48 protein-coding genes and 1 pseudogene (1 of these 49 running past the window's edge) are annotated in these 49,517 nt (G+C 62.3%); 21 read left to right on the forward strand and 28 right to left on the reverse strand.

Annotated features, from left to right (window positions below; translation table 11 throughout):
• Window positions 1–344, reverse strand: the 5' portion of a protein-coding gene (locus NKJ08_RS09045) for an RcnB family protein (RefSeq protein ID WP_352523333.1). Its footprint begins 46 nt before the window's first position; 344 of the gene's 390 nt are visible here — the first part of the coding sequence; the start codon lies at window positions 342–344; its stop codon lies off the left edge, out of view.
• Between the two features lie 375 nt (window positions 345–719).
• Here NKJ08_RS09045 and NKJ08_RS09050 point away from each other — a divergent pair, with 375 nt between their 5' ends.
• The 3 genes from NKJ08_RS09050 to NKJ08_RS09060 all read left to right on the forward strand — a co-directional run bounded on the left by NKJ08_RS09050 (window position 720) and on the right by NKJ08_RS09060 (window position 4,039).
• Window positions 720–2,384: a Na/Pi cotransporter family protein gene (locus NKJ08_RS09050; protein WP_352523331.1), complete on the forward strand. Its 1,665-nt coding sequence runs from the start codon at window positions 720–722 to the stop codon at window positions 2,382–2,384.
• 135 nt (window positions 2,385–2,519) lie between these two features.
• Window positions 2,520–2,729 (forward strand): DUF2061 domain-containing protein, encoded by a 210-nt coding sequence (locus tag NKJ08_RS09055; RefSeq protein ID WP_352523330.1) that lies wholly within the window; start codon window positions 2,520–2,522, stop codon window positions 2,727–2,729.
• 128 nt (window positions 2,730–2,857) lie between these two features.
• The gene (locus NKJ08_RS09060) at window positions 2,858–4,039 is read left to right on the forward strand and encodes an MFS transporter (protein WP_352523329.1); all 1,182 of its coding nucleotides are present in this window, start codon (window positions 2,858–2,860) and stop codon (window positions 4,037–4,039) included.
• Between the two features lie 2 nt (window positions 4,040–4,041).
• Here the strand turns inward: NKJ08_RS09060 and NKJ08_RS09065 are convergent, their stop codons facing one another.
• Window positions 4,042–4,599, reverse strand: a complete 558-nt coding sequence (locus tag NKJ08_RS09065) for a GNAT family N-acetyltransferase (protein WP_352523328.1) — start codon at window positions 4,597–4,599, stop codon at window positions 4,042–4,044.
• Window positions 4,600–4,659: 60 nt separating this feature from the next.
• On the reverse strand, window positions 4,660–5,109 hold the full coding sequence (locus NKJ08_RS09070; protein ID WP_292658734.1) for a GatB/YqeY domain-containing protein: 450 nt from the start codon (window positions 5,107–5,109) through the stop codon (window positions 4,660–4,662).
• A 262-nt stretch (window positions 5,110–5,371) separates the two neighbouring features.
• Here NKJ08_RS09070 and carA point away from each other — a divergent pair, with 262 nt between their 5' ends.
• Window positions 5,372–6,577, forward strand: a complete 1,206-nt coding sequence (carA, locus tag NKJ08_RS09075; protein ID WP_352523327.1) for a glutamine-hydrolyzing carbamoyl-phosphate synthase small subunit — start codon at window positions 5,372–5,374, stop codon at window positions 6,575–6,577.
• 79 nt (window positions 6,578–6,656) lie between these two features.
• Here the strand turns inward: carA and NKJ08_RS09080 are convergent, their stop codons facing one another.
• Window positions 6,657–7,934, reverse strand: a complete 1,278-nt coding sequence (locus tag NKJ08_RS09080) for a TCR/Tet family MFS transporter (protein WP_352776703.1) — start codon at window positions 7,932–7,934, stop codon at window positions 6,657–6,659.
• Between the two features lie 151 nt (window positions 7,935–8,085).
• Entirely contained in the window at window positions 8,086–9,009 is a 924-nt protein-coding gene (gene ypfJ / locus NKJ08_RS09085) for a KPN_02809 family neutral zinc metallopeptidase (protein ID WP_352523326.1), read from the reverse strand.
• 228 nt (window positions 9,010–9,237) lie between these two features.
• On the opposite strand from ypfJ, the gene NKJ08_RS09090 reads away from it, so the two are divergent.
• The gene (locus NKJ08_RS09090; RefSeq protein ID WP_352781665.1) at window positions 9,238–11,265 is read left to right on the forward strand and encodes a hypothetical protein; all 2,028 of its coding nucleotides are present in this window, start codon (window positions 9,238–9,240) and stop codon (window positions 11,263–11,265) included.
• 54 nt (window positions 11,266–11,319) lie between these two features.
• Here the strand turns inward: NKJ08_RS09090 and NKJ08_RS09095 are convergent, their stop codons facing one another.
• Together NKJ08_RS09095 and mntR are read right to left on the reverse strand one after the other, a co-directional pair.
• Complete coding sequence (locus NKJ08_RS09095; protein WP_352523323.1) at window positions 11,320–11,508, reverse strand: hypothetical protein; 189 nt, start codon at window positions 11,506–11,508, stop codon at window positions 11,320–11,322.
• 104 nt (window positions 11,509–11,612) lie between these two features.
• Complete coding sequence (gene mntR, locus NKJ08_RS09100) at window positions 11,613–12,068, reverse strand: manganese-binding transcriptional regulator MntR (RefSeq protein WP_352523321.1); 456 nt, start codon at window positions 12,066–12,068, stop codon at window positions 11,613–11,615.
• Window positions 12,069–12,304: 236 nt separating this feature from the next.
• Between mntR and NKJ08_RS09105 the strand changes: the two genes are divergently transcribed.
• Both NKJ08_RS09105 and NKJ08_RS09110 read left to right on the forward strand, forming a co-directional pair.
• Complete coding sequence (locus NKJ08_RS09105; RefSeq protein WP_352523319.1) at window positions 12,305–13,672, forward strand: Nramp family divalent metal transporter; 1,368 nt, start codon at window positions 12,305–12,307, stop codon at window positions 13,670–13,672.
• Between the two features lie 146 nt (window positions 13,673–13,818).
• Entirely contained in the window at window positions 13,819–14,472 is a 654-nt protein-coding gene (locus NKJ08_RS09110; RefSeq protein ID WP_352523317.1) for a dihydrofolate reductase family protein, read from the forward strand.
• 55 nt (window positions 14,473–14,527) lie between these two features.
• On the opposite strand, the gene NKJ08_RS09115 is transcribed toward NKJ08_RS09110, so the two are convergent.
• Window positions 14,528–15,397 carry a LysR family transcriptional regulator gene (locus NKJ08_RS09115; protein ID WP_352523404.1) on the reverse strand — a complete coding sequence of 290 codons (870 nt, stop codon included), beginning with the start codon at window positions 15,395–15,397 and terminating at the stop codon, window positions 14,528–14,530.
• A 92-nt stretch (window positions 15,398–15,489) separates the two neighbouring features.
• On the opposite strand from NKJ08_RS09115, the gene NKJ08_RS09120 reads away from it, so the two are divergent.
• A complete protein-coding gene (locus tag NKJ08_RS09120; RefSeq protein ID WP_352523315.1) occupies window positions 15,490–16,089 on the forward strand; it encodes a LysE family translocator in 600 nt (199 codons plus the stop codon).
• Window positions 16,090–16,104: 15 nt separating this feature from the next.
• On the opposite strand, the gene NKJ08_RS09125 is transcribed toward NKJ08_RS09120, so the two are convergent.
• Window positions 16,105–16,896, reverse strand: coding sequence for an SDR family NAD(P)-dependent oxidoreductase (locus NKJ08_RS09125; RefSeq protein WP_352523313.1), 792 nt, complete (start codon window positions 16,894–16,896; stop codon window positions 16,105–16,107).
• A gap of 190 nt (window positions 16,897–17,086) precedes the next feature.
• Between NKJ08_RS09125 and NKJ08_RS09130 the strand changes: the two genes are divergently transcribed.
• Window positions 17,087–17,545, forward strand: coding sequence for a MarR family winged helix-turn-helix transcriptional regulator (locus tag NKJ08_RS09130; protein WP_352523311.1), 459 nt, complete (start codon window positions 17,087–17,089; stop codon window positions 17,543–17,545).
• Between the two features lie 38 nt (window positions 17,546–17,583).
• Here the strand turns inward: NKJ08_RS09130 and NKJ08_RS09135 are convergent, their stop codons facing one another.
• Window positions 17,584–18,762 carry an MFS transporter gene (locus NKJ08_RS09135; protein ID WP_352781666.1) on the reverse strand — a complete coding sequence of 393 codons (1,179 nt, stop codon included), beginning with the start codon at window positions 18,760–18,762 and terminating at the stop codon, window positions 17,584–17,586.
• A 194-nt stretch (window positions 18,763–18,956) separates the two neighbouring features.
• Here NKJ08_RS09135 and NKJ08_RS09140 point away from each other — a divergent pair, with 194 nt between their 5' ends.
• The 3 genes from NKJ08_RS09140 (at window position 18,957) to NKJ08_RS09150 (ending at window position 20,153) form a co-directional block, all read left to right on the forward strand.
• Window positions 18,957–19,313: an ArsR/SmtB family transcription factor gene (locus NKJ08_RS09140; RefSeq protein ID WP_352523307.1), complete on the forward strand. Its 357-nt coding sequence runs from the start codon at window positions 18,957–18,959 to the stop codon at window positions 19,311–19,313.
• 94 nt (window positions 19,314–19,407) lie between these two features.
• On the forward strand, window positions 19,408–19,671 hold the full coding sequence (locus tag NKJ08_RS09145) for a metallophosphoesterase family protein (protein ID WP_352781667.1): 264 nt from the start codon (window positions 19,408–19,410) through the stop codon (window positions 19,669–19,671).
• Window positions 19,635–20,153, forward strand: a complete 519-nt coding sequence (locus tag NKJ08_RS09150) for a hypothetical protein (RefSeq protein WP_352776701.1) — start codon at window positions 19,635–19,637, stop codon at window positions 20,151–20,153. The genes NKJ08_RS09145 and NKJ08_RS09150 overlap by 37 nt, the downstream gene beginning before the upstream one ends.
• Before the next feature lie 28 nt (window positions 20,154–20,181).
• On the opposite strand, the gene NKJ08_RS09155 is transcribed toward NKJ08_RS09150, so the two are convergent.
• A complete protein-coding gene (locus NKJ08_RS09155; protein WP_352776700.1) occupies window positions 20,182–22,605 on the reverse strand; it encodes a DNA/RNA non-specific endonuclease in 2,424 nt (807 codons plus the stop codon).
• A gap of 300 nt (window positions 22,606–22,905) precedes the next feature.
• On the opposite strand from NKJ08_RS09155, the gene NKJ08_RS09160 reads away from it, so the two are divergent.
• Together NKJ08_RS09160 and carB are read left to right on the forward strand one after the other, a co-directional pair.
• The gene (locus tag NKJ08_RS09160) at window positions 22,906–23,733 is read left to right on the forward strand and encodes an SH3 domain-containing protein (protein ID WP_352781668.1); all 828 of its coding nucleotides are present in this window, start codon (window positions 22,906–22,908) and stop codon (window positions 23,731–23,733) included.
• A gap of 399 nt (window positions 23,734–24,132) precedes the next feature.
• Window positions 24,133–27,636 (forward strand): carbamoyl-phosphate synthase large subunit, encoded by a 3,504-nt coding sequence (carB, locus tag NKJ08_RS09165; protein WP_352523301.1) that lies wholly within the window; start codon window positions 24,133–24,135, stop codon window positions 27,634–27,636.
• A 52-nt stretch (window positions 27,637–27,688) separates the two neighbouring features.
• Here carB and NKJ08_RS09170 read toward each other — a convergent pair whose 3' ends face one another.
• The 8 genes from NKJ08_RS09170 to NKJ08_RS09205 form a co-directional block, all read right to left on the reverse strand.
• A complete protein-coding gene (locus tag NKJ08_RS09170; RefSeq protein WP_352523300.1) occupies window positions 27,689–28,663 on the reverse strand; it encodes a hypothetical protein in 975 nt (324 codons plus the stop codon).
• Window positions 28,664–28,672: 9 nt separating this feature from the next.
• A complete protein-coding gene (locus tag NKJ08_RS09175) occupies window positions 28,673–29,494 on the reverse strand; it encodes an AAA family ATPase (RefSeq protein ID WP_352781669.1) in 822 nt (273 codons plus the stop codon).
• A gap of 102 nt (window positions 29,495–29,596) precedes the next feature.
• Window positions 29,597–30,385 (reverse strand): hypothetical protein, encoded by a 789-nt coding sequence (locus tag NKJ08_RS09180; protein WP_352523299.1) that lies wholly within the window; start codon window positions 30,383–30,385, stop codon window positions 29,597–29,599.
• 150 nt (window positions 30,386–30,535) lie between these two features.
• Complete coding sequence (locus NKJ08_RS09185) at window positions 30,536–30,997, reverse strand: hypothetical protein (protein WP_352523298.1); 462 nt, start codon at window positions 30,995–30,997, stop codon at window positions 30,536–30,538.
• Window positions 30,998–31,387: a DUF6152 family protein gene (locus tag NKJ08_RS09190; protein WP_352523296.1), complete on the reverse strand. Its 390-nt coding sequence runs from the start codon at window positions 31,385–31,387 to the stop codon at window positions 30,998–31,000.
• 125 nt (window positions 31,388–31,512) lie between these two features.
• Window positions 31,513–32,259: a DUF899 family protein gene (locus NKJ08_RS09195; protein ID WP_352523295.1), complete on the reverse strand. Its 747-nt coding sequence runs from the start codon at window positions 32,257–32,259 to the stop codon at window positions 31,513–31,515.
• 353 nt (window positions 32,260–32,612) lie between these two features.
• The gene (locus NKJ08_RS09200) at window positions 32,613–33,101 is read right to left on the reverse strand and encodes a GNAT family N-acetyltransferase (RefSeq protein ID WP_352523293.1); all 489 of its coding nucleotides are present in this window, start codon (window positions 33,099–33,101) and stop codon (window positions 32,613–32,615) included.
• On the reverse strand, window positions 33,094–33,915 hold the full coding sequence (locus NKJ08_RS09205) for a transglycosylase SLT domain-containing protein (protein WP_352523292.1): 822 nt from the start codon (window positions 33,913–33,915) through the stop codon (window positions 33,094–33,096). Before NKJ08_RS09205 ends, NKJ08_RS09200 begins: the two co-directional genes overlap by 8 nt.
• A 160-nt stretch (window positions 33,916–34,075) precedes the next feature.
• On the opposite strand from NKJ08_RS09205, the gene NKJ08_RS09210 reads away from it, so the two are divergent.
• Window positions 34,076–34,660 carry a methylated-DNA--[protein]-cysteine S-methyltransferase gene (locus NKJ08_RS09210; protein WP_352781670.1) on the forward strand — a complete coding sequence of 195 codons (585 nt, stop codon included), beginning with the start codon at window positions 34,076–34,078 and terminating at the stop codon, window positions 34,658–34,660.
• A gap of 145 nt (window positions 34,661–34,805) precedes the next feature.
• Here NKJ08_RS09210 and NKJ08_RS09215 read toward each other — a convergent pair.
• Window positions 34,806–35,130 (reverse strand): annotated as a pseudogene (locus NKJ08_RS09215) (hypothetical protein).
• A 298-nt stretch (window positions 35,131–35,428) separates the two neighbouring features.
• Here NKJ08_RS09215 and NKJ08_RS09220 point away from each other — a divergent pair.
• Window positions 35,429–35,641, forward strand: a complete 213-nt coding sequence (locus NKJ08_RS09220; protein WP_023678332.1) for a cold-shock protein — start codon at window positions 35,429–35,431, stop codon at window positions 35,639–35,641.
• A 472-nt stretch (window positions 35,642–36,113) separates the two neighbouring features.
• On the opposite strand, the gene NKJ08_RS09225 is transcribed toward NKJ08_RS09220, so the two are convergent.
• The 4 genes from NKJ08_RS09225 to NKJ08_RS09240 form a co-directional block, all read right to left on the reverse strand.
• Window positions 36,114–36,722: a glutathione S-transferase family protein gene (locus tag NKJ08_RS09225; RefSeq protein WP_352523287.1), complete on the reverse strand. Its 609-nt coding sequence runs from the start codon at window positions 36,720–36,722 to the stop codon at window positions 36,114–36,116.
• Window positions 36,723–36,912: 190 nt separating this feature from the next.
• Window positions 36,913–37,470, reverse strand: a complete 558-nt coding sequence (locus NKJ08_RS09230; RefSeq protein WP_352776694.1) for a tetratricopeptide repeat protein — start codon at window positions 37,468–37,470, stop codon at window positions 36,913–36,915.
• A 65-nt stretch (window positions 37,471–37,535) separates the two neighbouring features.
• Window positions 37,536–38,390, reverse strand: a complete 855-nt coding sequence (locus NKJ08_RS09235; protein ID WP_352523285.1) for an EAL domain-containing protein — start codon at window positions 38,388–38,390, stop codon at window positions 37,536–37,538.
• Complete coding sequence (locus NKJ08_RS09240; protein ID WP_352523284.1) at window positions 38,387–39,277, reverse strand: EAL domain-containing protein; 891 nt, start codon at window positions 39,275–39,277, stop codon at window positions 38,387–38,389. The genes NKJ08_RS09235 and NKJ08_RS09240 overlap by 4 nt, the downstream gene beginning before the upstream one ends.
• Window positions 39,278–39,485: 208 nt before the next feature.
• Between NKJ08_RS09240 and NKJ08_RS09245 the strand changes: the two genes are divergently transcribed.
• Window positions 39,486–40,688, forward strand: a complete 1,203-nt coding sequence (locus tag NKJ08_RS09245; RefSeq protein WP_352523283.1) for a pyridoxal phosphate-dependent aminotransferase — start codon at window positions 39,486–39,488, stop codon at window positions 40,686–40,688.
• 61 nt (window positions 40,689–40,749) lie between these two features.
• Here NKJ08_RS09245 and NKJ08_RS09250 read toward each other — a convergent pair whose 3' ends face one another.
• Window positions 40,750–41,145, reverse strand: coding sequence for a (R)-mandelonitrile lyase (locus NKJ08_RS09250; RefSeq protein ID WP_352523282.1), 396 nt, complete (start codon window positions 41,143–41,145; stop codon window positions 40,750–40,752).
• Window positions 41,146–41,208: 63 nt separating this feature from the next.
• Window positions 41,209–41,808, reverse strand: coding sequence for a methyltransferase family protein (locus NKJ08_RS09255; protein ID WP_352523281.1), 600 nt, complete (start codon window positions 41,806–41,808; stop codon window positions 41,209–41,211).
• Between the two features lie 144 nt (window positions 41,809–41,952).
• Between NKJ08_RS09255 and NKJ08_RS09260 the strand changes: the two genes are divergently transcribed.
• From NKJ08_RS09260 to NKJ08_RS09270, 3 genes are all read left to right on the forward strand, one after another.
• Window positions 41,953–42,819: an alpha/beta fold hydrolase gene (locus tag NKJ08_RS09260; RefSeq protein WP_352776692.1), complete on the forward strand. Its 867-nt coding sequence runs from the start codon at window positions 41,953–41,955 to the stop codon at window positions 42,817–42,819.
• Between the two features lie 156 nt (window positions 42,820–42,975).
• Window positions 42,976–45,027: an elongation factor G gene (locus tag NKJ08_RS09265; protein WP_352523278.1), complete on the forward strand. Its 2,052-nt coding sequence runs from the start codon at window positions 42,976–42,978 to the stop codon at window positions 45,025–45,027.
• A gap of 835 nt (window positions 45,028–45,862) precedes the next feature.
• Window positions 45,863–46,360 carry a methyltransferase family protein gene (locus NKJ08_RS09270; RefSeq protein ID WP_352523276.1) on the forward strand — a complete coding sequence of 166 codons (498 nt, stop codon included), beginning with the start codon at window positions 45,863–45,865 and terminating at the stop codon, window positions 46,358–46,360.
• Window positions 46,361–46,529: 169 nt separating this feature from the next.
• Here the strand turns inward: NKJ08_RS09270 and NKJ08_RS09275 are convergent, their stop codons facing one another.
• Window positions 46,530–47,426: a LysR family transcriptional regulator gene (locus tag NKJ08_RS09275; RefSeq protein ID WP_352523275.1), complete on the reverse strand. Its 897-nt coding sequence runs from the start codon at window positions 47,424–47,426 to the stop codon at window positions 46,530–46,532.
• Window positions 47,427–47,524: 98 nt separating this feature from the next.
• Entirely contained in the window at window positions 47,525–48,499 is a 975-nt protein-coding gene (gene trxB, locus NKJ08_RS09280) for a thioredoxin-disulfide reductase (RefSeq protein WP_352523274.1), read from the reverse strand.
• Between the two features lie 254 nt (window positions 48,500–48,753).
• Here trxB and NKJ08_RS09285 point away from each other — a divergent pair, with 254 nt between their 5' ends.
• The gene (locus tag NKJ08_RS09285; protein ID WP_352506729.1) at window positions 48,754–49,230 is read left to right on the forward strand and encodes an Lrp/AsnC family transcriptional regulator; all 477 of its coding nucleotides are present in this window, start codon (window positions 48,754–48,756) and stop codon (window positions 49,228–49,230) included.
• Window positions 49,231–49,517 lie beyond the last annotated feature (287 nt).

A 49,517-nucleotide genomic window follows, 5' to 3' on the forward strand; every position in this document is an offset into this window, starting at 1 on the left:
ACCAGCAGATAGTCGTTGCCGACCCGGATCCACTCCTGACCGGGACCGGGGCGGCGCAGGCCATAGTGGCGATAGTCGCGGATCGGCTGATGGCGCTTCCAGCTGGAGTATCTCTGGCCGTTGCGCCAATGGCTGCGCTTCACGACGACCTTCTTCTTCACTACGACGCGCTTGTTCACGTCGACATGCTTGTTCACGTCGACATGCCTGCCGGGCTTTTGCCAGTCGACCTGGCTGTAGTTCGACCGCGGCGCGTTTGGTGTGTTCAGCGGTGCAGCCTCGCCCTGCAACGCCGTTGCAGCCAGCATCGAGAAGGCAATGGCGGAAAGAACGATGCGTTTCATGACGGGTACTCCTTGGTTGATGCCTATGGAATAGAGCCGGAAGGATGAACCGAAACTGAACGCAGGGATTACATTTTCGTAATGATTACTTGCATTTAGAATGCCTAATTCAGTATTACCTTTAGAGCGGGCGTCCGAACTGGGCTGCGTGACCCTCCGCGCCCCCGCAGGCAATGCAACCATTTTGCCAGCCATCCATTTCCGACACGCCCCGTCGCGTGCCAACGCTCGTCCGAACCGGGCAAAATTTATTATTCGGCTAAAATAAATCGGAGTAATATCAACTTCTGCAATGTCCACGATTCGCACCCACTTTTGCCCCTTTGACTTCACGGCGCCCGCGTCGCTGGTACCTGTCGGATTGCGGGGCTGGGCATGAGCGGCTCCGTCGTTTTACTGCACCTTGCCGGCGCGGTCGCACTGATGCTGTTCGCCACCCGTTTGGTGAAGACCGGCGTCGAGCGCGCCTATGGCGACGTGCTGCGCCACAAATTGCGCGCCACCATGCGCAATCCCTTCATGGCGGTTCTGGCCGGCTGCGGCCTGGCGGTCGCGCTGCAGAGCTCGACCGCCGTTACCTTGCTGGTCGGCTCATTCGCCGGCTCCGGCATCGTCAGCGGCATGTCGGGCCAGCTTGCGGTGCGCGGCGCCGAGATCGGCTCGGCGCTGGTGGTCAAGCTGCTCACCTTCGATCTGTCGCTGCTGGTGCCGATCTGCCTGGTCGCCGGCACCGTCATGTTCATGGCCACCGAGCGGCGCGACTGGCGCCAGTTCGGCCGCATCCTGGTCGGCATCGGCCTGCTGCTTCTGTCGCTGGAGATGATCGGCCAGGCGTCGGAGCCACTGCGCCAGAGCACGCTGATGCCGCTCATCGTCGATTACTTCTCCGGCGATCCGGTCACCGCCTATCTTCTGGCGGCGTTGGTCACCTGGCTGTTCCATTCCTCGATCGCCGCCGTGCTGCTGATGGTGACGCTGGCCAGCCGCGGTTTCATCCCGCCCGAACTCGGTATCGTGCTGGTGCTCGGCGTCAATCTCGGCTCTTCGATCATCGCGCCGCTTCTAACCCGCAACGCAGAACCCGGCGTTCGCATCGTGCCGATCGGCAATCTCCTGATGCGCGGCATGGGCTCGCTGATCATGCTGATTCTGTTCCTGACGTTCAAGCCGCCGGTCGCCTTTTTGGGCAGCACCGTGCCCGACCAGATCGTCAATGCTCACATCGTCTTCAACATCCTGATCCTGATCGCCGGCCTGCCGCTGGCGAGCCTAGTCTATCGCGCCTCGGAAAAGATCGTGGCGCTGGGCACCAAGCCGGAGCTGGCCAACGCGCTCGACGTCGTCGAGCTTTCCGCGCTCAACGACAGTGCGCTCGACGTGCCAAGCCAAGCACTCGCCAACGCCACCCGCGAGGTGGTACGGGTCTGCGAGACGGTCGAGATCATGCTGAAGCGGATCATCGAACTCTATGAGAGCGCCGACGCCGACAAGATCAGCGCGCTGGCCGCACTCGACGACCGCGTCGACAGGAAGCACGCGGCGATAAAGCTCTATCTGGCCAAGGTCACCAAGAACCCGCTGAGCGAGGACGAGGCACTGCGCTGCCAGGAGCTGATCGGCGCCTGCGTCAAGCTGGAGCAGGTCGGCGACATCATCGTGCGCAACATGCTGGTCCACGTGAAGAAGAAATTCGAGCGTGGGCTGGAGTTCACGCCGGAAGGCTGGCGCGAGCTTTGCGCCTTCCATGCTTTGGTGCTCGACAACGCCAGGCTTGCCTTCAACGTGCTGGTTTCGCGCGATGCTGAAACAGCTCGCCAGCTGGTGCTGGAAAAGGACCGGCTGCGCGACCGCGAGAAGGAAACCAGCCAGAGCCATTTCGTGCGGCTGCGCGACGGCACCGCCAAGAGCGTCGAGACCAGCTCCATCCACCTCGACACCATCCGCGACCTCAAGCAGATCAACTCGCTGCTCGCCTCGATGGCCTACCCCGTGCTTGAGGAACGCGGCCTGCTCACCGGTTCGCGCCTGAAGGCGGGATAGGTTCGGCTTGCACAACACAGCCCAAACGTCGGCGCGGAAACTGCGTCAAGCCAAACACACGATAATTAACCTTTGCTCCGCCTTCCCGTACGTCGGCTAAGAGATCGGTTCCGATTACTGGGAGATAGTCAATCGATGGATACCCATTCGCGCAGCTTCGCCAAGGCGCTATCCTGGCGTGCCACCGGAACCATCGACACAATGATCATCTCTCTGGTGGTCACGGGAAGCATCAAGCTCGCCGCGGCCATCGGGCTGACCGAAGTCGTCACCAAGTCGCTGCTCTACTATCTCCACGAACGGGCGTGGCTGAAAATTCCCTACGGGAGGAAGACGGCCGCGTAGTTTTTGCCGGCGCGGCAGGCCCCTGGCTGACGATCAAGAAAAGCTAAAGCGGCGTCGACAATTTCTGGATTGCCCGCTGCCCTCATCCATGGTTTGAGGCCATCCTATCCGAGGATCGCCTTCCCGCCATGCTTCCCCTCATTGCCCTGTTCATTGCCGCCTTCGCCTTCGGCACCACCGAATTTGTCATCGCCGGCGTGCTGCCGCAGGTGGCGAATGGACTTGGCGTCTCGATCCCGACCGCCGGCTTCCTCGTCTCCGGCTATGCCGGCGGCATTGCAGTCGGCGGCCCGCTGCTGGCGCTCGCCACCAAGAGGCTCTCCCGCAAGGCCCTGCTGCTTGGACTGACTGCAGCCTTCACCATCGGCCAGGCGGCCTGCGCGCTGGCGCCGGACTTCGCCTCGATGTTGCTGTTACGGATTGCGGTGGCCGTGGCGCACGGCGCCTATTTCGGCGTTGCCATGGTGGTGGCCGTCGGCCTTGTGCGCGAAGACCAGCGCGGGATGGCGGTGGCGCTGATCCTGTCCGGCCTCACAGTATCGAACGTCATCGGCGTGCCGGCCGGCACAGCAATCGGCAACATCTGGGGATGGCGTTCAACGTTCTGGGTGATGTGCGCGCTGGGCGTGGCGGCCTTCGCGGCCATCAGCGCCCTGCTGCCGCGCAAGACGGGATCGTCGAGCCCGTCCGTCAGCCTTGGCAGCGAGGTACGCGTGCTCGCGCGCCAGCAGGTCTGGACCTCGCTCATCATCATGCTGATGCTGATGATCGGCCAGTTCGGCCTGTTCACCTACATAACGCCGACGCTGCTAGAGGTCACCGGCCTCGACGAGAAATGGATACCTTGGGTGCTCTTGCTCAATGGCGTCGGCGCTACGATCGGCGTCTTTGTCGGCGGGCGGCTCGCGGACTGGAAGCTGATGCCGTCGCTTATCGCCATGCTTTTCCTGCAGGCGGTGATGCTTGCCTTAATCTATGCCGTCAGCCCTTATCCACTGCCGATGGTGACGGCGATCATCATATGGGGCGGCCTTAACTTCGCCATCGGCACGCCGATCCAGACCCGCATCCTTACCTGGACCGCGGACGCCTCCAACCTTGCCTCGTCGCTCATTCCATCGGGCTTCAATGTCGGCATCGCGCTCGCCGCATCGCTCGGAGCGGCCATGCTCAATGCCGGCTACGGCTACCGCAGCCTGCCGGTGGTTGGCGCGATCGCCATGCTGGTCGCGGTCGCGGTCGCGATTGCCTCGCATGTCTGGGAATGGCGCAGCAGGGCTGCGCCGCCGCTGCCGACTGCCGCCGAATAGGGCTACAGATCGATCCTGTAGCGCAGGCTTTCGGCGCCGCCATAGGCGGCGTCCTCGAAGAAACGCCCGACAAGCCGGCCACCATTGCCCAGAACAACCTTCTGCGAGGGCACATTGTGCGGCTTGCAGGTGATCTCGACGAAGGGCAGGCCAACCGCCCTCGCCTCGCCCAACATCAGCCGCAGCGCCTCGGTCGCATAGCCGCGTCCCCGTCTCCACGGCACCACCGCGTAGCCGATGTGGCCGAGCACGTGCGGCGGCAAAGCCGCGGTGCCGGGCTGCCAGCGCAAGCCGATCGAGCCTGCGACTTCCCCGTTCCATATCCAGCGCCGGAATCCAGGCAGCCGCGGCATTTTCGTGCCGTCCGGCAAAGCGATCGGCGGCCCTTTGGCGCCGGGATCATCGAGATCGGCAAGAAAAGCCGTCGGATCCCTTTCGATAGCCGCAAGCTGCTCGCGTGTAGCCTCACGCAGCCGCACATTGTCCGGCGACCAGCCGCGCTCGAGGGCCGCCTTGTAGGACGGCAGGTGTTCAAACGCCGGTTTGACGAGTTCGATCATGATGCACGAGCGATTGGCTGCCGCCAGATTTGCGGGCAGGACAGCAAGGCCTTCCGCAGCCTACTGAAGCAGGCTCTTGACGATGCCGCTCGCCTTGGAGAAATCCATCTGGCCGGCGTATTTTTCCTTGAGCGCCGCCATCACCTTGCCCATGTCCTTGACACCGCTGGCGCCGGTCTCGGCGATGGCGGAACGGACGGCGCTTTCCGTCTCGGCCTGGCCCAGTTGCGTCGGCAAAAAATCGCGAATGATGGCCATCTCGTCGCGCTCCTGCGCTGCAAGCTCCGGCCGCTTGCCGTCGTCGAACGCCTTGGCCGATTCCTCGCGCTGCTTCACCATCTTGGCCAGGATCTGCAGGATTTCGTCATCGCTGGCCGGCTCCTTGCCGGCGCCGCGATTGGCGATGTCGCGATCATGAATGGCCGCCTGGATCAGCCGCAATGTCGGCAGCCGGCGCTTGTCCTGCGACTTCATCGCGCTCTTCAGGGATTCGGCGATTTTGCCTCGCATGGTGCTTTCTCCTTCGAATGCGGCGGACAATAGCCGTGCCGAAAGCCCAAGGCAAACTCGATAGCGTCCGGCAAACCGCTGATATTGTTCCACGAAATAAATCCAGACTCGTACGGCGCGGCATCATTGACCGCCTTGGCGCCTTCCCCTATGTACTGGGCCTTGCATGAACTGAATTTTTGTTGCGCGCCGAGGCTGTGAGATTGCCGCTTCGCGCCTTTTGTTGCGCCGATTGAGGGGCGCAGCCTTTAGGAGTGCCGCCATGGCAACGATGACCGCCCCTTGGGCCACCGAGAAGCCGACCGCCCTGCTGGTGCTGGCCGACGGCACCGTCATCGAGGGCCGCGGTCTGGGCGCCACCGGCTCCTCCGTCGCTGAGGTCTGCTTCAACACTGCGCTTACGGGCTATCAGGAGATCCTTACCGACCCCTCCTATGCCGGCCAGATCGTCACCTTCACCTTCCCGCATATCGGCAATATCGGCACCAATGACGAGGATATCGAGGACCTCAACCCGCTGGCCCGCGCCGGTGCCGTCGGTGCCGTCTTCAAGGCCGATGTCACCAACTCGTCGAATTATCGCGCCGCAACCGGCCTCGACCAATGGCTGAAAAAACGCGGCATCGTCGCACTTTCGGGCATCGATACCCGCGCGCTGACCGCGCTGATCCGCGAAAAGGGCATGCCCAACGCCGTCATCGCGCACGCCCCCGACGGTATCTTCGACGTCGACGATCTCCAGCGCCGCGCCGCCGCATGGTCGGGCCTTATCGGGCTTGACCTGGCCAAGGAGGTCACCTCCGGCCAATCCTCGGTCTGGCGCGAGACGCCCTGGATTTGGAACGAGGGCTTTGGCGAACAGGCCGATCCATCGATGCACGTCGTTGCCATCGATTACGGCGTCAAGCGCAACATATTGCGCCTGCTTGCCGGCCTCGGCGCCAAGGTCACCGTGGTGCCGGCCAAGACCGGCGCCGAGGAAATCCTGGCGATGCGGCCGGACGGCATTTTTCTGTCCAACGGCCCCGGCGATCCGGAAGCCACCGGCGACTACGCCGTTCCGATCATCCAGGATCTGTTGAAGACCGATATCCCGCTGTTCGGCATCTGCCTCGGCCACCAGATGCTGGCGCTGGCGCTGGGCGGCAAGACCGCAAAAATGCATCAGGGCCATCACGGCGCCAACCATCCAGTCAAGGACCACACCACCGGCAAGGTCGAAATCGTCTCTATGAATCACGGCTTTGCCGTCGATGCCGACTCATTGCCGAGCGGCGTCGAGGAAACCCATGTCTCGCTATTCGACGGCTCGAATTGCGGCATCGCGCTCACCGGAAAGCCGGTCTTCTCGGTCCAGCATCATCCGGAAGCCTCGCCCGGCCCGCAGGATTCGCACTATCTGTTCCGCCGCTTCGTCAACCTGATCCGCGAAAAGCGTGGCGAGCCGGCACTGGCCGAGCGCTGCTAGAACATTGTGTCAAAACGCATTCGGCTGACGATGCCGGCGAGGCAGAACGCCACGTTTCATTTTCCGGTCCTAGCGCAGATCAAGCCTCGTCCGTCACCGCTTCCACCGCTTCCTGCGCATGCATGCGTTTGACTTCCTTCGGCGTCGGCTTGGCCACTTTTGTGACGAACGCGATGAGCGCCAGAGTCAGGAAAATCGCGCCAAGCAGATAGGGAGCCCCGCCGAAAACCACCGGCGCGTCCGAACCGGTGAACCAGGAAAAGATCGCCGTATAAAGCAGCGGGGTGATGATCGACGTGATCGAGAAGATCGAGGTCATCGCGCCCTGGAGTTCGCCCTGCGCTGAAGGCGGCACCTTGGCGGCCGCCAAGCTTCTGAGCGGCGGGTCGGCCAACGCCTCGAGACATCCGACAACGATCACTGCATAGATCATCCAGCCTTGCGACGCGAACGCATAGCCGAAGGCGCTGAGTGCCGTAAATGCCAGACCGATCACCGCCGTCCTCCACTCGCCGAGCTTGGGGATCACGCGCGGCAGGACCGTCGCCATGACGATAGCCCCGCACAGGCCGAAGGCGCCGAGCGAGAAGCCGATCTGCTGTTCGCTCCAGCCATAGCGGTAATTGGAGACGAACGACCAGACCGCGGGATACATCATGTGTCCAAGCGTCATCAGAAAGAAGACAAGCCCGATCCAGCCGATGCCTTCGTAGTTGCGCATCTGGATGAGCGTGCCGACCGGGTTCGCGCGTTTCCACTCGAAGCGGCGACGATGCTTGCTATCAAGCGTTTCCGGCAACAGAAACAGCGCGATCAAAAAGTTTACGAAAGCAAGCCCGGCGGCGAAATAGAACGGAACGCGCGGCCCGAACGTGCCGAGCAACCCGCCCAGAACCGGACCGATAACGAAGCCGACGCCGAAAGCGATGCCGAGCAGGCCGAAATTCTTCGCACGGTTTTCGTCGGTCGAGATGTCGGCAATGAACGCCGACGTCGTGGAATAGCTGGCGCCGGAAACGCCGGCCAGCACGCGGCCGATGAACAGCATCGGATAGGACCAGGCGATGGCGCAGATCAGATTGTCGATAGCGAACGTCAGCACCGAGGCGAGCAGAATCGGCCGCCGCCCGAACCGGTCGCTCAACCCGCCCATCACCGGTGCGAAAACGAACTGCATCGCCGCATAGACGAAGAACAGCCAGCCGCCCTCGATAGCCGCCTCACTGATGCCGACGCCGGTCAATTCCCTGAGATAGGCCGGCAGCACCGGCATAATGATGCCGAAGCCGATGATGTCGAGCAGCAGGGTGGTGAAAACAAGCGCAAGGCCCCGCCTGGCGGTTTTGGGATCGATCATGATGGTATCTCCTCGAGCCGCCCGGGCGAAGGCGGAGGCACCTTATAGGCGAGCACATCGCTTGGAACAATGAGGGAACGAGCAGGATGTTTCCATCCTGACATCCCCTGACTGCAATCCAGTCTCTCAGATTAGCAAGAAAACCGCCGCTTCATATCGGGTTGTTGAACGTATCGCAGTCCGAAAGCTTGCCGTTCTGGAAGCCGCGCGCCAGCCAGGTCTGCCGCTGCTGTGACGTGCCATGGTTGAAGCTTTCCGGCACAACGTAACCCTGCATCTTCTTCTGCAGCGTGTCGTCGCCGATCTGCTTGGCGGCGTTCAGTGCCTCAGCCATATCGCCCTGTTCCAGGATGCCCTTCTGACCGGTGAAATGTGCCCAGATGCCGGCAAAGCAATCGGCCTGGAGCTCGACCTGCACCGACATGTGGTTGGCGTCGGCTTCGCCCATGTTCTGCCGCATCTGGTTGAATTTGGGCAGGATGCCGACGAGGTTCTGCACGTGGTGGCCGACCTCATGCGCGATCACATAGGCCTGTGCGAAGTCGCCCGAGGCGCCGAACTGCTGGTCGAGCTGCTGGAAGAAGGTGGTGTCGAGATAGACCTTGCGGTCGCTGGGACAGTAGAACGGCCCGGCCGCCGACGTGGCAGAGCCGCAAGCAGAGCCGATCCGTCCGCTGAACAGGACCAGTTTTGGATCCTGATAGGTCAGGCCCTCGGACTGAAAAATACCGGTCCAGGTGTCCTCGGTCTCGGCCAGCACAGTCGACACGAACTGCTTCATGTCGTCGGAGGCCGGCGCACCGGTGCCGCCGCCTTGCGCACCGCTATTGTCGGTGATCTGGCCGCCGCCGCCCGGCACCAAGCTGCCGTCGCCACCACCCAGGATCTGCGACGGATCGAAGCCGAAGTACCATCCGGCGAGGACAACCAGAACTATGATAAAGATGCTCGAACCACCGCCGGCGCGGCCGCCGATCGGGATGCGGAACTGGCCGGGGCTGCCGCCGCCAACCCCGCCGCTCTGGCCGCGCTCGTCCTCGACATTGTCACTTTGACGACGGCCCTTCCAGAGCATGGCAATCCCCCGTGATGCACGTTTCCAGTCAACCCGCCGATGTCCTGGCCGGTTCCGACCCAGCAAACAATTATCCCAATGGCTACGCCAAGTCACAGTATTTTTCGCGTGAACAAGCAATGCTTGCTGGCGCCCCGTCTACTCTGGCCGAGACGTCGCAAGGTCTGTAGCATCCGTCCTGCTTGTGGAAGCGAGGGGCGCTTGCGGACGATCGCACGATTTCTGTTCTTGTTTACGGCATTATTGTGCCTAGGCCGCGGGCCGGCTGGCGCCGTTACCCTCGATTCCAGTGTCGCCATCACCGATCCCGAGACCTTGCAGGCGCTCGAGCGCGGCGGCCTATCGATCAGCCGTCTGCTTGGGCCAGCGCTCGGACTGACACGCGACGTCGACAATCGCGGGCTGTTTTCGGTGCGCGCGCTGACCCCGGTGCGCAACGCCGTCAAACAGCAGATCGTCGACGAGCCGAAAAACAGCCCCGACCCTTATGTCGCCGCTCTGGAGAAGTCGAAAGACAGCAGCCAGAAATTCAATCCGAACTACGTTGACGACGACGGCTCGACACTGGACCTGACCGGCGTCGTCAACCGCATGGATCGTGGCTATCTCGGCCACACCGAGTGCGGCGAGATCAGGCTGGTCTACCGCTTCCACTATTCGGTCGAGGAGAAGCCTGGGCAACGCATTTCGTCGCGCCTGCCGCTGACCATGAGCCTGGTCTTCAACGCCATGCCGACTTCGGTGGAGACTCGCGCCTCGAAGGACCGTCCGCGCTCGGCCAACGGTTCCTGCGCGGACGTGGCGAAGCGCTGGCTTGCCGCCGGGCAGAAGAACCTCGAGCCGGATCAACTGGCGGCGTGGCTGCGCTCGGACGAAGGCCCGCTCTCCAACGCCATGCTGAATTCATCGCAGATCATGCGGCTCGAGCTCAACATGCAGGTCGTGCGCCTGTCGGCTTCGAGCCGGCGCGACTTCGGCGGCCACGCCGAATATCTGTTGAAGATCTTCAAATGGGATCCTGCCGAAGCCATCTTCCAGGAAGCGAAGATGGAGAACCAGATCGACCGCCAACTGGTGCTGGCCGACAGCCAGGCGTTTGCAAAATGGCTGCTCACCGACCGCAATATCTATGACCTCGACCGCGGCCGCCTGGTGATCGACGAGAAATTCCTCGCGACCAGCGCCGTTTCGGTAGCGCCCGGCGGCATGGGCCGGTCGCAAAACAATCTGGCCTATGGGCTGCTCGACGAAGACGCCATCGACAAGGCGCTCAGGGACTATGTCGCCAGGGGCAACACGCTTCGCACCGTCAAATCGGTGGCGGGCTTCAATCTGCGCCTCAACGAGATGACCTGCACCGGCTGTCACCAGACGCACGGCATCGCCGGCTTCCATTACACCGGCGCCGACCCGGCCAGCGAACCGCGCCGCAACGCGGTGTTCGTGCCGGGCTCGGCGGTGTTTTTCGCCGACCTGCCGCGCCGCCGTGCCATCGTCGAGGCGTTCGCCGCCGGCGCGCACCCGGATTTCAGCCGCGGCTTTGCCGCCCGTCCGGAGGCAAAATACGCCGAAGCGCTTAGGGGTACCGATCTCTACAATGGCTGGGGCTCGATCTGCTATCGCGGCACCGACGCCAGTTTTGTGGACTGGACTTGCGGCAAAGGCCTGCGTTGCGCCGGGGTCCACGAAACCGTCATCCATCCGGGCTTCGGCACCTGCGTCAGCGAGGCCGGCACCGCGGTCGGCGATCCGGTGGAGTTCGGCGAGATCAAGATGTCGAAATGGGGCAACGACCAATATTGCCGTCTGTCACCGGCAACCGCGAAGGCCTGCGCCATCGACCCGGCCAGGGATAGAAAACCGCCGATAAAGCTGGCCGGCTACGGCGCGGCGCGCCAGCGCTACGACAATCCCGAGCAGAAGACCGGCGGCTTTCCTGGCAGCATGCTGCGCAAGGCGAACTGCGAGAAGCTGCCCGACGAGGCAAGCTGCGGCCGCCTCGCCAAGACTGGCTTCAACGACTGCATAGCCTCCGGCAAGGATCACAAATTCTGCACCAGGGAATTCACCAAGACCGCTGGCCTGCGTGCTTGCGACAAGGCCCATCCCTGCCGCGAGGATTATATCTGCACCGCCGGTTATGACGATGTGCCGGAAGCAAAGCCCGGCAAGGGAACTTGCATCCCGCCCTATTTCATCTTCCAGTTCCGCGTCGATGGCCATCCGCGCAACTGGCTGCAGGATACACAGGAGTAAGCTGCGACGAGGACAGCCTGCCGGCGCCTTCTAACCCTGGGGCGCGGATTACCCTCAAATCTTCTGCTTGGCGCCGGCGCTCTTGCCGTCGGAGCTTTTCGAGCGCTCTTCGAAGCGCGCCGCACCTTTTTTCAGCGGATGGCCGGTTTCCGCTTCGGTCCTCCGTTCGTCCTTCGCCGCCGCCTGCTTCAATCCACTGGCTGCTTGCTTGCCCTTCGCGGTCGGTGCCTGTTCGACGCCCATGATATCCTCCTCGGTCTCGCGACAATCGCGCGGCATGACTCAAACGCGTCGTGCGGTGCGGCGGTTCCGCTGTCGGCATAGGGAGGCGTTGGCGAAGGAGGGAGCTAGCGGGCGGCGATTATCGCCTTGCGAAAGGCTTCGAGCGTCTCGGCGCTGACATGATGTTCGATGCCTTCGGCGTCGATGCGCGCCGTCTCGGCGCTAACGCCCAGCGAGCGCAGGAACGCCTCCACCGTCTGGTGGCGAATACGGCTCTCTTCCGCGACCTTGCGGCCGGCATCGGTCAGGAACACGCCGCGATAGGGCTTTCTGGAAACCAGCCCGTCGGCGCACAGCCGCGTCAGCATTTTCGCCACCGTCGGCTGGGCGACGCCGAGCCGCGCCGCGATATCGACCTGGCGCGCTTCGTTGCCGTCCTCGATCAAGTCGGCGATGAGCTCGACATAGTCCTCGACCAGCGCGCTGCGGCGCGCCTCACGCGTTTGCCGGAACCCTTTCGAGTGGATTTCGGCGTCAGGCAGCGGCTTTTCGCGAGGAACCGGTCTTTTCTTCAGCGCCAATACGCGCTCCTCCCGGCAGTTTGAATCGACATTGCAGTCATAACACGGAACCCTGTTCGTTCTGGCCGTTTATTTCCATTCAGTGGCCGGCGCAACCGGCGTTCACTGCCGTTCCGGTCGCACCGTCAAGCGGCCACACGAAAAAGCACGGACAATGAAATATAGCATATTGCATAATGTTCAGCCGTGGCATAGATAAGGAGAGAACATCGATCGCTCCAGTAGAAAGCCGTTTCATGTCGGAAGCCGAAGCCACCTCAGCCCCCCGATCCATGTGGCGATTTGCCCGCCCGGAGGAGGACGAGCAGCCCAGCCTTCGCGAAGTCAACGCCACGATCGCGGTGCCGCACTCGGGGATTTGGTTTCGCCGGCTGTTCGCCTTCGTGGGGCCTGGCTACATGGTTTCGGTCGGCTACATGGATCCGGGCAATTGGGCGACCGACCTCGCCGGCGGTGCCCAGTTCGGTTACACGCTGCTGTTCATCATTATGTTGTCGAACCTGATGGCGATTCTGCTGCAGGCGCTCGCCGCCCGGCTCGGCATCGCCACCGGCCGTGACCTTGCGCAGGCGTGCCGCGCCTATTACCCGCGGCCGGTCAATTTCATGCTGTGGGTCGCGTGCGAACTGGCCATCATCGCCTGCGACCTGGCCGAGGTCATCGGCACGGCGATCGCCTTGCAACTGCTGTTCGGCATTCCGCTGATCGGCGGCGCCATCATCACCGCGCTCGATGCCTTCCTGCTGCTATTGCTGATGAACAAGGGCTTCCGTTTCCTCGAGGCCTTCATCATAGCGCTTTTGATTATCATCTTCGGCTGCTTCGCCATCCAGATCTTTGCCGCCGCGCCGCCGGTGGGCTCGATCCTGCATGCGATGTTCGTGCCGTCGTCCGAGATCGTCACCAATCCGGCCATGCTTTACATCGCCATTGGCATCATCGGCGCCACGGTGATGCCGCACAATCTCTATCTGCACTCCTCGATCGTGCAGACCCGCGCCTATGAGCGCACCGATCGCGGCAAGCGCGACGCCATCAAATGGGCCACGACCGACTCGACCATCGCGCTGATACTGGCGCTGTTCGTCAATGCCTCCATCCTGATCGTGTCGGCGGTGGCGTTCCACGGCACCGGTCATGATGACGTGGCCGAGATCGGCCAGGCCTTCGAGCTTCTGTCGCCGCTGCTCGGCCTCGGCATCGCTTCCATCCTGTTTGCCGTAGCGCTGCTTGCCTCCGGCCTGAACTCGACCGTGACGGCGACGCTCGCTGGCCAGATCGTGATGGAAGGCTTCTTGCGGCTGCGCATCCCGCAATGGGCGCGCCGCCTGCTGACGCGCGGCATCGCCATCGTTCCGGTGGTGGTCGTCACCGCACTTTATGGCGAGAAGGGCACCGGCCAGTTGCTCGTCTTCAGCCAGGTGATCCTGTCGATGCAGCTTCCCTTCGCGGTCGTCCCGCTGGTGCAGTTCGTCTCGGACAAGCGCAAGATGGGCAATTTCGCCATTTCCCGCGCCGTCGCGGTGCTGGCCTGGGTGGTCGCCGGGCTCATCCTGGTGCTCAACTTCAAGCTGCTCTACGATACGGTCGTCGGTCTGGGCTGATAGCGTTTCTCTGCTCCAAACAGACCCGGCAATCGGCAGTCATCCGGCCCTTGCCGTAGAAGTGCCGCCGGTCGTGTCGGGCAGGCGCCCGCGTCCTTGGGCCGAAGTCCGGCCATGACGGCACGGATCAGGGAAAGGGAGCTCCAATGAGGAAGATCATCGCCGCAACATTCGTCAGCCTCGACGGCGTCATGCAAGCGCCCGGCGGGCCGGAAGAGGACCCGGTCGGCGGCTTCAAATTCGGCGGCTGGACGTTCCACTACTGGGACGATGTGATGGGCGCCGCCATGGGCGAGACGTTTTCAAAACCGTTCGCGCTGCTTCTGGGCCGCAAGACCTACGACATCTTCGCCGCCCATTGGCCTTATCAGAAGAACGACCCGATCGCCGACAGTTTCAACGCCGTCACTAAATATGTGGCGACGCACAGGCCCGACACACTGTCCTGGCAAAACAGCCAGCCACTCGGCGGCGACGTCGTGGCGACATTGCGCCGGATGAAGGAGGAGGACGGCCCGGACCTGCTCATCCAGGGATCGAGCGAGCTGATCCAGACCTTGCTCGCCAATGACCTGATCGACGAGATCAGCCTGCTGATTTTCCCGCTGGTGCTGGGCAAGGGCAAAAAACTGTTCGGCAGCGGCACAATACCCGCCGCCTTCAAGCTGACCCGTTCGCAGGCATCGACCACCGGTGTCATCATGGCGAGCTATGAACGCTCCGGTGAGATCAAGACCGGGTCCTTTGCCACGGAAGAGCCTTCCGACGCCGAGATGGAGAGGCGCAAGAACTGGAAATAGACGCTGTGGAGGCGATCAAGGACGGCTGAACACCGGCCGTCCTTTTTGCTGTTTTCTAAGCCGCCTGTTGCCGCCGTGCCAACCCAGCGCGGATATGGGCGGCAAACGCCAGTGCTGCCGGCCCGATACCATGCTTGGGCAAGTGCAGATTGATCGAAAAATTCGGCAGCGACGGCAGCTCCGGATCGTTGGCCAAAACATCGAGATCGGCAGGTACTGTCGAGGCCAACCAGGTGGTGATGGCAAGGTCCGAGCGCACCGTCGCCGTCGTCGCGTCGATGCTGCCGTTTTCGAACACGGTGCGCCATTCCAGCCCGCGCTCGTTGAGCGCCTCCAGGACCACCGGGCGGAACGCGCAGGTCTCGGCAACCATCGATACCGGCAAAGGGCGCTTGCTGCGGGCGCCGCCGCCTTTAGCGCCGACCCAGACCAGCCGGTCCAAAACAAGGCATTCGCCGATCGACCGACCGACCGGCTCCTCGATCACCGCAAGCTCTATCGTGCCGGCCGCCAAGGCCGCAGCCAGCTCCGGCGACGAGGCGCAGACAAGCGAGATCTCGACCTGCGGATAGGTCTCGGCATAGACCTTGAGCACCGGCGCAAGCAAGGTGCCGACAAGGTCGTACGGCGCGCCAAGCCGCACCTGACCGGCAACCGCGTGGCCCGCCATCTCCGCCAAGATCTCGTCATTGAGGGAAAGCAGGCGCTTGCCCTTGCCGAACAATTGCTCGCCGGAGCGGGTCAGCCGCAGTCCGCGCCGGTCGCGCTCGAACAGGCTGCAGCCGAGAACCTCTTCCAAGCGCTTGATCTGCTGGCTGACGGCGCCTTGCGTCAAATGCAGTGCGTTGGCCGCCGCCGTCATGCTTGCCTTGTCGGCAACGGTGACGAAGGTTCGAACCAAGGCAGTATCGAGGTTGCGGAGCATCACGCCATTATATTTGCTAATGCAGATCATAGCAAACATTGCATTTACTGATGAGTCCAAAAGCCTATCGTGCTGGCTTCAAAGGAAGCAGCATGCTTGAAACCGTCCTTCCCCTCGTCCTGTTCGCGCTGGTCTCAACCTCCACGCCCGGCATGGCCACCACATTGTCGACGGCGTCCGGCGCGCAATTCGGCTTTCGCCGCTCTATCCCGCTGATGGCCGGAAGTGCAGCCGGCCTGGCCACCGTGGCTGCGGCAGGTGCTGCCGGGCTCGCCGGCCTGCTGGCCGCCGCCCCTTCCCTGCAACTGGCAATGAAAATAGCCGGATCGCTCTATCTGGTTTGGCTTGCCCTCACGATCGGCCGCAGCGGCCCGCCCAATCCGGACGTGGCCATGGCAAAGCCGAACAGCTTTTTCGGCGGCGCCGGTCTGCAATGGATGAACCCCAAGGGCTGGGCCATGGGATTGGGAGCGGCTGCATCTTTTGCCGCGCTCGCCAACGGGCCACTGCAGCTCGCCTTGCTGCTCGGCACGGTCTTCGGGCTTGCAGCGGCTCTATCGCTGGCGGCGTGGTGCGTAGCCGGCACGCTGCTCGCCCGGTTGCTGAAAACCGAGCGGCAGTGGCGTATGCTCAATATCATGCTTGGCCTGTTTCTCGCCGCCTCGATCATTCCGATGTGGCGGACGGCGTGAGACCAGCGTTAGTATTCAGGCAGCGTAACGCGCCGCCGGCTTGCCGGCCAGCAGGCTGCCGAAGAAGCCTTGCCGCGCACCAAGATAGGTTTCCAATCCAGCCGGATCGGAGAGGCCGGGCGCGGTGACGGTTTCGCCCTTGGCCAGGCCGGCAAGCGCTGCATCGACCAGATCGTCGGCCGTCATGACGATCTCTTGCGGCATGTTGGCAATATCGCTTCCGGCAACTTCCCAGAACTCGGTCCGGGTGGCCCCCGGCAGCACGACCTGTACAGCTACCTTGCTATCGGCGACTTCCCGCTGCAAGGCCTCGGTGAAGTTGACGACATAGGCTTTGGTGCCGCTGTAGATGCCGCCGAACGAGGTATCGAAGGCCAGCACCGAGGCGATGTTGACGATGGTGCCGCGGTTACGGGACAGCAGTCCCGGCAGCACCGCGCGCGTCAACCGAGTCAGCGCCACGACATTGACCTTGATCATGCGCTCGGCCACATCGGCGTCGGCCGTTGCCACCACCTGCGCGCCGCCAAGGCCGGCATTGTTGACCAGCAGCGTCACGCTGTCGTCGGTTGATATCGCCTGCTCGACCCGTCGCAGATCGGCGTCGTCGGCCAGGTCGGCGCTGATGACACCGACCTTGCGGCCATACGCATAGCGGAGCGTCTCCGCCAATTCCTCCAGCCGGTCGGCGCGCCGCGCCACCAGCACCAGATCATAACCTTGGCCGGCGAGCCGGTCCGCATAGACTGCGCCGATGCCGGAGGAGGCGCCGGTGACGACCGCCGTGCCTTTGTCCTGTTTGCTCATTGTCTTGTTCCTTCTGGTTCGATTCCAAATGCCAGTGCCGCAGGGCAACGCCCTTGCTTCGACTGGCAGACTAATTAATGGTATATGCCAGAACGTAGGCATATGCCATCATCTTGTCAATCCGCCGAGCAAGGACTATTTCTGGTTCGCATCGAGGGTCCCTTCCGGTCCCCTCATCGGAAATCCGCCAATGTCCCAAACCACCCTGCCCGGCCTGGCGCTTTGCAACAACGCGATGCTGCGCCGCGCGACCCGAAAACTCGGCCAGTTCTATGACGATGTGCTCGCACCCTCCGGCCTGAAGGCCACGCAGCAGGGCCTGCTCTACCAGATCCACATCGGCAACGAACCGGCGATGGGTGCCATTGCCGCAGCTCTCGTTATGGATCTGTCGGCCCTCGGTCACACGCTCAAGCCGCTGATCCGCGACGGTTATATCGAGACTTTCGCCGACCCGGCCGACCGCCGCGTCAAGCGCGTCAGACTGACACCGCAGGGCCGGACCAAGCTCGAAGAAGCCCTGAAGCTGTGGCACGTCGCTCAGCAGCGCTTCGAAGACATCGTTGGAAAAGAGCAGGCGGCAAGCCTGCGAGCGGCGCTGGACGAAATCGCCGCGCTGGATTTTGACGCACCGCCGGCCGCGACTTGAATTATCGGCGGCCGGCAGCCAGGCTCTGCTAACAAGCCTTATTCGGCCGGCATCGCCACCGGACGCGCCGCCAGGTGGCTCGCCAGCACCACGCCCAAACCAATGATCGGGAATGCCGCCGCGACCACGCCGAGGTCGGCCGGTGCGCCATAGCGCAGCACCGCAGCGCCGACCACGGCACCCAGTGCGACGCCGAGATAGAGTGCCGAAGCGTTCAGCGACAGCACGATGGGCGCGGCATCGGGCGCCAGCTTGATGATGCGGCTGGCCTGCGCCGGTGGGAATGCCCAGCCGACGATGCCCCACGGCACCATCATGGCCATCAGCGCCGGCCCGGCGATCTCGCGCGGCAGGAATATCGGGATCAGCGAAAACGTGACCAGCATGGCGGCACTCAGCGCCAGCGACCAGCAGACGGTGCGCGTCGCGCCGAAACGGTCGGCGGCCTGCCCGCCGCCGATGTTGCCGATGACCGCGCCAACGCCGAAGGCGAGCAGCATTCCGGGTAGCGCGATCGGGCTCAGTCCGCCGCCTTCGATGGCGAGCGGCGCGACAAAGGCAAAGACGGTGAAGGCGCCGATCAGCGCCAGGATCGTCGTCACCAGGATCGGCATGACGCCGGGGCGAAGTGCCGCTGCCAGCCGCATCCGGAGCGGCAACCTGGTGCCGACGATGCCGCGCGGCAACCGGTACCACAGGATCGCGCCGGCGAGCGCACCAAGACCGGCAATGGCGAAGAACGTGCCGCGCCAGCCGGCAACCGTCGCAACAAGCGCGCCGAGCGGCGCGCCGACCGCCACCGCCCCGGTCGTGCCGCCGACGACCACGGCAATGGCGCGGGCGCGGTGATGATCGTCGACAAGCGCCACGGCTGTTCCCTGTGCGGTCGCCGCGAACAGGCCTGACGACAGCGCCATGACGATGCGCGCGATCAGCAGCAATTCGAAGGAGGAACTCAGCGCCGCGGCGACGTTGCCCAACACGAAGAACACCAGCGTCCACAGAATGACGCGGCGACGGTCCCATTCGCCGGTCAGCGTTGCCAGGATCGGCGTGCCGATCGCATAGGCGAGCGCAAACGCTGTGATCAGCGTGCCGGCGAGCGGAACGGAGATGGCGGCATCCTTTGCAATGTCGGGCAAAAGGCTGGAGATGACGAAACCTTCGGTCGAAATCGTGAACGATCCGAGCGCAAGCCAGATGAGGCGCTTATCCATGGCAATTTCCTTTAGTTCAAAGGTTATTGAACAATTGGACATAACAGGGCATGATGTCAATAAAGGCGCTGCAAAATAGCCGAACCATCCTGACAGCCCGGTGTCAGGACGGGGCGACGGGACGAAACTATGTGTCGATCAGTCACGAGAGGAGATGCGTTGAAATCGGCTCCGAATGTGCTTAATTCCTGGGCATGACCTTGCCCCATCCCAGCGCCGACCAGATCAGCCTGCCGAACGTGCTTGCCGTGCTCGGCGACCCGACGCGACTGGCCATCGTGCGCTATCTCGCCAGCAAAGAGGGCGTGCCGCTGAATTGCAGCCGGTTCCTCGATCTCTGCTCGAAGACCAATCTGAGCTACCATTTGGCCAAGCTGCGTGAGGCTGGCGTCACCCGCACCGAAGCAGTTGGCACCAGCCGGCTGATCACGCTGCGCCGTGACGATCTCGACCGCCGCTTCCCGGGCCTGCTCGACAGCGTGATTGCCGCGGCCGGCGACGACGCATCGTTGCCGGCGGTCGGCGGCCACGAGATCGAAGTCCGCGCCTGAACGGCCCGAAGCTGGGTTCCGCTCTCGCCCGCTTCGCGAGACGAGCAAAGTAGCTTCACCTGCCCTCCAGCCATTCCAATTAACGGAGCCTCCCATGCGCATTGCCGTCCTCGCCGACATCCACGGCAATGTCCTGGCGCTCGACGCCGTGCTCGACGATCTGCGGCGACGCGGCGGCGCCGACCTCATCGTCAATCTCGGCGATTGCGTTTCCGGCCCGCTGTGGCCGCGCGAGACCATGGAGCGGCGCGAGGCGCTCGAGCTGCCGACGGTGCGCGGCAACCACGACCGCCGCGTTGCCCGCGACCCGCTCGACGACAGATGTGGCCTTCCGACCGCTACGCGCAGGAACGGCTGACGGCAGCCCAGCGCGAGGCGCTGTTCGCGCTGCCGCTCACGTTGGAGGTCGCGCCCGGCGTGATCGCCTTCCATGCCCGGCCCGACCACGATGAAAAATACCTGACTGACGCGATAGTCGACGGCCGGCTGGTGCGCGCCCCTCTGGCCGCCATCGAGCGGCGGCTCGGCGCAATTGATCCGGCCTGCCGCATCATGCTTTGCGGTCACAGCCACCGCAGCGAGCTGATCCGCATTCCCGGCGGTCCGGTCATCTTCAACCCGGGCAGCATCGGCTGCCCGGCCTATGACGATTCGACCCCGCCGGCGCATGTCTCCGAGCAGGGTTCTCCGCACGCCCGCTATGGCATCATCGAATTGCACCCAGATCGCTTCGAAGCCATCGCCGTCGACTATGACCACGAGGCGGCGGCGCGTCAGGCCGAGCAGGCGGGACGGCCGGAATGGGCTCACGCGCTGCGCACCGGCTTTATGCCGGGTTGAGCAGCGGAATCCGCGACCGGTCCAATCTTCAGTTGTCAGACGCGGATCGCTTCGATCGCTTGGCAGGACGTCGGGTGCTGGCCGCCGAAGTCTTGAACGTCGAAGTCTTGGGCGTCGAAGTCTTGGGCGATGAAGCCTTTGGCCGCGACGTGTTGGGCGCCAGTTGCGTTGGGTTGAAAGTCTGTGCCGGAACCGATTCGGAACCGGCCCGAATGTCAGCGTCGCGCACCTGCTGGCCGAAGTTCAGGCCGGTCAGCCGTTCAATCTCGGCCACCGTCGAAAGGAACTCCGATACCCTGGCAATTTCAAGCGGGTCATCGAATGCCTCGGCACGCCCACCGAACGCTTCGGGCATCACTTCCAAGACCGGCTTCTGGTCTGCAAGCAGCGCGATGGCGCGCAGGCCAGCTTGATCGGACCACAGCGCGATCTTCCAGAACTTCAGCGGAACATGGCTTTCGAAGCGGTAAGGAGGATCGTCCCCGCGGAACACTGGACCGGCAAACACCGTGATACGGCCTCGCGCCGTATAGGCATTGCGCAGCACATAAGTTTCCACGGCGCGCCATCTCAGTTTTCCCTTGGAGCCGGGATGGTCAAGCGAGCTTCCCTGATTGAAGAAGCCGACTTGCGGCGCAGCATTGGTATAGAAGAACGTGTCCCGTTCTGCGGCGACCGCCTCCTGATCCACCCCCCACGCAGGGTCGCCGCGAAGCGTAATATGGCCCTTCTGGAACATTCGAGCTATTCGTTCCTTGGATCTTGGGTCGGGAAACCCAGGCACATTCTGGCTCGAATAAAATTCCTGGGTCATCTGCTCGCCAGGATCGATGCGGCGATCGGGCCGGAAAGCGTCACTGGCTTCCGAACCGGAAATCGACTCTACCCCCAATTCGACAAGCGACGGGTTGTCGATGACGGTCTTGTCCGCACGATTGACCGCCTTGGTGCGGGATCCATCGATATTGCAGGCGGTGACGAAGGCAAGCCTGCGATCGGCGTTCATCAAGACCGAAAAATGATGATAGCGCAATTCGTGTGGATCCTCGCCCGGTTTGGCAAGAAGGTTTTTGGCCAACCGGTAGGGTGAATCGGCGACCGTCGGCATTGGCAGGACAAAGCCCGGTATGAAGCCGGGCTCATACCCTCCACGATCATCGAAATCCTCTGTCTTCCAACCTGCTGCCTCGGCGATGGCCACGACCTTGGCGGGCTCGCTTGCTGGGCCTTTGCCGTCGTTTCGTCGCGCATCGCCTCCGTCGATCAACGGCGCCCGGACATTTATCTCGACGGGAAAAGTCCACGTGACCGAGCCATCGGCGTTGTGTCTCGTCGCCGGCGGATTGCGATCCGGTTCCGGTCGCTGCACCGCCTTGTCCAGCACATCTTCGCGAACGTCGGCGTTCAGCCGAACTGTCTCATCCATCATGCGCGGCGTGCCGGCCCAAATCGCCAGAGCTTCCGAAACCGCCGATGCCGAGGAGCCCGGCAGCCTAGACTTTCTAGCACCCAGATCGTCAACGATGGCGCTGATCCGTATGCCTTCGTTGATCTCGCGCGCAAGCGCATAGCCACCTATGCCCGTCACCTCGTGGAACGGGCCGGCCCAATGATGCAGGGCAATAGGCTCCCATTCGTTGTTGAAAACCGGCGACCCGGACGAACCCTGTTCGGTATCGGCAACATAGTGCAGCACTTGAACCGTTTCGTCGCGGGCCACCAGCCGGTTTTCACGCAGCACCAGTTCCTTGAAGCGGCCATCGGGGTGCTGAACGATGTTGGCGATTTCGCCAAGCATATGCTTGTCGCGCGCGTCCGACAGCGAAATAAAACCGAACTCTCCCAGTTCCTTTGGACCGGAACGCCGCTCACCGACCCCGATCAGCGTATAGTCCAGACCCTCTATGCTGTCGGTCACGAAACAGAATTCAGGATCGAACAGGAACGTCGTCGGCGTACGCACGGCATTCACGCCGTCCTGCTCATAGTCGAACTGGACCTGGAAGCGCCGGGATTCCGCCGGCGACGAAATCACATGGTTGTTTGTGAGGAACAGACTTGGCCCAACCAGAAAACCCGATCCCTGTGGATTGCCGTTGAGAAAGGCAACTCGGCCGACCGCATCGGCCGCACGGCGCCCACGCTCCAGGAATGCGACCCCGATGAAGTCGAGCGTTGGGCCGAGAATTGCCTCCGGTCCTGGCTGCTTAGCGGCGGCCTTTCTTTCACCGGCAGACCTCATGTCGATCGCTGCCGATATCATCTCCGCTTCGGTGCGGCTGAGCGACGCCTTTACCTGCAGCCTGTCGAGGCGCCTGGAGATGGTCTGTTCGGCGGCCAGCGGATTGCCGTTGGCGATGTGACCAAGTGAAGCCTCAATCTCGGCGCGCGTTTTCTTGACACGCTGGCGAACTATGTTTTCCACCTGCGCCAATATTTCAAGATCGACCATATTTCCCTCCTCCGGCTTACTTGAGAGAGTGCATATTTACATGAAATGTGCAATATTTTGCCGGCTTCTAGCTTACGGAAGTGGCCTGGTCGCGATTCAACACGCGGCACCTTACTCATTTTCGGGCTTACACAGCGCCGCCTCGTCGCCTATAAAAACCGGCTGGCGTGCGATGGCGTTTCTGTGCCTGGCCGCGCCTTCGGCAATTGAACCTACCGCCCATGGCAGATGATTAGGCGCACAGTAACACTCCCGACGATGCTGCTTGCGGTGATTGCGGCTCCGCTGATGCTGGCGGGGTTGCCGGCCAAGGGCCAGGAGCCGGAGCCCATCATCTCCATTGTGACGGGTCTCGCTCCGGGTGATCTCCTGAACGTGCGCGCCACGGCATCGGCCATGGGCAAGATCGAGGCGCGGCTGCCGAGTGGTTCGAGCGTGAAAAATCTCGGCTGCGGTGACGTCAGCGGCCATCGGTGGTGCAAGGTTGAAGACATTGACGACCCGAAGATGAGCGGATGGGCTCCCGCGCGCTACCTCGACCCTATCAATCCCCAGCAAGTGACACCCCAAGCGGCGGCCAATACGGAGAGCCCTGCCTCTAACCCGCTGCCGGATCTGACAGCGCGCCTGGGCGCGGCCGGTCCCGAAACGACGCTGAACTCCGCTGACGCAATCGGCAGGGTGGCGATCGAGGATGCTTACCGCCTGGCCCTGGCCGGTGGAAACCCCTCGACTGGACAGGTTGATGGATCGGCGCCCGCGGTTGATCCCGTCCAGAATTTCGGCGCGATCAATGCAGCGCCTCCGGCCGATGCACAAACCGTTGCACGGCTGCAGCCGCCGGGGACACCAGTCCCAGGTGCCGGGAACGTCATTCCTTGCGCGCGCTATGTCGGCCAGCCAATGACCAGCTGCAAGGCGGCGGTCGTGCGCACCGGCGACAAGATCGACGTGTCCGTGACATGGCCCGATGGCGGCACGCGCATCATCACCTTCCAAGCAGGCAAGCCGGCCGGTTCGAATGCGCCCGGCGAATTCCGCTTCACGCGCGAGGGCAGCCTCAACATCATCCGCGTCGGCGTTTCCGAACGCTTCGAGATTACCAACGCCCTGGCGAGCGGAGGATAGAGAGAGTGGACTGGTGTAATTGTAGGAATCAGCGCCGCCCCTCATCGCCCTGCCGGGCACTTCTCCCCGTATAGTGACGGGGAGAAGGGGCTGGCCGCAGCGTCGGCGCCCTTCTTGCAATGCTGGCGAGTGGCGAAATCGTCCATGAGAGCGCCCCTCTCCCCGTCACTATACGGGGAGAGGATGCCGGTAGGCAGGTGAGGGGCAGCACCGGCATCTAAACCTGAAGCGATTGCCCAGCTAGTGGACCCGCACACAAAGCCGCATTTTAGGGGGTTACATCCGGCAAAACTCTTCCCTATAAGGCCCTCCTAGCCTGATACCAGAATCGCGAGCATAACCGGCCGGGTCATCCCGTCCGGCTTTTTGTGCAAGCCGCCCGCCGAACGGACCCTCGACATGCCAAGACGCACCGACATCAAGTCGATCCTGATCATCGGGGCCGGCCCCATTGTCATCGGCCAGGCCTGCGAGTTCGACTATTCCGGCACCCAGGCCTGCAAGGCGCTGAAGGAAGAGGGGTTTCGCGTCATCCTGGTCAACTCCAATCCGGCCACCATCATGACCGACCCGGAGCTGGCCGACGCCACCTATATCGAGCCGATCACGCCCGAAGTGGTGGCCAAGATCATCGCCAAGGAGCGGCCGGACGCGCTGCTGCCGACCATGGGCGGCCAGACCGCGCTGAACACCGCCCTGTCGCTGCGCCGCATGGGCGTGCTCGACCGCTACAATGTCGAGATGATCGGCGCCGATGCCACGGCCATCGACAAGGCCGAGGACCGCGCGCTGTTTCGCGAGGCGATGAACAAGATCGGCCTGGAAACACCGAAGTCGATGCTGGCCAATGCCACCGACGTCAAGAATGCCGACCGCAAGACGCACGAGGCCGAGCGCGCCGAGTTGAAGGCCGAGAAGCCCGAAAATCTCGATGCCGCGCTCGACGCGCTGGAAACAAGCTGGAACCTCGGCGAAGGCGACCGCAAGCAGCGCTATATCAGCCACGCCATGGCGATAGCCGCACAGGCGCTCGACCATGTCGGCCTTCCCGCCATCATCCGCCCGTCCTTCACCATGGGCGGCACCGGCGGCGGCATCGCCTACAATCGCGCCGAATTCTACGAGATCGTCCAGTCCGGCCTCGACGCCTCGCCGACCACCGAAGTGCTGATCGAGGAGAGCGTGCTCGGCTGGAAAGAGTACGAGATGGAGGTTGTCCGCGACAAGGCCGACAATTGCATCATCGTCTGCTCGATCGAGAACATCGACCCGATGGGCGTGCATACCGGCGATTCGATCACCGTCGCCCCGGCGCTGACGCTGACCGACAAAGAATACCAGATGATGCGCAACGCCTCGATCGCGGTGCTGCGCGAGATCGGCGTCGAGACCGGCGGCTCCAACGTGCAGTTCGCCGTCAACCCGGCCGATGGCCGCCTGGTGGTCATCGAGATGAACCCGCGCGTCTCGCGCTCGTCTGCGCTGGCCTCCAAGGCGACAGGCTTCCCGATCGCCAAGATCGCCGCCAAGCTCGCCGTCGGCTACACGCTGGACGAGCTCGAGAACGACATCACCGGCGGCGCGACGCCGGCCTCGTTCGAGCCGAGCATTGACTATGTCGTCACCAAAATCCCGCGCTTTGCCTTCGAGAAATTCCCCGGCGCCGAGCCGGTGCTGACCACCTCGATGAAGTCGGTCGGCGAGGTCATGGCCATCGGCCGCACTTTCCAGGAATCGCTGCAGAAAGCGCTGCGCGGGCTGGAGACCGGCCTGACTGGTCTGGACGAAATCGAGATCCCCGGCATCGGCCATGGCAGCACGGCCGCCAGCCACGTCGACGACCGCAACGCCGTTCGCGCCGCACTCGGTACGCCAACGCCGGACCGGCTGCGCATGGTGGCGCAGGCGATCCGCATGGGCACCTCGCTGGAAGACGTGCACGCCATGTGCAAGATCGACCCGTGGTTCCTCGAACAGATCGCCGGCATCCTCGACATGGAGGCACGCATCCGCGAGCACGGCATTCCCGAGGACGCCGCCAATCTGCGCATGCTGAAGGCGATGGGTTTCTCCGATGCCCGCCTCGCCTCCCTGGTCAGGAAGGACGTTGAAGAGATCCAGAAGATTCGCGAAAAACTTGACGTTCATCCGGTTTACAAGCGCATCGACACCTGCGCGGCCGAGTTCGCCTCGCCCACCGCCTATATGTACTCCACTTATGAAGTGCCGTTTGCCGGCGCGCTCGCCAACGAGGCTCAGGTATCGTCGCGCAAAAAGGTCGTTATCCTCGGCGGCGGCCCCAACCGCATCGGCCAGGGCATCGAGTTCGACTATTGCTGCTGCCACGCCGCCTTCGCGCTGCGCGATGCCGGCTTCGAGGCGATCATGATCAACTGCAATCCCGAGACCGTCTCGACCGACTACGACACCTCCGACCGGCTCTATTTCGAGCCGCTGACGCCGGAGGACGTGCTGGAGATCCTGCGCGCCGAACAGGCGTCCGGCGAGCTGGTCGGCGTCATCGTCCAGTTCGGCGGCCAGACGCCGCTGAAGCTCGCCGACGCGCTGGAGAAGGCCGGCATCCCGATCCTCGGCACCTCGCCCGACATGATCGATCTCGCCGAGGACCGCGACCGCTTCCAGAAGCTGTTGCACAAGCTCGGCCTCAGCCAGCCGAAGAACGGCATCGCCTATTCGGTCGAGCAGGCCCGCCTCGTTGCCGGCGAGCTCGGCTTCCCGCTGGTGGTGCGCCCGTCCTATGTGCTCGGCGGCCGCGCCATGCAGATCATCCACGATGAGAGCATGCTGCAATCCTACCTGCTCGACACCGTACCCGGCCTGGTGCCGGAGGACATCAAGCAGAAATACCCCAACGACAAGACCGGCCAGATCAACACGCTGCTCGGCAAGAACCCGCTTCTGTTCGACACCTATCTGTCGGGCGCCATCGAGGTCGACGTCGATTGCCTGTGCGACGGCAAGTCGACCTACGTCTCCGGCATATTGGAGCATATTGAGGAGGCCGGCATCCATTCCGGTGACAGCGCCTGCTCGCTGCCGGTGCATTCGCTGCCCTCGGAGCTCGTCGACGAGCTGGAGCGCCAAACGGCAGCGCTTGCCCGCGCGCTCAATGTCGGCGGGCTGATGAACGTGCAGTACGCGATCAAGGACGGCACCGTCTATGTGCTGGAGGTCAACCCGCGAGCGTCGCGCACCGTGCCCTTCGTCGCCAAGACCATCGGGCGGCCGATTGCCAAGATTGCCGCCCGCATCATGGCCGGCGAAAGCCTGGAAGACGCCTTCGCCCATTACGGCGCCATGCCCGACCCACGCAACCCCGGCCACATCGCCGTCAAGGAAGCGGTATTCCCGTTCGCCCGCTTCCCCGGCGTCGACATCTTGCTCGGCCCGGAAATGCGCTCGACCGGCGAGGTCATGGGCCTCGACCGCGACTTCGCGCTCGCCTTCGCCAAGAGCCAGTTAGGCGCCGGCGTCGACCTGCCGCGCTCCGGCACGCTGTTCGTCTCGGTGCGCGACGAGGACAAGAAGGGCATCCTGCCGGCGGTCAAGCGCCTCGCCGGCCAGGGTTTTAAAGTGCTCGCCACCTCCGGCACGGCGCGCTTCCTCGCCGAAAACGGCGTCGCGGCCGAGAAAATCAACAAGGTGCTGGAAGGCCGCCCGCACATCGAGGACGCCATCCGCAACCGCCAGGTGCAGATCGTCTTCAACACCACGGACGGCCAGAAGGCGGTGTCGGACTCCAAATCGCTGCGCAGGGCGACGCTGATGCAGAAAGTGCCGTATTACACGACGCTTTCGGGCGCGGCCGCGGTGGCTGAGGCCATTGCTGCGCTGAAGGCGGGGAGTTTGGAAGTGAGGCCGCTGCAGGAGTATTTTGCGTAGTTTCAGCTTGAGTTTGAGCGAGACCGTTTAGGTCGAATGCCAGCTTCGCGATCTATTTCTCATCGAGTTCCTCATTGACGCCCGAGATCGAGAAAACCGATATGCTTTTAATGAGGTCTTTCATCTCGACTGAAATTTCCTCATTCCGCATTGCGTCTATTATGGCGGTTGGAGTCACACTTATCTTATATTCATCTTGCAGGGCCTTATTTACGCAACTTAAGGCGTCCTTCCCGGGAACAAGCCCCATTCTCAAATCCGCGCTGTCCCAAAATTTATCAAACTCATTCATTGCATCTTCGCTCACCGTCGCGTCGTTCAAACTTGGAGAATTCTGTCTCTCAAATCGCCGGCGATTAGAAAGATACTGACCAGCCACGTAATTTTTTTTCTCTAATGAGAACTTATTCAGCACAGCATCTGCGATTGGAACGTATGTCTTGGCGCTGCCGCCGCGACGCAGCACCTCTGAAACCTTGTTGGCGGCCGCTCTATCTATCGCGGCAGGGACCAGTAAAAAGTTCTCAATTTCCTTCCTGCGATGGAGTGCCACCAACTCCGAAAACTTCCCACAAGCTTCCTTAATAGCCGCGCATTCGTTCTCGCTTCGATAGTCCCGATCAAAAACGATTGCCGATGATATCTTCCCACCCAAGGTCAGTTCCATGCCGGCCTTGATATTTTTGGCTCTCTCCGGGTTAAAGCCCTCCACCGGTATGACTGCAAAATTTCCGCGATTACCTACTTCTGCAAATCCAAGTTTGCTGGCAAATTTCCCGAGTATCTGAAAATCTTTTCCTTCAACAAAAAGCGCTCGCCGCGTTTTCGCCAGTTGAGTAAGGATAGGGTTTAAATTCGAACCCAAAGATGAGAAGACATCTCCCAATTGCGAAGGGTTTTTCACACGCTGTGCCTGTTTTCTGTTTTTGTTGATTACTACGATATCATCCGCCTCTGCCTCAGTTATTATCTCAGTCGAATGAGTGGCAATCAGTATATCTGGAGCGATATTTCTAAGTAAAGTCAATAGCTGTCGTTATAATTCTGACTGCAGATAGATATCAGGCTCATCAATAAGAAATAGAGAATTGTTGCTCGACTGTATCAAATGCGTCAACATTTGGCACCATACTTGAAAGCCAAAACCTGCCCAAAAAATCTCTCTCGGAATCCTTGATTCCGGGCAGAACATATATAGCCTGGCGTTTTTGTGGGAGTAGTCGACTATTGGCTTTTCAATATCCATGCCGGGCCAAGTTCGGCTCAGGACTTCGCGAAACTCTTCGAACTTGTCAGGATAGTGATACCAAATATTTCTGAAATTCCTAGCGGACCTGTAGTTAAAAAGCGCTAACCGTGCAGCTTCCTTTTCATAAAGTACTTCGTTATGGTCAACTGGACCCAATATGGGGACAAACCCAATTGGGCAATTAAAATGCTTCATAAATTCTTTTGGAGAGTGAGGCGTCTTCCCATTATTGTTTATTGCTATTAAGTGGCACGACCCGGCCTCTGGGAAAAACAACAATAGCTCATTTTTGTTAGATAAATTAAACCGAATTGAGGCTGGCTGGCTGTCGTCATAGTTATAGAATATATTCTCTTCTGCGATCGATATCGCGCCAAGATCGACAATGTATCCATAAACAGACCCCTGCGGGCCGCTTACAACTTCCGATTTTCTTGAGGAGGCCTTTCGCAGTGCAGAGGCCAATATCCTAAACGCGGCTAAGATAGTTGACTTTCCGGCATTATTAGGTCCGACAAGGATATTAAAGTTCCTGAGATGTAACGTAAATTTCTCAAAGGCTTTAAAACGATTAAACTCTACACGCGTAAACCTATGCAGATCGCTCATAGTGACATCCACGGTTACGGCTACGACTAGATCGATCGCAAGATCTGGTCGAGCGCTGTTGGTCGAGTTCGAAGGTGACGGCCTGCTTCAAGGGGGCTTATGTCAGTTCGCAACCTCAGCGATGTCTACCTTCGCTGCCTTGGCCTTGGCCCTTTCAAGCTTATTCACAGCCTTTCGCATTCTGGCGACCGCCTCTTTCGCCTTGTCGCCTTCGATTGTGTCCCGCTTGATCACTTCATTTTCGACCAACTGCGACAGGTTTTCGTTGCCGACCTTGATGTCGGGAAAGAGTCTTCGGATTTCCCTGCGCACTACAGAAATCACCGGCTCCGACCGGATGATCGCCGACACCGTAAACTTGTTGAATAGCTGGGCCTGTTGATGAAAGGCATCCATCGCATCGATTGTCAGCCCTTCCTTGGCAAACAGGAAAAGACACTGCAAATGGTCCTCATTCTTTGGATTCATGTCGGCGAAGCCGATGCGGCACACTTCCTCGTGGCTAATCTGATTTGCAACGTAGATCCGAACCAGCCGCCATTCGACCGCATTCGTCAGGATCACCCAGTGGATACCTTGATGAGCGCCGTAGTCGATAACTTGTCTCAGGTGATTATCCGCGAGCCCGCTACCCGCTGATTTGACCTCGACAAGCAATCTCAGCTTTCCACCGATCTTTATCGCGAGGTCGCAATATGTGGCCTTAATCTGATGCTCTGACGTAAGCTCATCATATTTATCATAGCCAAACACGTCGGCCAGGATGTCCTTGATCAAGGTAACCGTGTCGGCTTCCGCGACATCAGACTTTTGCTGAGCCAGGGTAATCCGTTGATATTTCTTTAGATTCGACGCAATTCGTTCGACGAATTTCTTTGGTAATTTATTCAATGACTCGCCCTCCCTATCCCCGGCGGGATTTGAGGACGAGTCTACTTGAAAGACAAGCGGAAATTGTCGCCTGTCTCTCCCTCCCGTGCGATCCCTGTCTGTATACAAGGGAAGCCGGCAGACGTGTAAGGCAGCGCCAGCTCGGTCTAGTCAGAGAAACCCAATAAACCGTCCGGCGAAAAGCACGGACGTCCAGAGAATCATCGAAAGCACAGCCAGCACGGTCACGGTCCCGCCAGCCGGCTCGTCACCGCCTCTTGCGCGGCGCATGAAGGCAAGGAAGTTGGCGCCGGCAAGCAGGATGAGCGTCATCTTGGCGAGGAAGATCGGCATCGCCGCATACTCCCTCGCCCTGACTGAAAAGAGCAGCGACCCCGTGACGAGCGCACCGGCGAACGCGCCCAATGCGATGCAGCGCAGCAGCGCGACGAACGCCGGCTGCGGCAGCGCGCTGAAGGCGCCCAGGATCTTGAGATCCATGAGCCAGACGCTGGTCAGCAGCGCGCCGATCGACATGATGTGCAGCGCATTGACGATGGGGTAGGCGAGGAAGGATGACTTCAGCCCCCGCACGAAAGCGACTTGCTCGATGCCGGCGAGGAACCCGTCCATTCAGGCCGGCGGCACGCGGTCGGGATAGACATCATAGGTCTTGCCGCCGACGACGACACGAACTGCCTTCATGCGCTTTTCGCTCTCGTCTTGCGAGCGGTTGCCGATCGCGGTCACCTCGTCGCCGACCTTGGCAACGTCCTCGGTGAAGCCGGCGGCGATCGTGCGGGACGGCGGTGCCATCTCCACCCGCCAGGCCTCTCCCTTCGCGTCGACGTCCAGCGTGGCGTGCGGGTTGCCGATATAGATGGCCGTGATCTTGCCCCGGAGTTCGAAAAACCCGTCCTGGGTCCACGACCAGCCGTGATGGGCATAGGCCGCGGTTGCGGCGGCAAGCATCACCGCCGCCGTCAGCGTGACGCCCCGAACCCCGTTGAAAGGTGACTGCATCGCTCGTCTCCTCGGTTCGGCATTCGAGAGTAGGTCACGGCGCGGCAACGTCAAATCACATAAGGCCCTTGGTATCGGGAGGATTTCGATTCCCGATACGCCAATAGGAGATATCCTTGCCAAGCTCAGTGGCAGCACCCTTCCCCATACTGCAGCTGCTCCTGCCAGCTCTGCGCCCTGCCCTCGGGCGTGAAATCCATCAGGTTCCACAGGATCTCGCAGGTGCCGATGGCGCGCGGGTCCTGACCGGGTTCGGGCGGCGCGAAGCCGAGTTCGGAGCTCCAGAAGTGGCGGATGCCGTCGCCGTCGCGGTGGAACACCGAAAGCACCGGAAGCTGCGCGCCGTCCTTGGCCTCGGCCTGGTAGTCGCGCTTGAAGCTGTTGCCGGCCGAGGAAACCAGCCGCATGTTGGTCCAGCCGCGGTCACGGCCAAGCGTCAGCAGGTTTTCCAGCGCGGTCTTGGCCACGACAGCGAAATTGTAGCCGGCAGCCTCGAGATGCCCAATGGCGCCGTCGAACTGGTCGAGCAGCGCCGTGCAGGATGGGCACGGCTGGTCCTGTCTCGGCAGCTTCGCCGTGCCGCCGCTGGTCGCCACGTCGCGCGTCTCCTGCGGATGGCGCGGAAACATCATCGAATAGACGATCAGCGTGTCCTTGCCGGGCGCAAACAGCTCCGACAGTTTTATACGGGCCGGCTTGCCGTCGGCGCCAAGCCCGTCGAAGACATAATTCTGCGGCACCAGCCCGCCGGGCGGCAGCGCGCGGCGGGCGACGGCGACATCCTCCATGGCGCGGCGCAGTTCGATTTCCTTCTGCAGCAGCTCGTCGCGGGCGGCGCGATATTCCTGGGATTCATTGGGAAAGCTGATCATCGTCATCTCCATCTGCCGGGGCGGCGCGTGGCGGGAGGCGCCTTGCCTCCCAAGGACGCATCGCCAAAGACGGTTCCGACATTTTTTGCTGCGCCGTTGCCGCTCACTCTTGCCCATTCCGGGCGCTGGCGCCGCCCCTCATTGCCCTGCCGGGCATTTCTCCCCGTATAGTGACGGGGAGAAAGGTGCCTTCGCCGACGGTTTCGCCAATCTCCGGCGTGGCAGAGGGCGTGCCGGCGTTGCGGCCAGCCCCTTCTACCCGTCACTATACGGGGAGAAGGTGGCGGCAGCCGGATGAGGGGCAGCGCCGACTTCGCCAAATGGCGATCAGCTTCGCTGAGGCAAACCTATGCTCACCCCGCCCAATCCACCTCGACCATTCCCAGCCGCTGATAGAGCCTGACCGCGGCGGCGTTCTCGACCGTATTGGTCTTGAGATCGACATGCGCAGCACCCCTCGCACGAAACACCGCAAAGGCGTGGCGCATCAGCGCTTCGGCTATGCCCTTGTCGCGCGCCTCGGGGTGGACGGCAAGGTCCTTGACGAAAGCCCGCGTCCAGCAGAGCGCCGCACCCGCCAGACGGCCTTTGCGGTCGATGACCAGGAAACACAAACCGGGGTCGAATTCGGCGTCGCCCGAAACGCGCGGCCACCATTGGTCGAACGGCCCATCGGCGCCGTCGTCGAACACCGCGGTCAACAGCGTATGCAAAGCGAGTGCATCGGCGGCTTCGAAGCCGCGCATGAAAAACCCTTCCGGCCAGCGCGGCGCCAGAAGCGTGTCGTCGAGGACCTTGCGCAGTCTTATTTCGTTTGGCGCCGGCGGACGCGGCTCAGGCATCGGGCTGCATGCGGCGACGCAAGCGGTCGCTGTCAAGGCCGGTTTCGCCCAGCATACCCCTGCGCTTGGCGTCGTAATAATAGCCGCTCTGGTAGAGCCGGTCGGCGCGCTTGGGATTGCCGCCGCTGACCAGCCAGGCGCCGCGCAGATATTTCACCGCATATTTCAGGTTGGTCTCGGCGTCGAACAGGCCGCTCGCCGGCCCGTCATAGCCCATGCCGCGCGCCGTTGCGTGCTTGATCTGCATTAGCCCCCAATGGCCGTGATTGTAGGCTTTCGGGTTGAAGGTGCTCTCGCGGTTGACGACACTGCGCACCAGATCGACCGGCACCTGGTAGAGCGCGGAATATTTCTCGATCAGCCGCTCGATCTCGCTGCGGCCGCCGGCGTTCGACTGCCCCTCTGCCGGGTCGGTCGCGGCCAGGGCGGCCGGGTTCTGCGGCACAGTATAAGAAACCGGCTGAACGCCGGGCATGGCAGCGGTCTGTTCGGTGACCGGCATGGCGACAGCGGCCGTCACGGCGGCTGGCTGGGCGTTGGCCGTCATGACGCTGGGCGCAGAAGCCGCCAGCGGCGTCGGCCCGGCAAAGGCGGCGGCCGGCTCGACCGGCAGTGCAGCCGCCTGGGCGACGCCGGATGGTTCCGGCAGGACCGAAACCGTGTCGGGCAGCGCCAGCGTGAAACCGGCATCGGCAGTGGTGTTATTTTCAGTGAAGGCGGACGCCGGGGTCGACGGCGAAGTCGAGGTGCAGCCGCTGAGAGCGGTCAGAGCCAACACCGCCGCAAGGACGGGAAAGAGGAATTTTGCTGGCAAGCGGCGCTCGGGTCCGGTTCGTCGGGTGTTAAGAAGTCCTTACACCAGCATCTTTCCCCGGGCAATCCGCGGTACCCGGTGGTTTTCGGGTGGCGAGCCGGGCCGGGAAATGCGATATTGTTCTGGATTTGTACTTCGATTTTTCGGAAAGGAGCACGCCATGCACGCCCCTCATGCCCCCATCGGCCACGCGGTCTTCGAAACCGTGCTCGGCTTCATGGGCATCGCCTGGAGCGAAGCCGGGCTGACCCGGCTCTGCCTGCCGCAGCGCAGCCGCGACGCGGTGGAGCGCCGGCTGTTGCGCCATGCTGCCGCCGAGCAGCCTGCGCAGCCCGAACCGCAATGGGTTACCGAGCTGATCGCGTCGATCAAGGCCTACGCCGCCGGCGAGGACGTCAATTTCTCCGGCGTGCCGGTCGATCTCAGCGGCGTCGACGAGTTCCGCCTGGCGATCTATGATGCCGCGCGAAAACTCGCCTTCGGCGAAACCACCACCTATGGCGAACTGGCCAAACGCGCCGGCCATGCCGGGCTCGCGCGTGAGACGGGCGCCGCGCTCGGCGCCAACCCGGTGCCGCTGGTCATCCCTTGCCACCGCATCCTTGCCGCCGGCGGCAAGATCGGCGGCTTTTCCGCCCCCGGCGGCTCGGCCACCAAGGAAAAGATGCTGGCAATGGAAGGCGTACGCGTCGGCCCGCCGCCGGCGGCGCAGGGGTCGTTCGGGTTCTATGTATTTTTATATTGAGGTGATGCCGGCCTGCAAATGGCGGCTTCCTGCGCTTCCGGTGCTCACGTACCCAAAGTACGCTCCGCTCCGGTTCTCGGAATCCACCATTTTCAGCTCGGCCTGACCTGAATCTCAACACACCCCGGCGCATCATCTCGAAGACCTAATCCGGAAGCAGGCGCCGGCGGAAGCGTCGGTCGATCTCCACACGCTTGCATTTGTAGACGGTGCAGGAATTCGTATCGGCGCTCGGCACCGAAGCCCGCGCCCTAACCTCGCCCATATCGCAGAATTGCTGGCTCCGCACGTAGCGGTCGTAGAGCGCCAGCCCCGGCACGCGCGCCGATCTGTAGCGCAGGATGACCGCGCCCTCGCGCGCGATCGTCGCCTGCACCTTGCCGCAGCTCATGCGGGTCGGGTCGTAGCGAGACCGCCTGCGCCTCGGCGGCCACCAGCGTCAGGCAAGCGGCAAGCAGAACGATTTTCATGGCCCTCTCCCCAAACCCGGCCGCGCCCGAAGCCGGCGCGATCCTGCCGCGTCAGGCGCGCAACAACGACGCTCTCACGCGATTGGGGCGGCCGTTGGGCAGCGTTGCCGCGGCGCCATTTTCCGCCCCGTCTTGTTTTTTGCGCGAAAGCATATTATATGCGGTCCATTGATATTTCGGCCGATCGATCCGGGCCTCGCGATATTCGCGTTTGCTGACGTTCTATCTCCAAAATCTCGATACAAATCGGCTGGGTTTCGGCCCAGTCAAACCAAAGCAAACGTAAAGGACTATCGAAATGGCAACAGGTACGGTCAAGTGGTTTAATTCCACCAAGGGTTTCGGCTTCATTCAGCCTGACAGCGGCGGCGCGGACGTTTTCGTCCACATCTCTGCAGTCGAGCGCGCTGGACTGTCGACCCTGGTTGAAGGCCAGAAGATCAACTTCGAGATCGAGCAGGACCGCCGCACTGGCAAATCGTCCGCTGGATCTCTGAGCAAGGCAGCCTGATTTTGCGAATGGCGCGCGCCGGGCGATAGCCCGGGGCGTGCGGCAAGTCACGGATGTACTGGCGGTCGCGCGAGAAGCGCGCCGGAGCGAAAGACCCCGACAAGCCGAAGCAGCAGATTGCTGCCGGCCCGGCCAAAGCGCTCCCGATCAGGCTACCAAGCATGGGAAGGCGGGATTTTGTCCCGCCTTTTTGCTGTCTGGATTTCAGACGCCGACAATTGGCGAAACCGGCAACACGGCGTCCTTCTCCCCGTCACTATACCGGGAGAAGTGCCCGGCAGGGCGATGAGGGGCAGCGCGACGCATCAGACCTACTAATCGCACTGCCAAGCACGACATTACGACAAAGGGCTGGCGCCGCCCCTCATCTGGCTGCCGCCATCTTCTCCCCGTATAGTGACGGGGAGAAGGACGCTTTCGCCGAAGATTTCGCTAACCGCCAACGTTGCTCAGCAAGGTCGGCGAGTTGCACTCAACCCACCCACTCCAGCGGCACGTGCCCCGGATCGGCCTCGACCCGTTTCAGCCAGGCGGCGACCGCCGGATAAGCGTCGAGCTGAAAGCCGCCCATCTCGGCCGCATGCGTATAGGCATAGAGCGCGATGTCGGCGACGCTGAGCGCCTCGCCGGCGAAGAATCGGCTCTCGGCCAGGCGCTTGTCCATGACGCCAAGCGCCTTGTTGCCGCGCTCCAGCGTCAGCGCCAGCCGCTCCGGCGTCGCATCCCTGGCCCGTTCGGGAAAGGTCAGCAGCGCCCTGCGAACGGCGATATAAGGCTCGTGGCTGTATTGCTCGAAGAAAAGCCACTGATAGGTCAGCGCGCGTTCATATCTGTCCGCCGGCAGGAACCGCGTGCCTTCGGCGAGATAGAGCAGGATGGCGTTGGATTCGGCAAGCCGCCGGCCATCGTCGAGTTCGAGCAGCGGCACCATGGCGTTCGGGTTCTTGGCGACATAGTCGGGCTTGCGCGTGTCGCCAGTATGCGAGCTGACCTCGACGTTGGTGAAAGGGATGCCGAGCTTGGCCATCAAGAGGCGCGGCTTGTAGCAATTGCCGCTGTCGATCATTCCGTAGAGTATCATTGGCGCTCCCTTTGCTCCTGCGACGACAGCGTCGAGGCTCGATGAGCCGACCGGCTTTATCGCGACAACGGCGGCTTCATCCAGTGATTTGTTTTGGCGTATCGATCAGCGCCGCTGATGCATCGGGATGTGTCGAGATTGCCGGCATCACCGGGATATCGGCATGGCCCGAAAGGAATTATCTAAAAGTCTATTGGTACAATATCTCATTTTTCTCTGCGGCTGCCGTTTTAATTTCATGGAATAATTTAACAATACCAAACGCAGAGGTAAACATTCGTCTTATCCCCTTCTTGCCCTTCAATCCTTCTATTAGGATGTCCCTTTTTGCAAGGACGTGCCCCTGAGATGCTCCTTTGTCTCGAAATATTTCGACCTGCGGATCGGACGGGTTAACGTCCTTTATCAACCTATAACACCAATACGCCGCCGACGGGTTGCTGTCCGAAATTCTCTTAAATCTTTCTATCGCTTCGACAAAATTGCCAGATCTCTGTTGTACCCCTGCAATTCTATATGTTGCGATGTCACTACCTAGACTCTCCGCTATCGAATAATACTCCACAGCCAAGTCTGTGTTTTGAAAGGCGCTGTCCATATCGTAGGCTATACCCAGTGAGTACGCTGCCGCTGCTTTCTTACCCTCATACTTCATTGCATCTAAGAGAATCGATGTTGCCGCCTGCATATCACCTCTCTGGAGAGCCTGCTTAGCCTGCAACAATTGAAGATCATCCTCGTCAGACATACGTTTCTCTCTCATTTCGGTCGTCTGCGATCCGGTATCGTGACTTGATTTGGGCCGGCACCATGCTAGCCGAATAAAGGCACGACGTTGTTGTCCATGCCAAGCAGCCTGTCGATAGGCAGCGGTTCTTCATCGAAGACCATGCCGGCCAGCGCCGGCCGCGCCAGATGATAACCCTGCAAAAGGTCGACGCCGCCATCCAGCGCGACGCGCAAACGAGTGGCATTCTCGATTCCTTCGACCAGCACCTTGGTGCCGCGGTCGTGCAGCGCCGAAACCAGCGGCCGGAAGAACCGTTCGGCGGCGGCATGGCGGCAGAATTCGGCGAACCAGGTGCCGTCGATCTTGACGATGTCGGGCTGCACGAGGGCGACCCTTTCTTCCGTCGAATGCCCGGTGCCGAAATCGTCGATGGCGATGCGGATGCCGTCGCGCCGCATCTCACGCGCCAGCCTGACAAGCAGCTTGTCGCCGGCCGCCTGCTCGGTGATCTCGCAAACCAACATGCCGGGATGCAGGCCGAAATCCGCCAGATGCCTGGTCATCAGCCTGATTTCGGCCAGTGCCCGTGCGGGATCATCATTGATCAGCGGATTGTAGTTGAAGAACAGGTCGAGCCCGTCGAGGCCGATGTTGCGGAAATTGCGCAAATGCAGCACCCGGCACATGGTTTCGACAAACAGGCGATCCGCTGCCGGCACGCCTTCGAAGAACATTTGCGGCGCCACCGGCCTGCCGGCACGATGCGGCTCGATCAGTCCCTCCACCGCGACGGCGGCGAGAAACCTGCCGCGCGGCGCGAAGACCGGCTGGTAGGCGCTCCTCAGCCGGAATGTGCCGTAGACGCCGTATTCGATGCCGACCTCGTCGGCAAAGATCGCCTCGCCGACCTTGCGCCGCATGTCGGCTTGCCCGGTCACGATGCCACCCTGCGGCCGAAGGCCCGCATCCGTCGCCGCGGCGGAACGGCCGCAGGCACCTTCTCCATGTCCGGCGACTCCGCGGCCGCCTGCCCGCTCTTGTCGAAGACGTGAAAGCTGGTCGGCGCAAGCTCAGGGCGCGCCAGCACGTAGCCCTGCACCATCGAGGCGCCCGACTTTTCGGCGAGCTCTAGCTGCCAGCCCGTCTCGATGCCCTCGAATACCGTTCGGATGCCTTGTTCTTCGAAGCTTGTCACCATGGCGGTCAGCAAAGCGAAGCCGGCACCGGACTCCATCAGTGTCATGATCCAGTCGGCGTCGAACTTGACGATGTCTGGCCTGAGCTCCTTGATGCGATTGATGTCGGACTCGTCGGCGCCGTAATCGTCGACGGCAATGCGCAAACCATTGCCCCTGAGCGCCTCGACGAAATTGTAGAGCGTTTCCTGCGATGCCGATTTCTGCTCGGTGACCTCGCAGACGACGCGGCGCGGATCGATGTCCGCCTCGTGCAACACCAGCCGCATGTCGCGCAGCGCCTTATCGGCAATGCTGCGATCGGTGAACACCGACGGATCGAAATTGATGAAGATCGAGGCGTCTCGCGGCAGGCAGGCGCCGGCGTTCAGAAGGTGCAGCGTCCTTGTCAGCGCCTCGATGTGCAGGCGGTCGACAGCGGGACAGCTGTTGAAGAAACTCATCGGCGGCTGCGGCTCGCCGTCGCGGAACGGCCGGATCAGCCCCTCGAAGGCGACGACGGAAAGCTTGCCCTTGTTGAAGGCGAAGATCGGCTGGAAAGCGCTTTGCAGCGTATAGGCGGCCCAGACACCGCTGGCGGTGCCGTCATTGTGGCGGATGATATGGGCGAGCCCGATGCTGCGCGTCACGGTTCCTCGCTATGCGAGACTTGGCGGACCGGGTTGCGATCCCTGCCATTCAAACTTTTACCGGCTGTTGATGAATTTATTGTTGCCGGGATTTGCGGGCTGGCTCATCCGACAATGCTTGCGCCCGGGCTTGCGCTTGACAAGATGATACGACATGAGAGGCGCCGCGGCGCCTTCGCCGCGCCGGTCCTTTCTGGAGATACCTGTCATGGCCTTTCTTGCCGACGCCCTGTCCCGCGTGAAGCCTTCCGCGACCATCGCGGTGACGCAGAAAGCGCGCGAGCTGAAAAACGCCGGCCGGGACGTGATCGGGCTGGGCGCCGGCGAACCGGACTTCGACACGCCCGACAATATCAAGAACGCCGCAATCGAGGCCATCCGCCGCGGTGAGACGAAATATCCGCCGGTATCCGGCATCGTGTCGCTGCGCGAGGCGATCGCGAAAAAGTTCAAGCGCGAGAATAATCTCGACTACCGGCCGGAGCAGACCATCGTCGGCACCGGCGGCAAGCAGATCCTGTTCAACGCCTTCATGGCGACGCTGAACCCCGGCGACGAGGTGATCATCCCGCGGCCCTATTGGGTGAGTTATCCCGAAATGGTGGCGATCTGCGGCGGCACGTCGGCCTTTGCCGACACCTCCATCGACAACGGCTTCAAGCTGACCCCGGCGGCGCTGGAGAAGGCGATCACGCCGCGCACCAAATGGCTGTTGATGAACTCGCCGTCCAATCCGTCGGGCGCCGCCTATGCCGAAGCGGAGCTCAAGGGCCTGGCCGACGTGCTGTTGAGACATCCCCATGTCTGGGTGCTGACCGACGACATGTACGAGCATCTGATCTATGGCGACTTCGTCTTCAAGACCATCGCCGAGGTCGAGCCGAAACTCTATGAGCGCACGCTGACTATGAACGGGGTGTCGAAGGCCTATGCCATGACTGGCTGGCGCATCGGCTATGCGGCAGGCCCGGTGCCGCTGATCAAGGCGATGGACATGATCCAGGGCCAGCAGACCTCCGGCGCCTGCACCATCGCCCAATGGGCGGCGGTCGAAGCGCTGAACGGGCCGCAGGATTTCATCCCGAAGAACAAGGCGATCTTCCAGGGCCGGCGCGATCTCGTCGTCTCGATGCTCAACCAGGCGCGCGGCATCACCTGCCCGTCGCCGGAGGGTGCGTTCTACGTCTATCCCTCCTGTGCCCAGCTGATCGGCAGGAAGACCAAGAGCGGCAAGGTGATCGACGGCGACGAAACCTTCTGCTCGGAACTGCTCGATGCCGAGGGCGTGGCGGTTGTTTTCGGCTCGGCCTTTGGCCTCGGCCCGAACTTCCGCATCTCCTACGCCACGTCGGAGGCATTGCTCGAAGAGGCCTGCACGCGCATCCAGCGTTTCACCGCCTCGCTGATCTGATCGGGCATATTGCTGCCAAAGAAAAACCCGGCGCAAGCCGGGTTTTTCAGCCCAGAACCTTTCAGCCGCCATACTGCTCGTCGTTCACCTTCTCCAGCCAGTCGACATGCACACCCTCGAGCGCTTCCTGCATGGCGATATGCGTCATCGCCGATTTGGGCGCGGCGCCGTGCCAGTGCTTTTCGCCGGCCGCGAAGGAGACGACGTCGCCGGCCCGGATCTCCTGTATCGGCCCGCCCCAGCTTTGCGCGAGGCCGGCGCCGGACGTGACATAGAGCGTCTGGCCGAGCGGATGCGTGTGCCAGTGGGTGCGGGCGCCGGGCTCGAAGCTGACCGTGGTGGCCCTGAGCCGCGCCGGCGCTTCCTTCTCGATGATCGGCGTCTGCAACACCCGGCCGGTGAAGTATTTGTCCGGCGCAATGATCGTCGGCACGCTGCCGCAGGCAATGATCTTCATCGTCGCAAATCCTCGCTCTAGTTCTAATGTGGTGGGCGGTCCGGCAACGGCCGTTCCTTCTGTCTAGACCCTACCACTTTCGTCCGATGCCGGCTGCATGCCCTGCCGGCCGCGGACAAGGCGCGGCCAAAACAGGCCGGTGCGTCCGCGGTAGGCGTTGTAGGCACCGGCCAGCCTTGTCCGCGAAAATTTTCGCTCTTCGTCCAATGCTGCGATCGCGTAGATCGCAACGATGCCGGCGACCGGCACCACCGCCCAGACCGACCAGGTCGCGATACCCCACCCTATCCAGAAGATGATGTAGGACGTGTAGAACGGATGGCGGACGTGGAAATACGGGCCTTCGGTCACCAGGCTGTCGGGAGTTTCGGGGTCGAATGCGAAACGCAGCCGCGCCTTGCGGGAGACCGAGATCGCCCACCAGAACAGCGCCGAGCTTGCCAGCTCGATGGCGAGCCCGCCGATCTTCGCCGTCCCCGGCTGCCGCTCGATCCACAGGAGCGCAAGAAAGAACAGCGCCGTGCCGACGACGACAGCCGAAATGACCATGGCGCCTGGAGACATGGTCGGCGACTGGAAATGCGCGCGCATGGACCAGGCATATTGGCCGAGCGTGGCGATGCTGCTGATCGAGACGAGAAGGTCGAGAGTGGATTCCATCATCAGGGTCCCGGGGTTAGCTGTGGTGGATTCGCTGCATCATACCCGGCAGAAGCCGAGAAATCATTTCTTAACCACCACTCTAAACAACATGGTGACCTCGGCATGCAATGTTGACGTTGAGACAATTCGAAGGTCCAACACGCTATGGCCGTTTCCCATCGCACGATCCGCACACCGCAAGCGGATTTGCGCCTCAGCCAGTCGTCGGGACCCGGCGTCCCGCTTGTCCTGATCCATGGGTCGGGCAGTTCGCGCGCCGTATTCGCCCGTCAGTTCGACAGCCCCTTGGCCGCTGCCCATCGGTTGATTGCCTTCGACCTGCCCGGTCACGGAGAATCGTCGGACGCCCGCGATCCGGCGACGGACTACACCATCGCCGGTCTTGCCCAATCGGCGGCTCAGCTTCTCGATGGCTTGGGGATCGACCGCGCCGTCGTCTTCGGCTGGTCGCTCGGCGGACACGTGGCGATCGAGCTCGCGAGTCTCCACCCGGCGGTCGGCGGACTGATGCTGACCGGCGCACCGCCGGTATCGAAGGGCCCTTTCGGCATGCTGCGCGGCTTCCATGCTCATTGGGATATGCTGCTGGCCTCCAAGAAGACGTATTCCGAACGCGATGCCGAGCGCTTCGAAACGCTCTGCTTCGGCGACACCGCCGACCCGTCGTTCCGCAAAACCATCCTGCGCACCGACGGCCGGCTGCGCGCCGCGGTGACGCGCGGCATGCTCACCGGCAAGGGCGCCGACCAGAGACAGGTGGTCGAGCAAGCCGCGTTTCCGGTCGCCATCGTCAATGGCGAGAACGACCCGTTCGTCCGGCTCGGCTATTTTGAAACGCTCGCCTGCGGCTCGTTGTGGGAGCAGTGCCACATTATTTCCGGTGCCGGGCATGCGCCTTTCTGGGAGCGTGCGGACCTGTTCAATCCGTTGCTCGCGCGCTTTGCCGAGGCGGTCGTGGCGCAGCGCGTGGACGGAACTCCGCTGGCGTCGCGCCAAGCCGGCACCGGCTGAACCCGGCCCCCGAACTTCAACCTCAAATCCCTTGCCCTCCCGGCCTGCCCGTGGGACGATGCCGCTTGGGTAGGTGGCAAATTGAAAAAAGCCTCGCCCGCGACGGCCGACAGGCCGGCCGCCGCTCACAGGGAAACGCCTGAGTGGAGGTCAGCCATGGGTACTCGCGCCGGAGGACGACGCACGGGACCGAAATGCATTGCCATAGTCGGTCCCTTCGCAAGCGGTAAGACGACACTTCTCGAAGCCATACTTGCCCGTACAGGCGCCATTCCCCGCCAGAATCCCGTTTCGTCGGGAAATACCGTTTCCGATCATTCGCCCGAGGCGCGCGCTCATGCCATGAGCGTCGAGGCGACCTTCGCCACCACCGAATTCATGGGCGAGCCGTTCACCTTCGTCGATTGCCCCGGCTCCATCGAATTCTCCTTCGAAGCCGAGCCGGTGCTGGCCGCCTGCGATGTCGCCGTGGTCGTCGCCGAAGCCGACGAGAAGAAGATCCCTGCCCTGCAGCTGATCATCCGCAAGCTCGACGATCTCGGCGTGCCGCGCATCCTGTTCCTGAACAAGGTCGACAAGGCGATATCCGGAGTGCGCGACACGCTGAAGATGCTGCAGCCGGCGAGCTCGGTGCCTCTGCTGCTGCGCCAGATCCCGCTGCGCAAGGACGGCGTCGTTATCGGCTCGATCGACCTCGCTTTGGAGCGGGCCTACATCTATCGCGAATATGCCGAGAGCGAGGTCGCCCAGATCCCGAGCGACGACAAGGCGCGCGAGCTCGAGGCGCGCTTTTCCATGCTGGAGACGCTCGCCGACCATGACGACCAGCTGATGGAGCAATTGCTGGACGAGATCGAACCGCCGAAGGATGCGATCTTCGACGATCTCGCCGCCGACCTGCGCGACGGCACGGTGACGCCGGTGCTGATCGGCACCGCCGAGAAGGGCAATGGCGTGCTGCGCCTGTTGAAGGCGATCCGTCACGACGCACCCAATATAGAGGCGACACGCAAGCGCCTCGGCGCTTCCGATGGCGATGCCACCGCAGTCCAGGTGATGAAGACCATCCACACCCCGCATGGCGGCAAGCTGTCGGTATCGCGCATCCTGTCCGGCCAGGTCGCCGATGCCGCCGAGCTGTTCCTTTCCAGCGGCGAAACGGCAAAGGTCTCCGGCATCTACAAGATGCTCGGCAAGGACCAGTTCAAGCTGAGTTCGGCCAAGGCCGGCGACACGGTCGCGCTCGGCAAGCTGGACGCCGTCAGGACGGGCCAGACGCTGAGCTCGACCAAGGGCGGCATCAAGCCGCTGGCCACGCTGGCACCGCCGCAACCGGTCTTCGCCTTCGCGCTGCGGCCGAAAGAGCGCAAGGACGAGGTGAAGATGTCGGCGGCCATCCAGCGCCTGGCCGAGGAAGATCCCTCGCTCAACCTGCATCACAACCAGGATTCCGCCGAAACCGTGCTGTCCGGGCATGGCGAGATGCATCTGCGCGTCGTGCGCGAGCGGCTGGAAGGCAAGAACCAGATCCCGGTCGAAGGCCATGTGCCGGCCGTGCCCTACCGCGAGACGATCCGCAAAGCGACGCAGCAGCGCGGCCGCCACAAGAAACAATCGGGTGGCCACGGCCAGTTCGGCGACGTGGTGATCGAGATCAAACCGCTGCCGCGCGGTTCAGGCTTCCAGTTCACCGATACGATCACCGGCGGCGTCGTGCCGAAGACCTACATCCAGTCGGTCGAGACCGGCGTGCGCGATTACCTGAAATCCGGCCCGCTCGGCTTCCCGGTCGTCGATGTTGCCGTCAACCTTTCCGACGGCTCCTACCATGCGGTCGATTCCTCCGACATGGCCTTCCAGATGGCGGCGAAGCTGGCGATGAAGGAAGGCATGGCCGCGTGCTCGCCGGTATTGCTTGAGCCGGTGATGAAGGTCGAGATCGTCACGCCGTCCGACGCGACGTCGAAGATCATCGCGCTGATCCCGCAGCGGCGCGGCCAGATCCTCGGCTACGACGCGCGGCCCGGTTGGCCCGGATGGGACGTCGTCGAGGCGACCATGCCGCAAGCCGAGATCGGCGACCTCATCATCGAGCTGCGCTCGGCCACGGCGGGTGTCGCCAGCTACCGGGCCGTCTTCGACCACATGGCCGAACTCACCGGCCGGTTGGCCGACGAAGCGCTGAACGCCAACGGCAAGGCCGCCTGAAACAGCAGCTGGCCGCCAGGGTACAAGGAAACGGCGCCCGGATCATGGGGGCGCCGTTTCATTGCGGACCGTCTTCGTGGGAGGCGAAACGGCAGGTCCGCCGCATGCTTGCCGCCGGTGCTTGGCGGAGGAAGGTTCGGACGCGGTAGCCGCCTGAGCCCGGGTCGTCCGAGTGATGCCCCCATCCCCCGGACGAGCCACACCGCGTCCTATGCTCTGCTTAGTCGATTTGGCGCGCCTGCGGCATGTTACCCGAGGTTACATGTCACTGTTACGCGCCAGTTCCGGCCAATTTTCCGTCGATGCGGCTTGATTTCAGGCAACAAAAAAGCCGGATCAATGAAGACCCGGCTGAGTTTGATTGGAAGTGCCTGTTAAGGCTAACCTCCAGAGGGGAACACTCGAGAGCGCTAATGGGAGGAGAACGCGCTCAGGAGATGATCTATATATCTGCTCTTCATGCCCAAGAAACAAGCATCTATTTTGCAACACACACATGCAAAAAGGCGCCGGCTGTGGTCTAATCCGTCCCGAAGCGCAATAGGACCAGTTGAATCGCCGAAATGCGGCGTGCGGCAAGGCAAAAATCGATCCGTAGCCGCGAAACAGCAGCGATTCTTGCTCGGAAGAGCGAAAAACGCAGGATGACGTGGAATCGGGCAGCACGCGTTTATTTTTGCGGCAGCCTGACCGTGCTGGTGCATGTCGCCCAAAAGCCCGCCCTCGGGCTTGACCCGAGGGTGCAGCGGTTTGGGATAACGACATGCACAAGAATAAAGCCTGGAGCGCGTCGCAAGAGACCGTTCAAGGGTGCGCTTTGGGTAAGGAGACCTCCATGCGGGCCGTTTCGGCGATCGCCGGCAGCGCTCTGTTCCTTGTTGCGGCGCCCGGCGTTGTCGCCGGACTGCTGCCTTGGCTGCTGACCGATCGCTATCGCCTGCCCTGGTCGAGCCTGCCCGGTTTCGTTCCGGTCGGCTGGCTGCTGGTTATCGCCGGCACAGCCGTACTGCTGCACGCCTTCGCCCGGTTTGCCGTGGAGGGTTTGGGCACGCCCGCCCCGGTCGCGCCGACCGAGAGGCTGGTCGTCGGCGGCATCTACCGCCACGTCCGCAACCCGATGTATGTCGCTGTGCTGTCGATCATCCTCGGCCAGGCGCTGCTGTTTTCGAGCTGGACGGTGGCCGCCTATCTAGTCATCGCCGCGGCCGCCATGATCTCCTTCGTCAAGTTGCATGAGGAGCCGACGCTTGCCCGCCGCTACGGCGCCGAATACGAGGCCTACCGTCGCGCCGTGCCCGGCTGGCTGCCCCGCCTGACGCCTTGGCGTGGATGACTCGGGAAATGGAGCGGCGCCGTCTCAGGGTGTGTTGAGATTCAGGTCAGGCCGAGCCGAGAAAGGTGGGTTCCGAGAACCGGAACGGAGCGTACTTTTGGGTACGTGAGTACCGGAAGCGGAGGAAGCCGCCGTTCGCAGGCCGGCCTCACCTGAATATCGACATACCCTAGAACGACCAGCTTCGGGCCTTGGCGATGATGAAATCGCGAAAGACATGCAGCTTCGCCTGGTTCTTCATCGCGTCGGGATAGGCGAAATAGGTGTCGAAGGACGGCACTTCGGTCTCGGGCAGCAACTGCACCAGCCCGGAATCCTTGCTGACCACGTAATCGGGCAGCATCGCGATGCCGGCACCGCCCTGCACCGCCCGCTTGATCGACAATATGTCGTTGATCTGCAGCGTCGGCACCCTTTGCCCGCCTTCGAAATCGCCGACCGTCTCCAGCCAGTTCAGTTCCGACAGATGCGCCGGCACCGGCACGCCGAAGGTGACGATGCGATGGGCCTTCAGCTCGGCGATGGAATTCGGCTTGCCGTATTTGTTCACATAGGAGGGCGCCGCGTAGAGATGGAAATGCACGGTGAACAGGCGGCGCTGGATGAGGTCGGGCTGCTGCGGCTGGCGCAGCCGGATGGCACAGTCGGCCTGGCGCATGGTGAGGTCGAGCTCCTCATTGGCCAGGATGAGCTGCAGGCTGATCTCGGGATAGAGCTCGATGAACTCCTGTACGCGCTCGGTCAGCCAGCCGGCGCCGAGGCCGACCGTGGTCGTCACCCTGAGCACGCCGGAGGGCCGGTCCTTGGTTTCGGTCAGCCGCGACTTGATGGTTTCGAGCTTCATCAGCACGTCGTGCGCCGTGCGGAACAGCATCTCACCCTGCTCGGTCAGCACCAGGCCGCGGGCGTGGCGGTTGAACAGCGGCACGCCGACGTCATGCTCGAGAGCGCTGACCTGCCGCGAGATCGCCGATTGCGACAAATGCAGGGTTTCCGCAGCATGGGTGAACGACCCCGCTTCCGCTGCGGCGTGAAACACGCGTAGCTTGTCCCAATCCAACGCCATGATTTCCCCTCGTCCTGTTTTCTGGCGTCCGCCTGTTTTTGGCGTCTGAATGAAAAATCAGGCTTTTGCGCGGCTTTTCTCAGCCGCTTGTTCAACAATCACTCCGCCGCTTCGCGGTGAACCTCGATCCCGGCGAGATATTTTTCCGCCTCGAGCGCGGCCATGCAGCCGAGCCCGGCCGCCGTCACCGCCTGACGGTAGATATCGTCGGTCACGTCGCCGGCGGCGAACACGCCCGGCATGTCGGTGCGGGTCGAATCCGGCGCCGTCCACAGATAACCGTTCGGCTTCTGCTTCAGCTTGCCGGCAAACAGCTCGACCGCCGGCGCATGGCCGATCGCCACGAACACGCCGTCGACCACCAGATGCATCTCCTGGCCGGTCACCACATTGCGCAGCTTCAGCCCTTCGATCGACGGCGGCAGCGGCGCCTTGCCGGGCCGGCCGGTGATCTCATCGACCACCGTGTCCCAGATGACGCGGACATTTTCTTTCTGGAGCAGCCGCTCGCGCAGGATGCGCTCGGCGCGGAAATCGCTGCGCCGGTGAATGACGGTGACGCTCTTGGCCAGGTTGGAAAGATAGAGCGCTTCCTCCACCGCCGAATTGCCGCCGCCGATCACCGCGACATCCTTGCCGCGATAGAAGAAACCGTCGCAGGTGGCGCAGGCCGAGACGCCAAACCCCATGAAGGTGTGTTCGCTCGGGATGCCCAGCCACTTCGCCTGCGCGCCGGTGGCGATGATCAGCGCATCGGCGGTATAGGTCGTGCCGGAATCGCCCTTGGCGCGGAACGGCCGCACGTTCAGGTCGACCTCGGTGATGATGTCGTTGACGATGTCGGTGCCGACATGCTCGGCCTGCTTGAGCATTTCGCTCATCAGCCATGGACCCTGGATCGGGTCGGCGAAGCCCGGATAATTTTCAACGTCGGTGGTGATCATCAGCTGTCCGCCCTGCTGCAGGCCGGCGACCAGCATCGGCTTGAGCATGGCGCGGGCGGCATAGATCGCCGCCGTATAGCCGGCAGGGCCGGAGCCGATGATGAGAACAGGCGCGTGCTTGGTGATCATGAAAAGCCTCTGCGGGGAGCAGCCGTGGATTGCGGCATGAACTCTCGTCGATTGTTGCGCGTAATGTAAGTGTTGCCTGCGATGCCAGCAAGGCAAGTTGCCGTTCGTCCCCGGAAAGCTTTGGCGCGACGGTGGCGGCAAGCAACCCGCGGCAAGACGATGCGAAAATCCTCGATCCACCGGATGGAATGGACAGCAAAGTCGTTTAACTACAAAGTCGCGAAAGATTCTTTCGCGTGACCACGGAAGCTGCCATGCCGATCAAGGCCGATCTCGATGCCATCGACTGGAAGATCCTGCGCGAGCTTCAGCAGGACGGGCGTATGACCAATGTCGAACTGTCGAGCCGCGTCGGCATTTCGGCGCCGCCATGCCTGCGCCGCGTCAGGCGGCTGGAGGAGGCCGGCGTCATCCGCGGCTATCGCGCTCTGCTCAATGCGCCGGCGCTCGGCCTCGACGTCGTCGCCTTCTGCCTGATCGGCCTGCATCATCAGGCCGACGCCGAGCTCAAGACCTTCGCCGAGCGCACCCGCGGCTGGCCGATCGTGCGCGATGCCTGGATGGTGTCGGGCGAGTCCGACTTCCTGCTGCATTGCGTGGCAAGCGACCTCGGTACCTTCCAGACCTTCGTCATCGAGGAACTGGCCTCGGCACCCAATGTCGACACTGTGCGAACCGCGCTGACCATCCGCCGGGTCAAGGACGAAGGCCTGGTGGCGTTTTCGGCTTAAGTGGGTACGATCCCAGGCAAAGCGCCTGAGAAATAAAAAACCCGCCTCGGCGGCGGGTCGTCGGCGCGAATCAGCACCATAGCTAGATTAGTAGCATAGCTGCCGGCACAAAGCAAGAACAAAGTTGCCGGCCTTCATTCCAGCTTGGGTTCCTCGCCCCACGAAAGTGGGGAGAGGTGGCTCGGCAAAGCCGAGACGGAGAGGGGAACCGCGCTCTACGAAAGCCCCTCTCCGGGGGGGGGGGGGGGCGCCCGGACCCCCCGCGAGGTTGAAAAAAAAACCACCAC

It is taken from the genome of Mesorhizobium sp. M0244 (genome assembly GCF_040321795.1).
GTDB lineage: Bacteria > Pseudomonadota > Alphaproteobacteria > Rhizobiales > Rhizobiaceae > Mesorhizobium.

Bases quoted from the DNA above. Each gene is read 5' to 3' on its own strand.
- NKJ08_RS09065 (WP_352523328.1), bottom strand. From the start codon at position 4,599: ATGATCGAACTCGTCAAACCGGCGTTTGAACACCTGCCGTCCTACAAG.
- NKJ08_RS09210 (WP_352781670.1), top strand. From the start codon at position 34,076: ATGCACGCCCCTCATGCCCCCATCGGCCACGCGGTCTTCGAAACCGTG.
- NKJ08_RS09130 (WP_352523311.1), top strand. From the start codon at position 17,087: ATGTCCCAAACCACCCTGCCCGGCCTGGCGCTTTGCAACAACGCGATG.
- NKJ08_RS09195 (WP_352523295.1), bottom strand. From the start codon at position 32,259: ATGATCAGCTTTCCCAATGAATCCCAGGAATATCGCGCCGCCCGCGAC.
- NKJ08_RS09175 (WP_352781669.1), bottom strand. From the start codon at position 29,494: ATGAGCGATCTGCATAGGTTTACGCGTGTAGAGTTTAATCGTTTTAAA.
- NKJ08_RS09140 (WP_352523307.1), top strand. From the start codon at position 18,957: ATGACCTTGCCCCATCCCAGCGCCGACCAGATCAGCCTGCCGAACGTG.
- NKJ08_RS09285 (WP_352506729.1), top strand. From the start codon at position 48,754: ATGCCGATCAAGGCCGATCTCGATGCCATCGACTGGAAGATCCTGCGC.
- NKJ08_RS09055 (WP_352523330.1), top strand. From the start codon at position 2,520: ATGGATACCCATTCGCGCAGCTTCGCCAAGGCGCTATCCTGGCGTGCC.
- NKJ08_RS09225 (WP_352523287.1), bottom strand. From the start codon at position 36,722: ATGATACTCTACGGAATGATCGACAGCGGCAATTGCTACAAGCCGCGC.
- NKJ08_RS09135 (WP_352781666.1), bottom strand. From the start codon at position 18,762: ATGGATAAGCGCCTCATCTGGCTTGCGCTCGGATCGTTCACGATTTCG.
- NKJ08_RS09120 (WP_352523315.1), top strand. From the start codon at position 15,490: ATGCTTGAAACCGTCCTTCCCCTCGTCCTGTTCGCGCTGGTCTCAACC.
- NKJ08_RS09150 (WP_352776701.1), top strand. From the start codon at position 19,635: ATGTGGCCTTCCGACCGCTACGCGCAGGAACGGCTGACGGCAGCCCAG.
- trxB (WP_352523274.1), bottom strand. From the start codon at position 48,499: ATGATCACCAAGCACGCGCCTGTTCTCATCATCGGCTCCGGCCCTGCC.
- carA (WP_352523327.1), top strand. From the start codon at position 5,372: ATGGCAACGATGACCGCCCCTTGGGCCACCGAGAAGCCGACCGCCCTG.
- NKJ08_RS09275 (WP_352523275.1), bottom strand. From the start codon at position 47,426: ATGGCGTTGGATTGGGACAAGCTACGCGTGTTTCACGCCGCAGCGGAA.
- NKJ08_RS09245 (WP_352523283.1), top strand. From the start codon at position 39,486: ATGGCCTTTCTTGCCGACGCCCTGTCCCGCGTGAAGCCTTCCGCGACC.
- NKJ08_RS09080 (WP_352776703.1), bottom strand. From the start codon at position 7,934: ATGATCGATCCCAAAACCGCCAGGCGGGGCCTTGCGCTTGTTTTCACC.
- NKJ08_RS09260 (WP_352776692.1), top strand. From the start codon at position 41,953: ATGGCCGTTTCCCATCGCACGATCCGCACACCGCAAGCGGATTTGCGC.
- NKJ08_RS09125 (WP_352523313.1), bottom strand. From the start codon at position 16,896: ATGAGCAAACAGGACAAAGGCACGGCGGTCGTCACCGGCGCCTCCTCC.
- NKJ08_RS09050 (WP_352523331.1), top strand. From the start codon at position 720: ATGAGCGGCTCCGTCGTTTTACTGCACCTTGCCGGCGCGGTCGCACTG.
- NKJ08_RS09265 (WP_352523278.1), top strand. From the start codon at position 42,976: ATGGGTACTCGCGCCGGAGGACGACGCACGGGACCGAAATGCATTGCC.
- NKJ08_RS09185 (WP_352523298.1), bottom strand. From the start codon at position 30,997: ATGGACGGGTTCCTCGCCGGCATCGAGCAAGTCGCTTTCGTGCGGGGG.
- NKJ08_RS09200 (WP_352523293.1), bottom strand. From the start codon at position 33,101: ATGCCTGAGCCGCGTCCGCCGGCGCCAAACGAAATAAGACTGCGCAAG.
- NKJ08_RS09110 (WP_352523317.1), top strand. From the start codon at position 13,819: ATGAGGAAGATCATCGCCGCAACATTCGTCAGCCTCGACGGCGTCATG.
- carB (WP_352523301.1), top strand. From the start codon at position 24,133: ATGCCAAGACGCACCGACATCAAGTCGATCCTGATCATCGGGGCCGGC.
- NKJ08_RS09220 (WP_023678332.1), top strand. From the start codon at position 35,429: ATGGCAACAGGTACGGTCAAGTGGTTTAATTCCACCAAGGGTTTCGGC.
- NKJ08_RS09255 (WP_352523281.1), bottom strand. From the start codon at position 41,808: ATGATGGAATCCACTCTCGACCTTCTCGTCTCGATCAGCAGCATCGCC.
- NKJ08_RS09095 (WP_352523323.1), bottom strand. From the start codon at position 11,508: ATGGGCGTCGAACAGGCACCGACCGCGAAGGGCAAGCAAGCAGCCAGT.
- NKJ08_RS09145 (WP_352781667.1), top strand. From the start codon at position 19,408: ATGCGCATTGCCGTCCTCGCCGACATCCACGGCAATGTCCTGGCGCTC.
- NKJ08_RS09115 (WP_352523404.1), bottom strand. From the start codon at position 15,397: ATGCTCCGCAACCTCGATACTGCCTTGGTTCGAACCTTCGTCACCGTT.
- NKJ08_RS09250 (WP_352523282.1), bottom strand. From the start codon at position 41,145: ATGAAGATCATTGCCTGCGGCAGCGTGCCGACGATCATTGCGCCGGAC.
- NKJ08_RS09060 (WP_352523329.1), top strand. From the start codon at position 2,858: ATGCTTCCCCTCATTGCCCTGTTCATTGCCGCCTTCGCCTTCGGCACC.
- NKJ08_RS09230 (WP_352776694.1), bottom strand. From the start codon at position 37,470: ATGTCTGACGAGGATGATCTTCAATTGTTGCAGGCTAAGCAGGCTCTC.
- NKJ08_RS09190 (WP_352523296.1), bottom strand. From the start codon at position 31,387: ATGCAGTCACCTTTCAACGGGGTTCGGGGCGTCACGCTGACGGCGGCG.
- NKJ08_RS09070 (WP_292658734.1), bottom strand. From the start codon at position 5,109: ATGCGAGGCAAAATCGCCGAATCCCTGAAGAGCGCGATGAAGTCGCAG.
- NKJ08_RS09270 (WP_352523276.1), top strand. From the start codon at position 45,863: ATGCGGGCCGTTTCGGCGATCGCCGGCAGCGCTCTGTTCCTTGTTGCG.
- ypfJ (WP_352523326.1), bottom strand. From the start codon at position 9,009: ATGCTCTGGAAGGGCCGTCGTCAAAGTGACAATGTCGAGGACGAGCGC.
- NKJ08_RS09105 (WP_352523319.1), top strand. From the start codon at position 12,305: ATGTCGGAAGCCGAAGCCACCTCAGCCCCCCGATCCATGTGGCGATTT.
- NKJ08_RS09155 (WP_352776700.1), bottom strand. From the start codon at position 22,605: ATGGTCGATCTTGAAATATTGGCGCAGGTGGAAAACATAGTTCGCCAG.